Here is a 56,062-nt window from a genome sequence, read left to right as displayed (position 1 = left end):
CGTTCATCTGTGGTCCTACCAAGCCGGATCTACGGGTCCGTAGATGGACCGGCCTGAGGTAGGTGACCGCGTGGCAGGCGGATGGGCGCCGTCCGTTCCCTTCTCGGCTGTTGCGAAAACCATTGCGGGAGAGTCGGTTCAGAATACGCCGGGTTGCCGGTCGGCTGTCTCGTCAGTTGCCGGTACCGGCGATTCGGGTGGTACAGGTGTGATCGAGGCCTGCGGACGAGCGGTGGTGGTGGAGGGTTCGAAGACCAAATGCAGGACCTCGTCGAGGAATTCGGATACCGGATCGATGCTGGTACTCACCCTGCTCGGACTCGACAACGCGTCGAGTCCTCGCATGGTCACGAACAGCATGAGCGCTGTTCGTTCGCGGTCGAGCCGCAGCCGGTACCCGCTGTGTTCGCATCGCTCGAGTGCGGCGATGAACACATCGCCGACCGCGCCGCGCGCTACCTCGTCGATGGGCAGGCCGTCGCGGCTGGCCATGAGTAGCCGGTAATGGTTCGGGCTGGCCGCGATGAATTGGCGGTAGGTGTGCAGCAGTGTGCGTAACCGGGTGAGCGCATCGCCGGAATCGTTGGTGTCGTCGGCTTGGTGCAGCACTGCCAGCAGCCGTTCGAATTCGTGGTCGATCAGGCCTTGAATCAGCGCGGCTTTGTCGCTGAAGACGCGGTAGATGCTCGCTGGGGCGATGCCGGCGGCCCGGGCCACGCCCCGCAACGTCAACGCCTCGGTGCTGCCGAGCTCGGTCAGCTGCTCAGTGCCCGCACGCAGGATCTGCTCGCGCAGTAGCTCGCCCTCGCCTTTGCGGTTACGCACCCGCGCCGCCATCACACCACCTCACCGAACCTGCCAGGGAAGAACACCACATAAGTCCGGTCCGGTGCCGAGGACGGAGTCGCGGGTGACGATCGCGTGGCGGTTGGAGGTGTGCGGCCATCGGCTGTGCCAGTAGCTCAGCCAGTCCGTTAGGACGGTGTGGGTGAAATCGGTGAGCTGATGGACGGTTCCGCCGATCCGGATCCGCCGGCCGGGCAGGTCGACATCTTCGAGGACAAGATGCCGCAGCGCGACAGCGCGGACGGCGTAGAACGCCACCAGAGCGACGGTGACGCGCTGGAGCGGGGTCACTGCGGTCGCGGTGACGGCGTCGACCTGTTGGTCGGTCATGGGCAACACCGAGCGTCGCGGAACGGCACCGGCGTGCAGTCGGCGGGTCGGGTCCACGAAGATCAGACGGCGTCGTTTGGCGAACCGGAACAGCGACCGCAGCGCGACGAACGTGCCGGTGCGCCGGTGCCCGGTCATGGTTTTCAGCACCGCCGACACGTCTGGGCGGGTGATCTCACGCAGATGGGATCGGGTTGCGGCCCAACCGATCAGCACCGGACTGACCCGGCTGCAGTAGGCGTGCAACGTCGCTTCGGCGCGCGGCCGTGCCCGTGCCTCGCCTTCGTGCAGGGAAACCAACCATGCCCGGACCTCGTCACTCAGGTGCTCGGGATCGAGCACCAGGGATCCGCAGTCCTCGGAGATCGGCCTCCGCCTGGGCCCGAGCAGCGGGCGAAGCCTTTCGCTGTCATCAGTTTCTCGATGGCTGGTGTGTTGTTCCTGCTCACGCCATTGACCCGGCCGGACCGGCCCCGGCATCGTCGATCCACGACGGTTGCCGGGGCACTGGCCCGGGCACTCCGGGCTGCGACCACCGTCGGTACATGCCAGGCCATTGGCTACCCTTCCCGCCGCACCGCCCCTTCCTTCCGCCATCCGGAAACGGTTCGGGCACTGGCTCGCCGCGGGGCGGCGGCGTGGAAGGTCCGCGCCTGCACCTGCCCGGCCTCACCGCTCAAACCCAGTGCCCGCAGCCGACTCCGCAGCTCCCCCGCCGCACGGGCGGTGAAGGTCACCGACAGCACCTGGTCGGCGCGCACATGCCCGGCCGAGACCAGGTGCGCGATGCGATGGGTGATGGTGCGCGTTTTGCCGGTGCCGGCGCCCGCCAGCACGCAGACCGGTCCCCGGGGTGCGCGCACGGCCGCGGCCTGCTCGGCATCGAGTTCGTCGAGCCGGAGCTGGGCCTGGGTGGTCGCGGCAGTCACGCGGTCCATCATGACAGTGCCCTCCGACAGGTCGGGCGGCCCTCGGCGTGGCGGTATGGAAACCGGGCACGGGCCGGGCGGTTAGTGTGCGGGGCGTGGTCAATGAGACTCCTGGGACAGGCGGAAGCAAGCCGGCGGATGCGGGCAACGGGACGCCCGAGCGGCACGCGAGCTGGATGGAATTGTTCTTCGACCTGGTCGCGGTGGCGGGCATCGGTCAGCTGACACACCTGCTGCACCGGGGTCCATCACTGGGCGATCTGGGTCTGTATGTGGTTCTGTACCTGGCGTTCTGGATGGTGTGGGCGTGTATCACGCTGTACGGCAACATTGCTCGCGACCAGGCCAGGGTGGCCCTGATGCTGGCGGCCATGCTGGGCCTGGGCTTGATGGCGGCGGCCGTGCCCGGCATTCCCGAGCGGCACGCCACCACGTTCGCGGCGGTCTATGTGCTGGTGCGGCTGGGCGCCGAACATCTGTGGGGCCGCGGCAAGTTCGTGGTCGACTGGCCGACGGTACAGCTCACCGTCGGCGTGTATCCGTGGATCGTGTCGCTGTGGGTGGGCGAGCCCGGCAAGTTCTGGCTGTGGGCACTGGGCCTGGCGCTGGACCTGTACGTGATGTTCGCGATCTCCGGCGACAAGATGCTGGCCGAGGCGCGCAAGAACCTGCGGGCCCGGTTGAAGCGGATAGAGCGGAGTCCGCGTTTCGATCCCGATCGGGTGCCGGTGATCGAGGCGGTGCACGCGGATCCGGCCCATCTCGGTGAACGACTCGGTCTGTACGTGATCATCGTGCTCGGCGAGGGCGTCATCGCGATCATCGCGGCGCTGGGCGGTGTGCGGTGGAACGCGGGGGTACTCGGACTGGCCTTCGCGTCCTTCGTCAGCCTGGCCGGGCTCTGGGCGCTGACGCTGCTGTACGGCTTCATCCCGCGGCTGATGGCCGACACGGTGGCCGGCGCGAACGAACCGTGGCAGCGCATCATGCTCACCCACTGCGGCGTCACGGGTGGGATAGCCGCCCTCGCCGCGGGTCTTGGCCTGGCCCTGGATCATCCGCACGGCCATCTCGCGACCGGGGTGGGCTGGGCGCTGTGCGGCGGCGCCGCAACCTATTTCATCGTGGTGGGTGTGAGTGGTGTCCGCAGTGCGGCGGGATGGCGCTGGGCGCTGGCCTGGCCGGTGCCCTGTTCGATTCTGGCTCTGGCGCTGGGCGCGTTCGCGTCCCATCTCGGTGCGCTGCCGGTGGTGTGCGGCGTGGCCGTCCTGGTGCTGTGGCCGCTGTTCTGGGAGAGCGGCCTGCTCAGTCGGGCTCGCGGTCGCGGAGTCGACGCAGTGCCGCGGTGAAGCGGGGGGTGCGGTCGCCGAGGGGGGCGAAGAAGGCACGGTCGCAGGTTTCGACGGCGCCGATGGCCCGATTGACCAGGGCCGCACCGGATTCGGTGGGAACGAGGGATTTGGCGCGGCGGTCGGTCGGGTGATCGCGCCGTTCCAGCAGACCCTTCTGTTCCAGGGTGCGCGGCACGTGGGAGGTCATCATGGGGTCGGTGGCGGCATGGTCGGCGAGGTCGCGCTGGGTGACGGGATCGCCGCCCGACCGGCTGGTGAGCCAGGTCAGGGAGGCGAGCAGGACGAATTGGACGTGGGTCAGGTCGAAGGGGGCCAGTGCCGCGCGTTGCGCGGCCTGCCAGCGTGTACATGGATTTCGTAATACGTCTCTGAGTCGGGGGCAACAGGTTCGGCTTGGGCAGCAGGTCCCCAAACCACCGTGCTTGCCAGCGCGGCGGCGATGACAGCCACACCTGCGCGGAATTTGTTCTTATTCTCGAGATTCTCCTTGAATGGGCGGCGATGTGAGTAGCTGACGGGGTATCCACGCTAGATCTCGTCGGATCGCGTGGTAGAGCGCGCGGTCGGCGGCGTGGAGCAGATCCGCGGCCGGGGTGTCGGCGACGGTGGTCACGGCCCCGATGCTGGCCGAGATCCGCAGTTCGTGTTCACCGACGGCGATCGGGGCGGCCAGCGCCGTGGTTGATACCCCTCGAGGGGGGTGGGACGTGGGGGCGGTTGCGGTGGTGGCGGTAGCCGCGTTCAGAGATCCTGAGCACACGGCAGGCGGTGCGGATGTTGATTCCTTGCCCGGTCAAGGCCGTGACAACCGGGAAGCGCCTTTTGGGCTAACGGTGGTGTCGTTGAGGATCTCGGCCGCCAGCTGTGTCGCTCGCAACTCGTCCTCGAGCTGTTTGATCCGGTTCAGTGCATCTCGTAGCTGCGCCGATTCCACCGTGGGTGTGCCCGGTGCCTCGCCGCGATCGATCAGGGCTTGCTGCTTCCATCGGTACAGAGAGCCCTCGGTGACTCCCAGATCACAGGCGACATCGGCGACCCGCCGACCTTCTTCCAGAATCAGAGCAACGGCTCGCTCGCGAAATTGCGGTGAGTACATCATCGGCACGGGTGAAGATCCTTCCATTCAACGAGTAGGAATCTCACAACCCGGCGGGCAGAACCTCAGGACAGCCCAAAGCGGCCCCAAATCCGTGACGGTTCACCGAAGGCGTTCGCAGTGGTCCGGGCACGCATGCAGGGATACTCTGACTGGTGTCCGCCGCGGGCGAATTGCGAGTAACCGATGGTTGAGAGCGATCCATTCGAAACGCAGCGTGATGCCGGTATCGACGTCGTCACGGAGTTACGCGCAGCCGGGTTCGACGACGCCGACGAGGTCGGGCGGGGTGGTTTCGGGGCTGTCTATCGGTGTACTCAAATTGCCGCGGAACGCACCGTGGCGGTGAAAGTCCTCACCGGTGAACTGGAGGAGAACCGGGACCGATTCTTTCGCGAGCAGCGTGCGATGGGGCGGCTCACCGGGCACCCGAACATCGCCGACATGCTCGAGGTCGGGGAGACCGCAACCGGTCGCCCTTACTTGGTGATGCCGTATTACGCTCGAGGCTCGCTGGACGCACGTATCCGGCACGGCGGTCGGCTGTCCCTCGCGGACATGCTTCATGTCGGGGTCAAGATAGCGGGTGCGTTGGAATCCGCACATCGAGCGGGAGTTCTACACCGCGACGTCAAACCGGCGAACATCCTGTTCACCGACTATGACGAGCCAACGTTGACCGACTTCGGGATCGCCCACATTACCGGTGGGTTCGAGACGACGTCGGAATCGATTACTGGCTCGCCGGCGTTCACCGCGCCCGAGGTGCTCGGAGGACAGGCACCCAGCCGTGCCTCGGACGTCTACGGGCTGGGAGCCACGTTGTTCTGCGCGCTCACCGGCCACGCGGCCTTCGAACGCCGTAGTGGCGAGCAGGTGGTGGCCCAGTTCGTTCGAATCACCACCCATCCGATTCCGGACTTACGCGGAAGCGGTATCCCGGGGGATGTGTGTGTGGTTATCGAAGCGGCGATGTCTCGCGACCCGCAAGACCGCCCCAGCGCAGTGGTGCTCGGTGAGAAACTGCGACGAATACAACTCGATCACGGTTTCCCGGTCGACGCAATGGCGCTGCGCGCTCAATCGGGGTCCGAACCCGAATCTACCGCGACGTCGGTACCTGAAGTGCCACACAGAGTTCCGCGTATCCCCAGCGACGGATTGCACGAGGGAAGAGGCAACTTGCCTCTCGAGCTGACCAGCTTCGTCGATCGGCGGACCGAGTTGTCCGAGGTCGGAAACCTGTTGCAGGGGTCACATTTGGTGACCGTGACTGGGATCGGCGGGGTCGGAAAGTCTCGGCTCGCACTGCGAATCGCTCACAAGGTCCGGCGAAAGTTCGCGAACGGTGCATGGCTGATCGAACTGGGGGAGCTGAGCGATGATGCGTTGCTGCCCGACGTTGTGGCTGCCGCCTTCGGAATGCGAAGCCAGGGCAGCAGATCCGTGCTCGACACGCTGGTGGAGGGCCTGGCCCCACTCGATCTACTGCTGTTGCTGGACAACTGTGAGCACCTGATCGACGCAGTTGCCATGCTGTCCGAATCGCTGCTTCGGGCGTGTCCGAACCTACGAATTCTGGCCACGAGTCGCGAGGCCGTAGGAATCGGCGGAGAAACCGTGTATCCACTACAGCCGCTTGGGATTCCCGATTCGACCAGCCAGCGAACGCTGGCACAACACCACGCGGTGACACTGTTCATCGAGCGCGCCACTGCGGCGGTGCCCGGGTTCGAGGCGACCGAGGGGAACGAACGCAGCATCGCCCAGATCTGCACCAGGCTGGACGGTTTGCCATTGGCAATCGAACTGGCTGCGGCGCGGCTGCGCACGATGTCAGTCGAGCAGATCCTAACCCGGCTGAGAGACCAATACAGCCTACTGACCCGGGCCGGGCGGGACGCACCGAAGCGGCAGCAGACCCTGCGGTATTGCATGGACTGGAGCTATGACCTGTGCACGCTCGACGAAAAGCGGCTGTGGGCTGACTTGTCGGTGTTCGCTGGCGGTTTCGAACTCGACGCGGCCGAGCAACTGTGTGCCGGTGACATAACCGAGTCCCGGTTGCTCGATACCTTGTCCGCCCTGGTGGATAAATCAATCCTCATCCGGCAGGAAGCCGACGAGACTGTTCGTTTCCGGATGCTGGAAACAGTTCTGGAATTCGGCCGAGAGAAAGCCGAGGACTCCGGCCAGTACCCGAGCCTGCTCCGGCGCCACCGGGACTGGTGTGAACGACTGGTGCGCGAGGCGGACGCGGAGCTGATCGGTCCGCACCAACTGAAGTGGGTTGCCCGGCTGGAGCGAGAGCTGCCGAATCTTCGAAAGGCACTGGAGTTCAGCCTGTCCGAGTCCGACGACGGCGGACTCTCGATTATCGCCGCCCTTTCCCCGTTGTGGTGGTCACTGCGGGGTCGGATCCATGAGGGGCGCCGCTGGTGCAAACTCGTGCTCGAACATTCACCCGGCGGCCGGACCGCGGACCGAGCCAAGGCGCTCCACATAGCCGGTGTGATGGCGGCCATGCAAGACGACCTAGAGACTGCGGCCAGCCAGGCCGCGGAGCTTCGCACCCTCGCCGAGCAGACAGCGGATCCGTTGGTCACGGCCATGGTCGCCCACCAAGAGGCAAATGTCGCTCTCGCCGCCGGCGATGCCGACGAGTCTCGGACCGTGGCCCGCCTGGCCGATGTCGTCCGCAGCTACGAGGCGTACGGTGACGTCGGAATTCAGTTGGATGCCCGAATCTCCCTCGGCTGGGCCTACGCCCTGCAGGGTGATGTTTCCCGAGCCGTCGCCTGTCACGAGAAGACGCTCAGTATCACCGAAGACGCCGGGGAAACAATCTATCGTTCGTGGGCGGCGTGGGCGGCGGGCTTCGCTGTATGGCGCAGCGGCGACCCCGAACGCGCTACGCACCTGTTGGAAGACGGTATTCGATTGTCCGAACTAATGGCCGACCCGCTCATCGCCGCAGGCTGCCTGGAGACGCTGGCCTGGATCGCTGTCGACAGGCACGAAGCTCAACGTGCTGCTGTCCTGATGGGCGCGGCGCGCACGCTGGGACTCATCGCCGGCTCCTCCGTACTCATCCTCCACGATCTACTGGTCTACCGTGACGAATGCACTCGGAGTAGCCGCCGAGCGCTCGGCGTGCGGGTCTTCGACAAAGCCCATGCGGAAGGTTCTGCGATGAACCTCGACGCCGCGGTGCGGTTCGCGCTCCGAGAACGATCAGCAGCCGACCAAGCCGCTGATCGTTCGTCGGAGGTTCTGACGAGGCGTGAACGCCAGGTCGCCGATCTCGTTGCGGAGGGTCTGACCAACAAAGCGATTGCCAGGCGTCTTGTAATCTCACAACGCACCGCTGAGGGGCATGTCGAACACATCCTGGCCAAGTTGGGATTCACCTCGCGCGCGCAGATAGCTTCTTGGGTCGCAGCGCATTCCAGCAGCGTACCGAAATGAGCCACTCCCGGATCCCACTAGAAACCGAGGCGAGAGCGCGTCGACTTGCGTCAGTACAACTGACGCCGGATCGGCCGCGCAGATCCTCGAACGGGCGGGTTTGGCCGAATGCGAGGATTCGCTTCCATTCCCAAGTGCAGCGCCGGTCGCCCGCGGGTCAGGCCTTGAGGTCGAGGCCTTCCAAGCCGCTGGCCAGCATGCCGCGATAAACCTCGTTCGCTGTGCGGTCAAGGTCACTGAACGGCAGCCCATGGGTCGAGCACACCAGCGAGACGTCCAGCGCGGCGACCTGCCGCTGCAACGCCTCGACGTACGGCGCCATCGGCACCAGCGTCATCCAATGCAGCGAGAACTCGCTGAACAGCTTGGTGTGCTCGGCGATCTCGACGCCAGGAACCTCCTCCACGAGGTGCCCGCAGGCGTCATCGGTGTGGTAGTGGCCATAGCAGAAGCCGTCGCCCGCGAAGAGCACCTTGCGCGCGGTATCGAAGCCCCACTGGGTTCCGTTGAGGTCCTTGATCGTCGCATCGACGATCTGGAACTCCGTACCGCCGAGGTCGACCGAGTCGCCGACCTTGCGGCGCTCGAACCGGTCCTCGTAGCCGGGAAAGAAGAGGTGGTGATCGCGGACATCGCCGATCAATGTCAGCTCCGGGAACTTCGTCATCAAACGACCGACGCCGCCTGAGTGCGGTGTCTCCTGGTGCGTCGTCCACGACCAGCGCAGCGGCGGCGCATCCGTCAGCAGCAGGTCCAGCTGCGCCTCGATGATCGGCAAATGCACGAGGTGACCGGTATCGACGATCAGCGAAGCGTCGTCACCGGTGACCAGGAACGCCGAGTTGTAGCTGTGCAGCAACCGGTCGTTGTAGCGCTGGAGGTGGCACTCGCCCAGCCAGAAGATGCCGGGCGCGACCTCGCGCGGAAGAACGTAGGAACTCACCATGACCTCCGGTTCGCGGCCGCCAAGACCTCGGCATCGGCATGGCCCAGTCCGGCCAGCGCTTCATCGAGCAGCACGACATGACGGTCGACTGCCTCCTTGCCACGGATCAACCCGCCACGGGCGGGCGCGATCGTGTGAACGTCGTGCTCGGCGAAGATCCGTCGTACGTCGTCACGGATAAGGCTGGTCGCGGCGGTAGGCAGCCACCAGTACCTCGTGCCGACCAGATGCCGGAGTACGTCCTCCACCGTAGTGGGGTCGGCATCCGGATCGACCTCGAGCGCGCCGTCGGTACCGCCGGAGACGACGTGCCCGAACGAGTCGGAGGTGTAGAGCATCCGCGCGTCCTCGTCGTACACCCAGTACGTCGGCAGCAGTCGAAGCAGCGGTCGGATCAGCTTCAACCGGCGCCCGCCGAGCTCGATGTATTCGACGCCTCGGATCATGTTCACGCCGATGCGGTGCAGTCGCGCCCGGTGGTGGGCGTTGAGCACCTCGTCCTCGGTCGAGTAGGCGCCCCACATGGGTGCGTCTTCGAACGTCGAGTAGATGCGGCTGATGGTGTGCAGGTCCTCGATCTCGACCAGGTTCTGGGTGGAGTCGAACTCGCTCATCCGCAGCAGCAGGACGGAGAGTTCCTCGTCCGCTGACACCAGCGCGGCGATGTCCGCGAGCACGTCCTGTCGGTCGGCCGCCAGTCCGGTGTCGATCAGGAGCGAACCCGCGTCAGTCCGCACCAGATAGTTGTTGCTGGGGGCAAACCCGCGCACGTCCTCGGCGAACCAGCTGATCCGGCCGTCGATCTCGTGGACGTACTGCAGGGCGTAGGTGCGACCGCCGCCAAGGTCGGTCGCCGTCATCGCGCACCGGCCTCGTGCTCGACCCGACGAGTCTGCAACGTGTGGTAGCCGTACTCGGCACGAGCGTCGCGGAGGCTCTTGCCGGCTTGGAGTGCCTGACGGATGTGCTCCTCCGCCTCGGCGACCTCCTCAGCGACGTCGAGGACCTCCTCGATGCGGCGGCGTGGGATGGCTACCAGGCCGTCACCGTCACCCCGCAGCCAGTCTCCCGCCTCCACCCGGATGCCGCCCAGCGACACCGGCGCGCCCATCTGCTCGACCCGGACGCGGTCCTTGCCAGTCCGCATCCAGTTGCCTCTCGAGAAGATCGGATACTCCAACTCGAGGGCCCGGTCGACATCGCGGCACACGCCGTCGATGACCGTGCCGGCGACACCTCGGAGGTGGGCCGTTGAGGTCAGCAGATCGCCCCATACTGTCGCGTCGGTCCGCCCCTGGTTGTCCAGCACGACGACCTGACCTGGGCCGAGATCGTCGATGTAGTCACCGACGCTGCCGGTGTCCTGCCCGACTGGGCCGTAGCGCAGCGTCCACGCCTGTCCGACCAGCCGGTAGTCGCGCGAGATCGGCATGATCTGCGCGCACTGGCCCGCGATGCCCAGCCGGTCCATCGCGTCGCTGAGATCCGTGCAGCTCAGACTCTCGAGCCGACGTACCACGTCCTCGTCATCCATCACCGTGATCACCCCACCTGTTCTGTCATCGACTCGTAGCGCTTGCCCATGACTGCAGTGATCGGCTCGCCCGCACGGACCGCCTCTTCCATGACCCGTTCACGGATCGCGATCTGCTCCGCGGTCTTCAAGACCTCCGCGACGTGCGCTGCCTCCACGACCACCACGCCGCTGCTGTCAGCAACCACGTAGTCGCCGGGTCGGACGTCGACACCGGCGATCTCCACTGGGACGTTCCAGTCGACCTCGACGAACCGGCCCCGGGCGGAGACCTGGACCGACGTCCGTGCATGCAACCGGAGGCCGAGGTCACGAACCTCATCCAGATCGCGGGTCGCACCGTCGATCACGATGCCGGCGACGCCGCGACCGTGAGCGGCGACCGAGAGGATGCCTCCCCAGCTGGCCGCCTCCGTCCGGCCGCGGTTGGCGACGACGATCACGCTGTCCGTGTCGCTCGCTTCGACCGCAGCCGTGCACAGGTGCCGGTCGGGCACCTCGCCGCCGAAGTCACCCAACTGCACCGTGACGGCGCGGCCGACGACTTTGCCCTCACCCGACAGCCGGGCCAGGCCCAGCACCGCACCGGTGCGACCGAGCCGGTCCAGGGCGTCGGACAGCGCGCCCGTATCGACGGCGCCCAGTCGGGCCATGATGTTCTCGCTCAAAGATTTACCTCCTCGGAAACTGTGACCGCCAGGGCCTCGCACTGCACCTGCATGCCGGGCGCAAGCGTGGCGACCTGCATGTGGCGCGCCGGCCGCGAGGCGGGGTCGGGAAAGTGCTCGACCCAGACGGCGTCGAGGTGCTCACGGACCGAACGTTCCACGACACGGACATCGACCTTCAGGATCGAGCCCGCACCGCCGCCGGCCGCCTCCACGATGCGCACCAGGTTGTCGAACATCAGCCGCACCTGCGCGGCGGCGTCATCGGGCATCTGGCCGGTCGCCGGGTCGACACCGCGCACGCCACCGGTGGCGATGAGTGAGCCGATCCGGCTCGCCGCCGGAATGGGCAGAGTGCCGTGCTCGAGACCGTCCACGTGGATGCTGACCCGCTGCGGGGTCCCGCCAGGCGCGCTCATCGCCACACCGTGAACGCGAGGCCGATGCCGGTACCGGCGGGCGTACGACGAACGGGGATGTAGTCGCTGTGGGTGACCTTCAGGTCGCCCACAGCGCCACCCGTCATGATCCAGTTGAGGATCTCGGAGTTACCGGAGCGCAACGCCACTGGCGAGATCGTTTCCAACGCCGCCCGGTCACCCGCCTCCAGCGCGTCGAGCACCGTCCGGTCGAGCTTCTCATCGGTCACGAAGTGACTGAGTCCGCCCGACGCCACCACGCCGACGCGGCGATCACCCGGGAGGCCTTCGACGACGTCGGCGATGAAGGTGCCGATCTCGAAGCAGCGACGTGGCGTTGGCACATTGGGCGGGAAGTAGGTGTTGAGCATGATCGGCAGGATCGCGATCGGCTTTCCCTTGATCAGGCGCTCGGCCACGAACCCGAACGCATGCCCGAAGCCGGCGCCGACCGGGTCGAGGACCTGGGTGGCAACGGCCACGTCGACCCCCTTCTCGATGAGTCCCGCTACCAGGTCGAGCGCGACATCGGGAGCGGCGAGGTGCCGGTTCGCGGTGTCCATGCTGTAGCCCTTGTTGGCGGTCCGGTGCCACTCCGGCAGGTTCTGATGCAGCTCGTTCTTGGGGTGCATCACGATCTCGTCGCCGGTGTAGACGGCGAAGGCCGGGTTGTGGGTGAGGCTGAACAGCTCCGCCTGGTCGTCACCGATGACGATGAGGACGTCGGGCTCGGTCTCCTCGATCGCCATGGCTAGGCGGTCGAGGCATTCCTGTGCCCGCGCCGCCGCGGTCTCGAACGAGGAGAGCGTGGCCTCGTCGACGTACCTGTCGGCCACCTCCTCGTCGAGCTCGGCGTAGGTGAGGACGCGGCCGTCGACCAGGTGAAGGTCGGTACGACGCAGGTCGTCCTTGCCGCGATCGATCCACAGTGGTGGTTGCATGGCCAATAGCGGGCTGTGGGATGTCCCCACGCCCAGCACGATCTTGCTCACAGCGGTCTCCTTAGGTGCTTTGCGATGTCAGGCCGTCGCCAGGCCGTGATCGTGGATGCGAGCGATTGCCTCGAGGTCGGTTCCGCTGAGCGGCGGCGCGTCGGAGGACGCCGCGGCATCGGTGATGTGCGCGGGGTCGGAGAACCCGCCGATGATGCTCGTGACCTCGGGCTGGGACAGGATGTAGCGGTAGGCCGCGTTTACCATCGTCTGGCCCTCTCGCTCGAGGAAGGCGAAGTGACGCGCGCGCTGCCGCTCCGGCTCCAGCTCCTCGGGGTGGTCGCGGTACCAGCCCCCGGAGACCGGGTGCCGACCGGATGGGCCGTCCTCGTGGATCGCCTTGGTCAGTGCGCCGCCGGCGAGCGGACGGATGACACCGACACCGACGTTGTTGCGTTGGGCGGCCTCGAAGTAGCCGTCGTACCGCTCGTTCCACGGCAGTCCGGAGACAGGCCGCGCGGCGGACGGGTTGGCGAGGTTGAACCAGGCGTACAGCATGTTGAACAGGCCGCTGTCGAGGATCGGGATTACCGCTGCGGGCTCGCTGCGCTCCTCGCACACGCCCAGCAGGCGGGTGCGGCCGCTGGACTTCACCTTCTCCAGGGCCGGAGCGACTTCGTTGAGGACCTGGTCTGGGGTCAGCGGCGTCCAGGCCCGGAGGTTCGGATTCGGATCGAGACGGCTCGGGTTGTGGAGCAACAGCATGTCCACGTGGTCCATCCGCAGCCGCAACAGGCTGTCGTGGATGCTCTGTTCGACCTTCTGCGGGATCCGGTGCAGCTCCTCGGGCATAATCTCGACCTTGGTCGCAACGATGACCTGGTCACGCACGCCGATATCCCGCAGGATCCGACCGAGGTTCGCCTCGCCGAGACCCTTCCCGTAGTCGGGCGAGCAATCGAAGTAGTTGATACCGGACATGAGCGCGGCCTCTACCAGGGAGTACTGCTGGCGGGTATCGGCATACACCAGCCCGCCGGCGTTGTCGCCGGTCCCGAAGCCGAACTCCGACACCGCGACATTTGTTCCGGGAATCTTGCGGGTCTTCATCTCATTCGCCTACCTTTCGCGCATGGGTCAGGGGTGACGGACCCGGCGCCGCCGCGCCGCAGAGGTCCGCGATTCGGGAGCCGGGGCGACCATCGCCCAGCTCGCGGAGGAGTTCAGCGGTGTGCTGGCCCTGGCGGGGCGCCGAGCGATGCGGGGCACGCAGCGAGTCGGAGCGACTGAACCGGGCCAAGGCCCCGAACCAGCCGGTCAGGACTCCCTCGTGCTCGTCATCCACCTCGACGACGAGGTCACTACCGCACAGGCGCAGGCGAGTTACCAGTTCGTCCCAGGAATCCGGGTGGCAGGGCAGGTGGCGCACGTTGCTCGACTCGAGCACCGACGTCAGCTCGTCGGTCGTCATCAGCGCGATCTGTCCGGCCAGTCGCTGATGGACGTCGGGTCCCCAGGTGTCGCGCCGCCCGGCGAGGACGCCTACTGCGCTGGCGAATCGCTGCGCCATCGGTTCCTCGGGCGCCGAGACCGCCATCCAGCCATCGAGCGTGCGATAGATGCAGTCCGCGGGATGGAAGCCGCTGAGGTCAGCAAGCAGTTCCGGCAGGGTGTGGATCGAGCCATCAGCATCTCGGCGTACGTCGGAGGTCAGGAAGAGCGCCGACCGCAGGAGGTCCATCCGAGCCTCGATCGCACCACCGGTGACGGCCTGGTCGTGGAGTCCGACCAGCGCGGCGATGGCACCGACCAACCCGGCGGCATAGTCCACTGTCACCGAGCGGACCCACACCGGTTCACCGACGGGACCGCCTGCACGTCGCTCGATACCGGTGAGGGCCTGGACCACCATGTCGAAACCGGTATGCGTGGCCTTGGGCCCAGCCGCCCCGAAGCCCGAGATCTGCACCGCGACCGCCCCGGGCCTGGCGGCGAAGACCTCGGGCATACCGAGTCCGAGGCGCTCGGCCACCCCCACCCGGTAGTTGTGGATGACGACATCGCTCGTCGCGACCAGCCGCCGGGCGGCCGACGCGCCGTCGACAGTCTTGAGATCGAGCACCATGCTGCGCTTGCCACGGTTGACGACGAGGAGCTGGCGCGGTGAGGTGACGCTGGTCGCCGGCTGTGGCGATTCGACGTGCACGACGTCGGCACCCAGATCACCGAGGATGCGGGCGGCCAGGGGGCCGGCGACGAACAAGCCGAAGTCCGCTACCCGGATCCCGGCGAGCGGGCCGGAACCCTCGGGCACGGGCCGTCGATGACCGGGCCCGGCTCCGGTATCCCAGTTGACGAAGGTCGCCGGCCGACCGACGTACCGAGCGGTGTCATGCTCGACGACCGCGTCCAATACCGCGACCTGCGGATCGTCCCAGCACTCGCCCGGCGCCAGGACCGCCTCGGCCCCGAGACCATGAGCCCAGCAGAGCGCCAGCAGCTCGTCACAGGTCATCCGGGCTACCTGCGGCGCGATGACGTGGTAATCCGCGAAGAAGCAGGACGGATCGTCCGACCGGCCCGCCGGCACTCCTCGGTCGGAATCCACTCCGTCGACGGGCAGCCCGAGGATCCGGTAGAGGGTCGCCCGCGCGCCGGGAACGCCCAGGACGAGCTGGATGAATCGATCGTCGCGGGTGCGGAAGATCAGCTGCTTCACGTCCAGCGGTGGATACACCCGCAGGTCGCTGTCCGTGCCGATGCCCGAGAGCCACAACGCGCCGTAGAGCGCCGCGATGCCCTGGGTGGGGCCCGTCGAGACGACCTGACCGCGCCCGGAGCGCTGGCGTTCGATCAGCGCGGCCCAGCCGCCGATCAGCGCGGTGAGGGCCGTGCCGAACGCGGCAGGCCGGTGCCCGTGTACATAGGGCCGACCCGCGAACTGTTGGAAGGTCAGGCCCGCCCGCACCTGCGCGAGGAGCTCGACAGGGTCTTCGTTGCCGACCGACAGAGCGTCGGCTTCGATGTCCAGGACCACGAGCCTGGGATGGCGAGCGGCCAACTCGCTGATGCGGGCGAGGTCGAATCCTCCCGAGCCACGGCCCACGATGCAGACATCGGCCCCAGCAAGGGCAGCATCCACCTCGGCGGCCTCGAGCGGCTGCACAAGCGAGTCCCAATACGAGCGTGCGGGGACATCCCGGATGGCCGGGTCGCACGCCGGGGGAATCACGGCGGACACCGATGCACCCAGCTCCGCGAAGTGCTTCGCGACGAGCGCCGCAGTGAGCCCCCCGACCATGCTGACGACCACCAGGTCGCCGCTGGCCCGCAGTCCGGAAGCAGCGCACGAAGAGTTGTCCGAGAGGACCATCCGGCCTCTCCTTCCCAGCCGCCACGTCGCACGAGACGGACGATTCCGCCATCTGCGGACAATTCTGACCCGTGCTCTATATGATGTCAATTATAAATTGTAATCTGTGGCGGCGAGTTGGAGGTTCCAACTCCCTATACGATGTGAACTGGATCACACGCAAGGGTCGACCCAGTTCGTGTCGACGTTTCAGAAAGGTGCACCGTGATCGCTGCGGCCCCCAATGAGTTGCCCACGCCGTACCTGCGGATCGGCTCGGAGCGTCTCTACACCGCCTCCGGCGGCACGTTCCGTCACGCCAGCCCCTACGACAGCACCCTCCAGACGGACGTGCCAATGGCCGGACCTGCGGAGATCCAGGCTGCCGTCGCGGCCGCAGCGGGTGCCGCTGATGACTGGCGATTCTGGCGGCCGGAGGCGCGACGTGCCGCCCTGCACCGCCTGGCGAGCCTCATCCGGGAGCACCGGGAGGAATTCGGCCGGCTCAGCGCCATCGACAACGGCATGCCCCTGGCAATGGGGCTTGGTGGCGTCGACTTGACCGCCGAATGGCACGACTACTACGCCGGCTGGTGCGACAAGATCGATGGCCAGATGCTGTCGAGCTTCGGAACCCGCGGCAGCTTCTCCTACACCTCCCCCGAGCCATACGCCGTGGTCGGGGTGATCCTGACCTGGAACGGCCCCCTGGTGTCGCTGGGCATGTCAGTGGCAGCGCCGCTCGCGGCCGGCTGCACCGTAGTCGTCAAGCCGTCCGAGATGACGCCCCACTCGGCCCGGTTGTACGGCGAGCTGGCCAGCCAGGCGGGTATCCCGGACGGCGTGCTCAACATCGTGTCCGGAGGGCCCGACGCCGGTGACGCGCTGGTGCGTCACCCGCTGGTCGAGAAGATCAGCTTCGTCGGTGGCCCGACAACGGCGCAGAAGATCCTCGTCGCGTGTGCCGAGCGGTTCAAGCCCTCCCTGATGGAGCTCGGCGGCAAGTCGGCGTGCCTGGTGTTCCCGGACGCCGACGATATCGACAGCATCGCCCAGCGGGCCGCGTTCGCGGCGTTCGGAAAGATGTCCGGGCAGGCGTGCGCCATTCCTACCCGACTCGTCGTGCACGAAGACCTCCACGACGACGTGGTGAAGCGGGTGTGCGAGATCGCAGCCGGCTACACCCTCGGCGACCCCCTCGACCCGGCCACCCGGATGGGCCCGGTGATCCACGCCGGCGCACAGCAGCGCATCCTCGAGTCCGTCGACCGTGCCGTCCAGGACGGCGCCGGCCGGGTCGTCCTCGGTGGCACCAATCCCGGCGGCGACCTCGCCGATAAGCCGTTCGTCCGGCCCACCGTCCTGGTCGACGTCGATCCGCAGCACGACATCGCGCAGACCGAGGTCTTCGGCCCGGTACTGCTGGTCTTCCGCTTCCGCGAGGAGGACGAGGCGATCGCACTCGCGAACGGGACGGACTACGGCCTGGCTGCGTACATCGAATCGCGCGACGTCGACCGGGTCCACCGCGTCGCCGAGCGACTCAAGGCCGGTGGCGTCTACGTCAACGGTGCGACGACGATCGTGCCGCACACCCCGTACGGCGGCCTCGGGATCAGCGGCTTCGGCAAGCAGGGCGCACGCGCCGGCCTCGATGAGTTCCTCCGCTACAAGACCGTCTCGATCCTCTGACACGACGAAGCCGCGGTCCCCTGCACCGTGCAGGGGACCGCGGCTTCCTTGATCTCGGGCGTTCGTAGCAGGCGCCGGCGACCGAACGAACTCACCTCGCGATGCGGTCGGCCGCGAGCCACGCGAGCGCCATGGTCGGCGCGTTCACGTTGCCCGAGGTGATGTGCGGAAACACCGACGCGTCCACGACTCGGAGGTTCTCGACGCCGCGCACCCGCAGGTCCGCGTCGACGACGTCCTCGTCCCGCGGCCCCATCGCCGCGGTGCCGATCGTGTGATAGCCGCTGTTGCCGTAGTTCTGCGCGTAGTAGGCCAGCGCCTCATCGTCGTCGAGGTCGAGGTCGGCATCCGGCTTCGTCTGGAACGCGATGTACTGGGCGAACTCATCGTGCTCGACGATGCGGTGCACCCGCCGGGCTGCGTGGGCCAACACCTGCCGGTCGTGCTCGGTGTCGAGGAAGTTCGGGTCCACCCGAGGCTGCTGACCGGCGCCCGCGCTGTGGATGCTGCCCACACTTGTCGGCCGCAGCGGGAGCAGCGAGAGCATCGCTCCAGGCTCCTTCTCGAGCACTGCGCGTTTGGGCCCGAGCCGGCTACCGTCGATCGAGATCGGCGTGAACAGTGCCTGTACGTCGGGACGGTCGGAGTCCGGGTGCGCGGTCACGCCGGTGATCACGTTGAAGCCGCCGTACGACATGATCCCGTCCCGGCCGAGCAGGAACCTGGCCCCGGTCCAGTAGCGCCTGACCTGACCTGCCACCAGCTTGTTTTGACCCTCGAGTCCCTTGATCCGGAACCGGAAGTCCATACCTCGGTGCTCTCGGAGTCGCTCACCGACATTCGGGCTCTCGACCACGAGGTCGAAGCCGGCGGCCCGCAACACCTCCGGGCGACCGATGCCGGAGCGCTCCAGCAGGAGGGGCGTGTCGAGCGTGCCGGCGGAGACGATCACCTCGCGTCGCGCGTCGAAGTGCTCCACTCCCCTGCGGGTCTTGACCTCCACCCCGACGGCGACGCGACCGTCCAGGACGATGCGCTGGACCTCCGCCCGCGAGACCACGGTGAGGTTTCTCCGCCCGCGCGCCGGCTTGAGGAACGCGCGCGACGCGCTCATGCGCAGGCCGTTCTCGACGTTGGACGTGACGTAGGCGACTCGGTCGTCGTCGCTGGCGTTCCAGTCGTCGACCTTGCGGATCCCGTCGGCCCGGGCCGCGGCGATGTACGCGTCGCTGAGTGGGTCGGGCGGACCGGCGACCTCGACCGAGACCGCACCACCGGCACCCCGGTAATCGCTGGCACCCAACCGGTGGTCCTCCAGGCTACGGAACGCACCGAGGAACGCGTCCCAGCCCCAGCCCGGGTTGCCCGCTTCGACGAGCGCGTCGTAGTCCGGGGCCCATCCGCGGTTCCAGATCATGCCGTTGGTGGTAGTCGAACCGCCCATCACGCGGCCGCGGTACCACGGTTCCGTCGCGCCGACGGCACCGAAGGGGCCGGCGACGAACGTCTTGGCGTACCGCTGATTCGACATGGTGAAGTAGAAGCCCTTCGGCACCAGGTTCACCGGGTTGCGATCGCTGCCGCCCGCCTCCACGAGCAGGACGGTGGTCGCCGGATCGGCGGACAGCCGATGGGCCAGGACGCAGCCGGCGGCGCCGGCTCCAACGACGATGTAGTCGTACGACACTGTGATGACCTTTCCAGTTTGCTACGGGACTTGCCGCGTTGACGTGTCTCGCATCGCTGATGCGAGAGTCATGCTGGTCGGCAGGGCGCGACCGTCGAGATGGTGTGCCTCGGCGACGGCGAGCCCGACCGGTACCGTCACCAGAGACCCGTGGCCGGCCGTGTTGTCGTCGAGCTCCGGAATGCTGGCGAACGCGGAGTTGGTCTTCGCCGCAGCAGGAAAGGGGAGCCGGTCGCCGGTCACCCCTACCGTCGCCGACCGGTGTTGCCGACTTCCGAGCTCTATCTCGGCTTCGAGGGTACGACGACTGTCCGGGTGGCCGTAGCCTGCGATGATGCGGCCGATGGTGTCGAGCAGCGACCACTTCGCCTGCTGCACGATCTGCGGCGGGATCACCTCGAACTCCAGCCCCGCGGCCCTTGTTGCCAGCGGCTGCAGCAACGGCATCTGCGGCGTCATCCCAGGGTCTCCTGCTCAGCCTTGGCAATCACGCTCAGCAGCCGTACGCGGCCCGATTCGAGGTGGGCCTTGGTGAGCCGAGCGATCTGTGCCTCCTGTGCGTCGCAGAACGCGTCGACGATCTCGGAGTGCTCGGCGTGGATGGTGTCGGCGATCTCGTTATCCCGCAGCAGAATTGCACGGTAGCGGTCCGCCCGGTCCCACAGCTGGTCGAGCGTAACTGCCAGCGCGTGGTTGCCGCCGGCAGCGTACATCGCCCGGTGCAGCCCGCGGTTCTGCTCGAGCTGTCCGACCTTCGTACCGGCGACGGGCTCCTCCAGGAGCCCACGAATTTCCCACCGCTGCTCCGCACTGGCGTGCTTGGCACCCAGCCGCGCCGCGTAGGCCTCCAGCCTGATGCGCAACGCATAGAGGTCGGTGATCTCCTTGACCGACAGGGGCGCGATGCGCATCTCGCGGTGCGCGACCTGCCGGAGCAGTCCCAGCGCTTCCAGCCGTCGCAGCGCCTCGCGCAGCGGTGTCGTCGAGATGCCGAGTTCCTTCGCGAGTGCCTCCTGCTCGACGACCGAGCCCGGTGCCAGCTCACCCTCGAGAACCTTTCTCCGGATCTCGTAGTAGGCGCTGTCGGCCTTGGTTGTTCGCCGCGGTCCACCAAGCGTTGCCGTCATGTCGTTGCCCCTCGGTCTGGTCCTAACCTGCTGGGTGGTACTCAGAACGCCCGGGCGTAGAGGGATCGAGCGTTGCCCTCGAAGATGCCCTGCAACTGCTTCTCGTCCAGCCCTGGGAGCTTCTCGATGACCGGCTTGAGGTCCTCGAACGCGAAACCACTTCCCGGCCTCTCGGTGCCGAAGAGCACACGATCGGCGCCGACAACGCCGATGAGCAGCGAGAGCGCCTCCGGCGTATAGATCGTGGTGTCGTAGTAGAAGTGACGCAGCAGCTGGCGCATCTCATGCAGGGACTCATCGATGCCGCCCCAGCCCTTGTGCTTGCCGGTGTGGGCCGCCCACCTACCCAACTGGTACGGCACCGAGCCGCCACCGTGGGGCACCACGATCTTGAGGGTTGGGAAGTCCTGGAACACCGTGCCGCGGGTCATCGACAGGATCGCCAGCGACTCCTCGCTGATGAAGTGCTCGCTGAAGTTCTCGCGGCCGTAACAGCCCGCGCAGTGCAGGAGCGCCGGTACGTCGTACTCCACGAGCTTCTCGTAGAGCGGGTACCAGTACTCGGAGTCCATCGTCGGCGTGAGGCCGTTACCCTCGCCCGGGTCCGGGTTGAGGAGCACCCCGACGAAGCCGAGGTCGTCGATGCACCGCGACAGCTCCTCGAACACCACCGACACCGGCTCACCCGCCTGCTGTGGGAGCGCGGCAACCCCCTTGATGCGGTCGGGGCGCGCCTGGGCCTGGATGTGGACGGCGTCGTTGTTGTTCTGCACCCACCACTCGACGAGCTTGCCGGGCTTGTGCGAGTGCTTGAGCGTGTACGGGCGCGCCGAGGTGAGCTGTACGTCGGTCCCCACCTCGTCCATCAGGGCGATCTGCTTGTCGGCCCACTCGATGAGCTCGTCCGGCGTGCAGTGCATCGGGGTGCGGCCGCTGTAGGGGCCGGCTGCCTCCATCATCGTCCAGGCAGCCTGGAACGACGGCGGTGCCACCAGGTGCGCGTGCGAGTCGATGATCATCAGATCTCCTTCAGTGGGTGGTTGGTTCATTGGCCTGCGCGCTGCGCAGGCAGACGAGATCGAGCGCGGTCACGCCGTTGGGACCCACCCGCAACGGGTTGATCTCGATCTCCCGGAGCGCGGGGTCCTGGGCGGCGAGCCAGGTCAGTTCCGAGATCGCCGTGGCAAGGCCGTCGACGTCGGCGGGAGTGGCGCCTCGGAACCCGTCGAGGAGCGGCCAGCTGCGCAGCTTGCGGAGCAGCGCGACCACATCGGCGGCTTCGATCGGGGCCAGGGCGGAGGCGATATCACCGAACAGTTCGGTGGCAACGCCGCCCGCGCCGACGGTCACGACCGGGCGGTAGCCGTCATCGCCGGCCCGGACGGCCACGATAAGGTCGACGCCGACGTCGGCCATCTCCTGCACCAGAACGCCCTCGACGGTCGCGTCCGGGACCTGCGCGGCCACGGCCGCACGGACCTCGTCCACGGACTCGGCGAGGCCGGCGCGCGTCACCCCCAGGCGGACTCCGCCGACGTCGGTCTTGTGGAGGACGTCCGGCGACTGGATCTTCACGACGTACGGCGGCGTCATCTGCCGTGCGAGCTCGAGATCGGCCTTGCCCGTGACCAGCACAGAGGCCGGTACGGCAATGCCGGCTGCTTCCAGCAGGTGCCTGCCGCGGTGCTCGGTTACGACGGACAAGTCGGCCAGTTCCTGCCAGACCGCAGTCCGCGGACGTGCGTCGAGGGGCACGAGACCCCCGGTCCGCGCCGCCGGCACGTGGAGCCGGCGGTGCAGGGGACGGACCGCGTCGGGGACCGAGTGGTACACGCGGATGCCGGCGGCTTCCAGCACCTCCCGAGCCGCACTTACCCTCGCGGCCGGGGCCAGCCACGCGATCTGGCACGGCTTGGTCGTGCCTGCCATCTCGCGGACGATCCCCTCAGCGACGACCCGGGCTGTCTCCCCGCTCAGGTTGGTGACGACGATGAGCACCGCATCGATCTCATCGTCCGCGGCCACGGTCGCGGCCACCGCGCCGAAGCGCGCGAGGTCGCCGGTGAATAGCTGAGCGGTCACGTCGACCGGGTTCGCCACGGCGCCGTACGCCGGCACAACCGCTGCGAGCCGCTCGCGGGTCGCCTCGGAGAGCACAGGCACGTCGATGTCGTATTTCGCCAGGTGGTCCGATGCCAGACCGCCGGCACCACCCGACGTGGTGATGATCCCGACCCGGCGGCCGGCGACGACCGGGGCACTCAGCGCCTCGACGAGGTCAAGGGCCGCGTCGATGTCGTCGACGACAACGATGCCGGCCGCCGCGGCGGTGCGGACGAACGCCTCGTCGTCACGCACCATGGCACCGGTGTGGGACGCGGCGGCCCGCTGGCCCGCACTCGATCGCCCAGACCGGAGGCATACCACTCTCTTTCCAGAGAATCGCACGGCCTCGGCCAGCGCGGTCCAGGCGCGGCCGTCCGGGACGGCCTCGAGGTGCACGATCACCGTGCTGATCGACGGATTGTCCAGCAGCAGCCGCGCCGCATCGGTCGCGCTCAGTCCCGCCTCGTTACCGGTGCTGAACCAGGAGGCAATCCCGATGCCGCGCTCACGGGCGAAGCCGAGGACGGCACCACCGAGGGCACCACTCTGTCCGACGTACGCGATCGAAGCACCTTCGGCGAGGCCTTCGTCGAGCACCGTGCTGAAGCTGGCAACCACGTCCCCGGGCTGGTGGAAATAGCCCTGGCTGTTGGGTCCGAGGAGGAGCAGACCACCCTCGGACGCGATGTCCGCGATCCGCTGCTGGGCGGCGAGGCCGCCGGCACCCATCTCGGCGAATCCGGAGGAGAACACCACCGCGGCCCGGACACCCAGCGACGCGGCCTCGGCGATCACCGCCTCCGCGGCCGATGCAGGCACCAGCACGAGGGCCAAGTCGGGCACCGTCGGGGTATCGGACAGCGAGGGGTAGCAGGGAAGGTCGAAGACGGTCTCCCGGCGCGGGTTGACCGGGTAGATCTCGCCGCGGAAACCGAAGCGGCGCAGGTTGCCGAGCACCTTGGCGGGATAGCCGCCCGCGGCCTCCGAGGCGCCGACGATGGCGATGGACGCCGGGCGGAGGAATCGATCGAGGTCAGGGCCAGTGGTCGTCACTGTCATCACGCGCCGATGTACTTCCCGCTCCGGCGCGAAGTGAACGCGGCCATGGCCTCATAGTGGTCCGCCGTCGCCATCGCGATCCCCATGTGGGAGGAGATGAGGTCCAGGCTCGTGGCAAGGCTCGTATCGCGGCCCCGACGTACGGCGGACTTGATCAGCTGTATGTGGGCCGGCGGCATGGCGGCGAGCCTCCGGGCAAACGCCACTGTCTCGTCCAGGAGGGTCTCCTCGGGGAAGAGCTTGGTCGCGAGCCCGATACGCAGGGCCTCCTCGCCGTCGACCATGTCACCGGTCATCAGCAGCTCGAGGGCCTTGGCCTCGCCGACGATGCGGGGCAGGTAGTGGGCACCGCCGTCGCCGGGCACCAAGCCGACCTTGATGTAGCCCTCGCTGAAGCGCGCGCGAGGAGATACGAAACGCATGTCGCACATCAGGGCCATATCCATCCCCGCCCCGACAGCGACACCACCGACGGCGGCGATGAGCGGCTTGTCGAGCTCCTCGACGAGCCGGGCGATGGGGTGCACCCGACGGGTGAGCATGTACTTGTGCGCCAGCGGCGTGTCCGCGATCGTCTGCAGCTCGGCGAGCTCGACACCCGAGCAGAACGAGCCACCGGCACCGGCGAGCACCAGCGCCCGGACATTGTCGTCGTCGATCGCCGAGCGCAGCGCGGCCCGCCAGTCGTCGAGCATCGCGAAGGTGAACGCGTTCCTCATCTCCGGCCGGTTGAGCCGGATGAGGCCCACGTGGTCCGCAACCGTGTATTCCAGATCCATCGTCGAGCTCCTCATCGATCGGCCAATTGAGCCCAGGCGTCGCGGCCCTGATCGGCCAGGAGGGCCTCGGCCGCTTGGGCAAGCCAGCGTCGCTGGCCACCGGCTTCCTCGCGCCAGGACCACATGCGTGTCGTGCTGCGGTAGAGCGGGTGTTCCGTCGTGAAACCCATCGCCCCCAGCAACTGGTGGCTGTGCGCGGCCACCTCACCGACCGCGTCGTACGCCGTCGCGACCGCGAGCACGGCGCGCAACCGTGCTGCCCGCAGGTCGGCTTCGTCGCCATCCGGGCGGTCGATCGAGGCGATCGACTCGACAGCGAGATCGGCAGCGGCATCCAGCAGCCTCGTCGACGATGCAATGGTGGCTGCTCGCCCCTGGACGACCTGGAACCGAGCGAGCGGTCGCCCGAACTGTTCCCGGGTGCGCACGTGGTCGAGCACCAGGTCGGCCGCCCTGGCTGCCGCACCCGTGATCTGGACGAGGCGCGCCACAGCGACCCGTAGGTCGAAGTCGTCGCGGGTCACCGGCACCGCGACGAGTTCGGCGTCGAGGACCTCGACGTCCAGGCAGACGTCGTCGAGCGGGAGGCCAGCCAGGTCTGCTCCGGGCACCAGGGTGACGTTGTCGGTGGTCAATCGAACGAGAGCGGCGCCCGCCTCGTTCGGTACGGCGACCACCAGCAGGTCGGCGCAGCGTGCGCCCGCCACGGCTCGGACGGTTCCGCGGATACGGGTCGTTCCCCCCGAGCTGGCCACCTCCACGTCAGCGCCCACCCACAGCGCTACTGCAGGGCACTCCGGCACCGGCAGGCCGGCTCGAGCCAGCAGCCAGGAGCCTCCCCATGCGGACTCGGCCACCGGGGCCGGCGCGCAACGGTAGGCAACGGCGCGGAGGACGGCGGCTGCCTGCACGACGTCACCACCACTGCCGCCCAGCTCCTCGGGTAGCCCGACGGCGGTCATTCCGAGCTCGGCCAGGGCCTCCCAGGCTTCCTCCGGCGTTACCTCGTCGCCGGCGGCCGCCAAAACCTCGTCGACCGTGCGGCCCAGGACGAGCAGCTCCTCCTGTTCTTCCGGTGTCATCGCAGACCGACTCCTTTCGCGACAATGCCTCGCAAGATGTCACTGGCGCCACCCCGGATCGTGAACGTCGGGGCGTGCGTGATGGCGTAGGCCAGGTGGTCCGCAAGGCTCCGCTCCGCGGTGAAGGACGGCTGACAGCCGGCGAGCCGGGACACCACCGAGACGACCTGCTGCTCGAAGTCACCGCCGAGCGCCTTGACCATCGCGGCGTCGGTGTCGGGCACCTGGCCGCGGTCGAGCTGTTGCGCAATCCCGAAAGACATGTGCCGCAGCACCGCGAGCCGGGCCATCAACCCGGCGAACTCCTCACGTGACCGCTGGTCGGAGGCCTCGATCGTGCGCCCCCACGCAAGCAGCAGCGGCACGGTGCTCTCGATCCGCTCGGGACCGCTCCGCTCGTAGGCCAGCTCGGCAGTCACCTGGCTCCACCCGGCACCTTCGGCACCGAGCAGCGCCTCCGGCGCAAGCAGTACGTCATCGAATATCAGCTCGTTGAAGTGCGCCTTGCCATCGATCGTGCGGATCGGCCGCACGGTCACGCCCGGGGTATCGATGTCCACGAGGAACTGGCTCATGCCGGCATGCCGGCTGTCGCCGACGGGCTCGGTGCGCGCGAGGACCAGCACCGCGTGTGCGATCTGGGCGTGCGAGGTCCACAGCTTCGCCCCGGACAGCCGCCAGCCAGCGCCGTCACGAACGGCGCGGGTCTTGATCGCGGCGAGGTCGGAACCCGCCTCGGACTCGCTCATCCCGAGGGCGAAGAACAGCTCGCCACTGGCGATGCCCGGCAGATACTTCTGCTTCTGCGCCTCGGTGCCGTGCCGCAGCAGGCTCGGCGCGATCTGCCGGTCGCCGATCCAGTGCGCCGCGACCGGGGCGCCGGCGGCGAGCAGCTCGTCGGTGACGACCCAGCGACGCAGGGCGCTCTCCCCCCGGCCGCCGTACTCTTTCGGCACCGCCATGCCCACCCACCCGCGATCCGCGAGCTCGCGACTGAAGTCGGGGTCGATGCCCTGGACCCAATTGTCGACCGCGGGCCGGAAGCGGCCTGCGCTCAGCGCCTCGTCCAGGAACTGCCGCACCTCGGCACGCCATTCGTCACTGTTCACGACGTGACCTCCGGCAGGCCGTAGATCGCCATGGTGCTCTCACCGGCACGGAGCCGGTCCATGTACGCCGCCTCGTCCGCCTCACGGCGGTGCGACGCGGCGACCACCTCGGCGACACGCTCGGCCGGAATGACCACGACGCCATCCGCGTCGCCGACGACCAGGTCACCCGCGTGGACCGTCACCTCACCGATCGCGACCGGCTCGCCCAAACTGCCGGCACCCCGCGGGTCCTTGCCGGTGCCGCGAAGGGTCACCGCAGCGCTGAATACGGGGAAGTTCATCGCCGCGAGCTGGGTCGCGTCGCGGACGCCGCCGTTGATGACGAGACCGCGCAGTCCGCGTGCAACAGCGGCGACGGCCAGGACCTCTCCCCAATATCCGTAGTCGACACCGTCGCCGACGTTCACCACCAGGATCGATCCGGCCGGCGCCGCGTACACGGCGCGGTGGATCCAAAGGTTGTGCCCCGGCGTGCACGCGACCGGGTACGCCGGACCACGAAGCTCGAAGTCCGGGTGAACCGGGCGAATCACTGCCGGCAGCGCACCGACCCGCCCCGCTGCCTCATGCAACGTGGCGCTCGACAATCCAGCACTCCGGACTCCGACGTCGGTGCCCTCCTGGCCCGTCATCGCCTCTCCTCTCGGCTCATGTGATCTATAAGTTATAACCTACATGTCATTGTTTGTCATTGCATAGGGTGCAATTGGATGAGAAGGATCGACATATGACGCTCAGAAGCGCCGAGAAACTTACTGTGCTCGACGCCGGGGACGACCTCGCCACGACTGTGGCGGCCGCGTTGATGCGCCGACTCGGCGCCACCGTCATCCGGGTCGGTCAGCCGACCAGGATCAAGGAAAGCTACCCGTACGTCGACAGCTGGGAGCCGTGGGAGTCGACCGCGACCCGCGACGAGCTCCCGATGCTCCTCCGGACCTCCGACGTCGTCCTGCTCGGCGGGGTGGCCGATCCCGACGTGGCCCCGCCCTGGTCGGCCAACGACCTCCGCTCACTCCACCCGCACCTCGTGGTCGTGGAAATCACCGGCTGGCCAGGCGACCCAGGCTTCCCGGCGGTCGAGCTCCTCGTCCAGGCCCGTTCAGGGATCGCCTCGGAGCAGCACGCAGACCGCGCGTTCTTCTATGGCCAGCAGCCGGCGACGTACGGCGCCGCGTTGCTCGCGCTCTGTGGCACCTGGGCCGCGCTCCTACAACGACGCACCACCGGAAGAGGGCAACTGGTCGGCACGACCCTGTTCCAGGGGCTCGCACTGATCTTCCCCTCGCTGTGGATGGACGCCGAACGACCAGCACCGAAGTTCGATCTGTACCAGCCACGCGGCGTCCAACAACTCGTATTCCCGTGCGCAGACGGCGAATGGATTCAGCTGGTCTTGGGAGTACGCGGTGCGCTCGCCCGCCTGTACTCCGCCCTCGGGATCGACGAGGAGGTCGACCCCAACCACTCCGGAGCGCCCAACCCGAACGGTGGGCTGCGCAACTACTACGCGCCCTACGACGTCATCGCACCGGCCATCGCCCGCCACGACCGCGCTGAAGTGGCGCGGATCCTGGCGGCCGCTGGGGTCGGCGTCGAGTTCGTCAACAATCCCGGCGATGCCTGGGATGACGAGCAGGTGAGGGCCAGCGGGATCCTCGAGAGCGACGGACAGGGGGGCCGCCGGGTCGGCGTACCGCTGAGCGTCGTTGCGGCCTCGGACCCGATTGAGCCCTCCTGGCAGGCCTCGTCCGACGAGGGGCAACCGCTGAAGGGGCTGCGGGTCGTCGACTTCGGGACCTTCGTCGCCGGGCCGATGAGCACCCGTATCCTGCGCGATCTCGGTGCTGATGTCGTCTGGGTCGAACCGGTCGAGAACCCCCGCCCGGTGACGACGTACCGGAGCATTCTGGTCTCGAACCGTGGCAAGCGCGGCATCCGAGTCGACCTGAAGTCCGAGGCCGGCCTCTCCGTCGTACGCCGCCTTATCGGTCGTTCGCACGTAGCAGCCCACAACTTTCGCGTCGGCGTCGCCGACCGGCTGGGCATCTCACCGGCCGATCTACGGGTCGCCAATCCCGGCCTTGTCAGCCTGCAGACCAGCGGCTATGGCCAGCACGGCCCTCGCGCCGCCGCCACCGGGTTCGACTTCATCTTCCAGTCGCTCGCCGGGCTCGCCCGACGCGCCAGCGGCCCGATCGGCATGCCGGAACTGTGCCGCTCGAACATCGTCGACTTCGCCACCGCAGGCATGGGCGCGCTCGCCGTCCTCATCGCGCTCGAGGAGCAGGCCGAGACGGGGCGGGCGATGGAGGCCGAGGTTGATCTGCTCCGTACCTCGCTGTTCCTCCTAGCCGATGTCCTGGAGGACGCCGACGGTCAGCGCCACTCCGGCATCGTTGTCGATCACACCCAGACGGGCTTCCACCCGTGGGAGCGCTTCTGGCGGACGGCCGACGGCTGGATTGCCGTTGCTGCCCGCACCGAAGCCGCCGGAGCGGCCGTCCTCGAGGAGCTCGCAGTGTCGCCGCAAGCGAACCGGGCCGCCTGGGACGCGGAGGTGGTGGCCGCCGTCGCGGACGCCGTATCCCGCCGCGCCACCGACGACCTGGTCACACGGCTTGACGGGCGCGGAGTGTGGTCGGTGCGCGTTGCAGCAGACGGATGGCCGATCGTTCGCACCGACGCCGGGGCACGTGCGTGCGGCGTGGTGACTACCGCCGACGACCCGCGCTACGGCGTTGTCACCGGCTGGTTCGGCACGTTGGTGAACGTCGGCGCAGCTGTGACCCCGAGCCAGGCGTCCGCGCCGACCCCCGGCCAGTTCACCGAGGAGGTGCTGCGCGAAATCGGCTACGACGGCGAGGACATCGCAGCGCTGATGGAGGCACGGGCGGTCGCCCTCGACGACACGAACTGGTGAGCCGTCGCTTGTCGAGCCGCGAGACGAAAGAACCGCGCGGCTCGACAAGCGAGGTCTTGACCAGCGGTACGAGGCGCATCGCCTGGACCGCAACAACAAAAGCGTGCCGTCCTCGACATGTGTCGAGGACGGCACGCTTTGTGCTCGGGCCCGGAGTTCAGACGCCTCCCGCAGCAGGATCGGGAGGTAGCGGCCCGCTCACCCATCGAGTCGCGCGACGAGCGCGTCGCGCGACTCGACAAGCGAGGCCTTGAGCAACCGTGCAACCGTCGCCGAGTCAGCCGCAACGAATGCATTGACGACGTCACGGTAGTGCTCCAGCCGGAGTTCGGACGCCTCTTTCAGGAGGATCGCGATGTAGCGGCCCGACCGGTCCCACAGCGTGTCCAGCAGATCGGTCAGCGGCTGGTTGTCCGCGGCGGCGTACATCAAGCGGTGCACCGCCTTGTGTTGGGCCACCATCTCGGGAATGGTGGCGCCAGGACGGAACTCACGCAAGCCAACCACCTGGTCACGAATCTCCTGGCTCGCCCGCGCCGCGCCGATCTTTGCGGCGTACGGGTCCAGCTGCAGGCGAATGTCGTAGGTGTCTCGAATTTCCTTCTTGGTCAGCGGTGGAACCCGCATCTCGCGGTGGGCGATCTGGGTCAGCAAGCCCTCCGCCTCGAGCCGGCGGAGGGCCTCACGCAGAGGCGTGGTCGAGAGCCCGAGCTCGAGCGTGATGCGCTCCTGGTCGAGTGCCGATCCAGGCGGCAGGCTGCCATCCAGGATCTGGCCCCGTAGCCATGCGTATGCCGCATCTGTCTTAGTCGCCCATGTCGCCACCACGGATACATCTTATAGGAACGGACGGGATCGCCGGGTCATGACCGGGCGTCGCCGCGAGTAGCGCCGGCCGACGCCAATAGCTGATCCCAGGTCGCCATCTTCACCCGGGCAGCGCCGCGGGCAGCGCCCCCGGCGATCTCCGCACGGTCGATCCCGAGCCAGCCGTCCCACAGGACCGCACTTCCGAACTCGTCCTCGCCGAATGGGCGCGTCACAGCATGCGGCACTGTGTCCACGGCGGCCTCGAGATCCGCCACGACCGTTGCGACAGTGTTGATGGCATCGGCCTTGTTCGTCCCGATGACACCGGAGGGCCCCCGTTTGATCCAGCCCACGACGTACTCGCCGCTGAGGCCGGGGCTCGGCGGTTGAACCCGCCCGTCGAGGTGTGGAATGACGCCGCGCCCCGCATCGAAGTCGACGTCGACCATCGCGCGGCCGAAGCTTCCGATCGCCGTGACGACCAGATCGACCGGAATCACCTGGTCACCGCCGGCGGACCCGAAGGTGATGGCCTCGACGCCCCTGGTGCCGTTCACCCGCTCGGGCCGGAGCCCGAAGTGGAAGTGCACCGTCCGCGACTTCCGCCTACCCGACTCCCGCTCCGCCCACTGACGGAACAGGTCGATGATCGTGGCCTGCGCGCCCATCACTCCCTCGGAGTCGAGCGAGTATTCGCCAGCATGCACGACGACGTCGGCGTTCTCGAGCTCGCCCATCTCCGCGAGCTCCTTGTACGTGAACTTCACATCGGCAGGACCACGACGGCACACGATGTGGATATCAGTGAGGGCACTGCGCTCCAGCGCCTCGATGACGTCCCCGGGCACATCCGTGGGAAGCAGCTCATGAGCCGACTTTGCCAGCAGGCGGGCCACATCGAGGGCGACGTTGCCGGCACCGATCACGACAGCTGAACGTGCCGCCGACAGATCCGGCGGCGCCGCCGCGTCAGGGTGCCCGCTGTACCAGGCCACCAGGTCGGTGGCCGGCTGTACGCCGATGAGGTCCTCCCCGGGGACGCCGAGTCGCCGGTGCCCCGGAGCACCCACGGCATAGATCACGGCGTCGTACCGGGCACGCAACTCCTCCACCCGGATGTCCCGCCCGACCTCGACGTTGCCGAAGAAGCGCACGTTCGAATGCGCAAAGACCCGCTCGAGGGCCCTAGCCAGGGACTTCATCTTCATGTGGTCCGGCGCGACGCCGTAGCGCAGCAGCCCGTAGGGCGTGGGCAGCCGATCGATGACGTCGACCGACCACCCGAGCCGGGTCGCCATGTCCTCGGCCGCATAGACACCGCTGGGCCCCGCGCCGATGACGGCCACGTGACGGCCGACGTCAGCAGCCCCCTCCTCAGACGGTGTCATGGCCATCCGGGATCACGTCCCAGGTCTGCGGCCCCACGCGCTTGGCTCCGCCCGGTGTACCGAGCTCGGCGAAGAAGGCCCGGTTGGCCTCCACGTGGGCCTCCTGACCCGCGTGGATCGTCGCATCGTAGAAGATCGCGTTCATCGGGCATGCCGACTCGCATGCTCCGCAGTCGATGCACTCGTCGGGGTTGATATAGAGCTTGCGCCCACCCTCGTAGATGCAGTCGACCGGACAGAAACCGATGCAGCTGCGGTCCTTCACGTCCACGCAGCCATCGCCGATCACAAACGGCATTTCTTCATCCTTCTTTCGTTAGTTCCGTGGTGACGTCGTCGTCGTGCAACGCATCGTCCACTTGGACCCGCTTGCCGAGCAGCGCCATGTCGCGGCCGGCCTGGACCTCGAAGCGCTTGACGTAGCGGAGGAGCCGGTGCGCCTCGGGGCTGATCTTGAGTACCTCCGGCTCCCGACCGGCCCGCCGCTCGACCATCACCGATTCCCGCGCCTTGTCGACCATGATCCCGATCGACACCCGGCTGAGCGGGTCCCACGGATCGATTCCCGGGTCCGGGATGCTGGGCAGCGTCATGACGCCGAGCCAGCCTCGCTCGCGAGGACGCTCCACCAGTCCTCGGAGAGCGGGATAATGCCCTCGCCGCCGCGGAGTACGGGGTACGGCACCGGCTCACCCAGCCCGGCAGGCGCCTCGCCCACGGCGAGGGCACGCAGGGACTCCAGAAGCAAGCGACGCAGCCGGATGACGGCGACGTCGCTCATGCCGAGGTGCTCACGGGTCCGGTCGTAGATCGGACCCATGCTCTCCTGCACCACGAAGTCCTCGTTGTTGATACCCCGCAGGCCCGAGAAGCTCGTGCCGTTCTTCATGGCCTCGCGGTCCTGCAGCCAGACATTCTCGGCCGACGGCAGGACCCGGTCAGTCTCGCGGCCGTGCTGCTGGCTATCGGTGTCGACGCCGGCGAACTCCAGCATCTTCGGCCGGTCCTCCTCGGGGATGGCCACGCCGTCGGTCTTGTACTGGATGTAGAAGAACATGCAGTTGTGGTCGTCGATCGGAACGAACGCCTGGTGGTGCGCCCAGTGCCCGGCAGCGCCCGGGAAGTTGGAATGGAATGGCATCACGAACTCGGTCGCACGGATGTACTTCGAGCCCTGGTCACCGGGCACCGGTCGGATGGCGCCGTACCGGAATCCGTATGACGTCGTCTGTGCCTCTAGCCTCGGCGCCTGTGGGGTCAGGTTGGCGAGCAGTTCGCCGCCGGAGCCCGGGCCGTCGGAGGCGTGCGTGAGCCAGTCCGGACGTGTGATGTTGGTGTGCAGCCAGTTGAGGTGAGCGGAGTCGACGGCACCCTCGAGGCACTGGAGCCAGTTGCAGTACTCCACGCCCTTGATGATCATCACCTGGTCATCGGGCAGCTCGGTGAAGTCGAACGCGGGCTTCTCCGGCTCGTACTCCTTGGGGCCGAGGTAGGCCCACACCAGGCCGCCAGCCTCCCAGACAGGATAGGCGTTGGCGCGAATGCGATCGCGGAAGGTGCTGCCCTCGGGCTCGCTGGGCGTCTCGACGATCTCACCGTCGGCTGCGATGCGCCAGCCGTGGTACAGGCACTGAAGCGCACAGTTCTCATTGCGCGCGAGCGCGAGTGACGCACCCCGGTGCGGGCAGTACTCGTCGAGCACGCCGACCTCTCCACGCGTGTTACGAAACGCGACGAGGTTGCGCCCCAGGATGCGGACGCGCTGCGGCGCACCATCGACCTCGAGCTCCTGGCCCCGGGTGACCGGGAGCCAGTAACGCTCCATCAGGCACGCCATGACGGCATCGCCCTCGACCTGGGTGACGGCGAGGTTCTCTTCTTCGGTCAGCATCTACTCTGCCTCTCTGCCCAGCGGATCGTCCGCCTGCGATCATTGGTGTGGGTCCGGTTGCGCGGAACCGGAAAGTCAGGAGACCGCAAGGAGTCCCGCGACGGCCTGCACGCGCTTTCGGGCCTCGGACACGATCTCCCCCACGATGGCCGCCACCGGCAGCCGCTCGCCGATGAAGCCGCCGACCATGCCGGCCGCAGTCAGCCCGTTGGCGACATCGCCGTCACGCTGGGCCATGAAGGCGTGCTCGGCCTTCCAGTTCGTCAGCTCCTCCTCCGACATGGTTCCGTTCGAGAGGAGCTCGGTAAGCTCGCCGACCGCCTTGCCGTCGAGGTAACGGCATGGCCCGTACACACCCGGCATAACGATCGACTCCGCAATGTCGGCGGCGAGGATCCGCTCGATGTAGTTGTCGTGCCAGTCGTTCTCGAGCGAGGCCAGGAATCGGGTGCCCATGGCGATGCCCGCGGCACCCATGCCGAGGGCTCCGGCGAGCCCGATGCCGTCCTTGAAGCCACCCGAGGCCAGAACGGGCACGTCGACCCTCCGCAGGACCTCGGGGACCAGGACGGTCGTCGTGATCGGCGTCTTGAGGGTGTGACCACCCATCTCGAAGCCCGACGCGATGATCACATCGACACCGTTCTCGACCGCCTTCTCGGCGTGCCGCGGGTGGCCGATCTTCTGCTGCGAGATCAGACCCGCATCGTGAATGCGAGCGACCAGCTCCTTGCTCGGCAAGCCGGCCGAGCTGGTGAAGACCTTCACCTGCTCTCCGGCGACGGGATCGCTCTTCTTGATGTCGAGAATGACGTCGATCATCAGCTTCGCCGCGGGACGCTCCTCGCCGCCCGCCGTCGTACCGACCGGGCAGTTCACCGCGAGCGGGCCGTCGGTCAGGTTCAGCGCCTGTTCGAACTGGGTCCGCATCGCACGCTCGAGGTCGGCAAGATCGCCGGTCAGACCAGGTGTGCTCAGGCTGCCGAGGCCGCCCGCGTTGGTGACGGCCGCAGCCAAGCGGCCGGTGCCCAGAGCGCCGCCCCCCATCCCGTCCTGAAGGACGGGATGGGTCACGCCGACCAATCGGGTCCACGTAGTAGCGAAGGCCGGGGACTGCTCATCCATCGGGAGACTCCTTGCACTCTTTCCTGCGGGACGGCCCCTGATCAGCATCCGCAGGGCGCTTGTATTACATATCTTATAACGAGTACGGTAGCAGCGTGACCCAGCACACCACAAGCAAAAGTCGAACCCCACTCCACCGACGGACCTTCTTCTCCGGGGATGAGGAGGAGTACCGCCAGCTGGTCCGGGACTTCATGACCAGGGAGGTCGACCGGAACCTGGACAAGTACGCCTCCGGCGAGCTCAGCATCAAGGAGCTGCACCGTCGCGCCGCCGCCACGGGAGTCGTCGCCACCGGCGTACCTGAGGAGTACGGCGGCATGGGCCAGGGACCGCTGATGAACTTCATCCTCAGCCACGAGCTCAGCCGCACCCCCGGCTTCGGAACCCTCGGGCCGGTCATGACGACCGACAACGTCACCCAGCTGATCTTCGAGGTGGCCTCCGAGCGCATCAAACAGCATGTGGCACCGCTCATCCTCGACGGCGCGATCCAGTCACTCGGACTCACCGAGCCCGACGCCGGCACCAACTCCCAGGCCATCCGGACGACGGCGCGCCGCGACGGTGACGAATGGGTGATCAGCGGCAGAAAGACCTTCATCTCCTCGGGCAACCATGCAGACCTGGCCTACGTCGTCGCCAAGACCGACCCCACCGGCGGCAAGAGGTCGCTGAGCGCATTCCTCGTTCCCTCCGGTACGCCGGGTTTCACCCAGTCCCGCGTCGACATGATGGGAATGCCGGCCACCGGTCTGGGCGAATGGTCCTTCGACGACGTCCGGGTCCCCGACTGGCACCTGATCGGCGAGGAGGGCGAGGCCCTCAAGATGTTCTCGATGACGATGTCCAACGACCGGGTCCACTGCGCGGGCCGCGCCCTGGGCCAGGCCGAGCTTGCTCTGCAGATGACGATCGACTACACCAAGGAGCGGATCGTCGCCGGCGGTCAGCCCCTCTTCGACCTCCAGAACACCCGGATGCAGCTGGCCGAGATGTACATCCAACTCGAGGCGGTCAACGCCATGGTCGGGCAGATGGTCGACAAGGTCCGCACCAACACTTCGACGCCGTTCGAGGCCGCGGCCTGCAAGGCGTTCGCCCAGGACACCAGCGCTCGCATCCTCGATTGTTGCGTGCAGCTCTGGGGTGCGCACGGTCTGGCAGACGAACAGCCGATCTCCCGCATGTACACGAACAACCGCAGCATGCGCATCCTCGCGGGTACGTCGGAGCTGCTCAAGATCTCCGTGGCAAGCCGCCTGTAATGCCCCGGACCACCGGAATCGACACCTCATCGATGTTCCGGAAATCCTGGTGGCAAACAGCGGCGAGATCGCGATCCGAGCTTTTCCGGCCGCCTATGAGCTCGGCTCGAAGACCATTGCCGTCCAGCCGTACCAGGACCGCGGGTCCGAGCACCGCCTGAAGGCCGATGAGGCCTGAGCTCGATCATCGTCTGTACCTACCTCGACGTCGAGGCGATCGCGGTCGCCGCCGTACAAGCCGGCGCGGGCGCGATCTATCTGGGCTACGGGTTCCTGTTGCCGGAGAACCCGGCGTTGGCCGAGGCCTGTGCCCAGGAAGGCATCACCTTCGGGGCACTCGGTCGAGGTGCTGGAGCTGACCAGGGAACAAGGCCCGTGCGATCGCGGCCGCCCGCGCGGCGGCGTACCAACGCCTCAGAGCGTCGACCCATCCACCGAGCGGCGCGTTGGTCGCCACCGTGCAGGGCGTTGCCCTACCCGCTCGTCGTCAAGGCCGCCGCCGGGAAGCGGCTGTGGCATGTGCCGGGTCGGCCCGCGCCATATCGAGGTTCAGCCGACGGCACTGCCCCGAGAGCGTGATCCACCCTCTTCGAACAAGGTCATCGACCTCGAGCCCTGCGTGCAGCTCTTCGTCACCTTCGAGGCCATCTCCAACCCCGACGAACGCGGCTACCGCACCGTCCTGGCCACCCTGAAAGGCCAACTACGGACCGTCTCGGTACGCGACCGCTCGGTTGACGCACCTATTTCTCGACCCTCTTCTGCGCGGCCGCCGTCCTTCTATCAAGGCCGATCAGCCCCCTGAGCCCCCGAAGAGCTCTCGCCTCCCTCTCCCCGCTCACCGGTGCGCCGCTCGTCGCACAACAGATAGAAGGACCCGACGACAGCCGGCGCCGCGAAGAATCACCACGAGAGGACGTAGAACAAGTGCGGGCCATTGCCCATGTTTCGGGAAGGTGCCGCCGAGCTGGCGTACTGCCTGGGCACATTCCAAGCGTCCAACGCCGGACTGTGTGAACTCCTGGCGATGAGCTTTCCGCACATGCTCGAGACTGACAACCTCACCTCCTTGGCACGTGCCCAGGCCATCGCACCTGCGGACGTGGATTGCCAGTCCTTGCCAAGGAGCGGTCGTGACACCCGGAGCCGTTGAACGTATAACTTGCGCCCCTTCGCCGGTCTCATGCTGAAGTCGAGGCGAGCACACACGGCCGGGCCGCCGCCACCGCCGATGTCGTATGAGCAGGCGCAGCATGCACTCGAGCGGGCAGGTCGGACTGCCACACCAGCCGCTATACACATGCCGACACGGTTATAGAATATTTTTCATTGACTATGAAATGCACATTCCGTAAATTCGGGGCTTCATTGAGCCCTCATGCGAAACGGAGCGTGCTGCCGCGTCATGAATACTTCGAAGTGCCCTGCCCTGGACCTGACGGCGGCCACGACGTCACCGGACCTCGCCTCGGCCTACGCCGCCGCGCGCGATCTCCACGGTGACGTCGCGCCGGGTGTGCCGCTGGGTGGTTACGACTGGTGGGCGGTGATCGGCTACGAGGCCGTGCGCCGCGCCGCGCTCGACAACGCCCACCTCACGACCTCCCATGGAGCGACCATCCCACCGCTCAAGACGGAGGTCGCGATCCCGATCGAGCTGGATCCGCCGAATCACATGAAGTACCGCCGGTGCCTTGTGCCTGAGCTGCGGCCTGATCGGGTCACGTCCTGGCGCGACCACATCCGCACCGCCGTCGACAATGTGATCGACGGCTTCATCGAGTCCGGCCAGGGCGATCTGGTCCGGATCGCCCGTCACGTCCCCCCGGCCGTGATTGCCGCGATTATGGGCGTACCCGACGACGGGCCGATGATGGTGCACCTCACCGATCAGATCAATCGCGCGGCGATGGCGGGGGACCGGGAGCAGCAGGTCGCCGCCAACCGCGACCTCATGGCTTACCTCGAGCGAGTCGTCACCGACGCCGAGGGCACTGACCGGACCGACCTGCTCTCCCAGATCGCCAATGCGACGATCGACGGATCCACCATCAGCCACGAGGAGGCAGTCGCGATGTCGATGACCGTCGTCCTTGCCGGACAGGAGACGACCGTCAACGGCATCTCCGGGATCCTGTCCATCCTCGCAACCCAGCCCGACATCAAGAGGACTCTGCTCGACCAACCCGAGCTCCTTGCGACAGCGGTCGAAGAGGCCCTTCGGCTGGAGTCTCCCATCCAGATGATGGGCCGCACGGCCACCGAGGACCACACCGTCGAAGGGTGCCCCGTAGCGGCAGGAGACAAGGTGGGCATCGTATGGGGCGCAGCGAATCTTGATCCGGCGAAGTTCGAGGAACCCGGCACCTTCCGTCTCGATCGCGGACCCATCCCGCACGTGGCGTTCGGGCATGGCGCACACCGCTGCGTGGGTGAGCACCTCGCACGGCTCGAAATGACGATCGCCACCGAGCAGGTTCTCGCACGCATCCCTGACTTCACTGCGGCCGGGCCGATCGAACGCGGCACTAGCATCGCCATCAGCCGTGGAGTCGTATCGCTGCCCGTAACCTTCACTCCGGGCGCGCGGTCGACGACAGGCGCTGAGTGACGGAGGCCGACTATGACCACGCAGCCACGACCTCATAGCGTACGGTTCCCTGCCTCGGACGTGCAGCGACTCCGCCAGCGCCTGGCTGAGACCCGATGGGCGCCCGGCTTCGACTCCCCGGCGTGGTCGTACGGTCCCCCGCAGGAGTACGTCCGTACCCTCGTCGACTACTGGCGAACCGAGTTCGACTTCGATGCCGCCGAACGGCGCATCAACGCGGTTCCTAACTGGCTGTTGGAGATCGACGGCCTCGACATCCACTTCCTCCACGCACGTGCGGCCACCGAGTCCGCGACGCCGATCCTTGTTCTGCACGGCTGGCCAGGATCAGTGGTGGAATTCCTCGAGGCCGCCCCTCGGCTGGCAGATCCGAGCCGATACGGTGCTCCGGCCGACGAAGCGTTCCACGTCGTGGCTCCGTCACTGCAGGGATATGCGTACTCCCCATCGGCACCAGGGCCGGGCATGTCGCCGCGCGCGATGGCGATCCGTTTCGCTGTCCTGATGGAGGCACTCGGGTACGACCGCTACCTGGTCCAGGGTGGCGACTGGGGCAGCCTAGTGGCCTCGCACCTTGCAGCAATGTATCCCGAGCGCGTCATCGGCCTGCATCTGAGCATCGCGCAGCCCTTCCCGCCCAACGACGTACCGGACCCGATGACACTCGTCGAGCCTCATGAGCTTCCGTGGGTCGAGGCCAATGCTCGCCATCAGGCGGAGGGCCTCGGCTACTACGCGATCCAGGCCACGCGGCCCGAGGCGCTGGAGTACGCGCTCACCGACTCCCCCGCCGGCTGGTGCGCCTGGGTACTCGACAAGTTCCACGCCTGGACCGACGCCGAACGCGACGGCATCCGCGACCTCCGGAATGCGTTGTCGTGGGACACCTTCCTCACCAACCTGTCGCTGTACTGGTTCACCGGATCTATCGGCTCATCCATCCGGCTGTACCGGGAACAGTCCCTGGCCACCGCGCGTGGGGAGGGAGCCGCAGGAAAGATCGAAGTGCCCACCGGGGTCACCATCTATCCTGCTGAGATCGTGAAGTCTCCGCGCGCGTGGATGGAGCGCCGCGTCCATCTGGTGCGCTGGACTACTGCCGATTCAGGGGGGCATTTCGCCGCCATGGAGCAGCCTGCCGTCTTCGCCGACGACCTTCGCGCCTTCCACCGAGCGCTCCGGTCCGGTTGCTAACTGTCGCCTGGGAGCCTCGCAGCGGTACCCGGGTCCCGTGACACATTCTCGCTCGGGTGACGGCGACGTGGGACAGCCGAGCGTTGGCGTCGTCGATCGGGTTCGGCTGTCTGTCATCGTCTTCGCCCGGCTCGTAGAAACCGTCGGCAATACAAACCGTATTCCACTCACGGCCCTTGGCCCTCTGCCCGGTGGAGACAGTCAGCTGAGCGTGGCGTTCGTCGCTGAGTTTGCCGACGGCCTCGAGAGGCGTTTTCCGGTTTCCCATGTTTTGCGTGTCCTGCCCGGGGCACGAACCCACGGCAACGGACCGACCAGGACCGTCACGCCACCGCTATTTGCCGATGACCAGCAGTTTTCGGTGTTGCAGGAGGTTGGCGTACTGGTCGATACCCCCTCCGGACACTTACCATAACCCCAACTGTGCGGGTCGAGAGATGTCTCGACCCGCACGAGTCGTTTTGCGGGATGGTAGGTCATCTGCAGGTTGAGGTGCCGGTAGACCTCGGCTTTGTCCACCGGATCCGCCCCGGACACCACGTGCCGCGCCACCCACACCAACGCGAAACTGTAATCGTCCCAATGCCCGTGTACGTGATCTGAGCAGCGGATGAGGGATGGACATGTCAGTCTCCTGGCCACCTGTCCACTGATTCTCCCGCACCCAGACTACTGAAAAGGCTTCAGCATCGACCCGTCGCTACACAGTTGATAGAGGCGCTGATCATCCTCGTCCGAAATGCGGTGCAGCTGAAGATGGCTCGCGCTGACGCGACTACGCCATCGTTGGCTTGGCGATGGTGTGCTGTCGGCTCCGGAACCTTCCGGCTCGGAACAAGACGATCTTTCGGGCTTGCCGTCCCCACCCGTGGTTGTGGAGGGCAAACTGGCTGCGCACCTCATTTGGTGGCCAGTGAGGTTGGACTGGGCCGGTCCACGTCCGATCAGGCGTGTGGTGGCTCGCCGGTGACGATGTGGTCGGCGTGGTTGAGGCCCTCGCGGACCAGGCGGGCGAGGTGGCCGTCGCGGATGCGATAGATCACGTGGCGGCCCTCGCGGCGGGTCTCGACCATACCGGTGAAGCGAAGTTTGGCCAGGTGCTGGCTGACGGCGGTGCGGGAGGCGCCGCAGGCTTCAGTGAGGGCGGTGACGTCGGCTTCACCATCGGCCAGCAGCCACAGGATGTGCAGACGGGTGGAGTCGGACAGCATGCGAAAGGTCGCCGTGGCGGCCTCGAGGTGGGCCTGGTCGGCAGCGACCGGGTGTTCGAGGCTCGGGGCGGGTTCGGTCGCTGTCGACCTGTCCGTCCTGCTCATAGCTCACCGACTTCCTGCCATCACCTTCTCGGCTCCCGAGGGGGTATCGATCGGCCACATCCGTGCGGCCGTCGCTGCGGCCAGTGTAGCGACGATGGCCAGGGTGATCGCCGCGGCGAGCTGTCCGACACCCGCGCCCACCCAGCCCGCGATCGGGTAGGTGAGCAGGAAGCATGCGTGCGAGAGGGAGAACTGGGCGGTGAATACCGCTGTGCGCGTGTCGGTATCGGACTGTGCGCGCAGCAGACGCGCCGCCGGGGTGTTGATCAGCGAGGTCCCTGCACCGAGGGTGATCCAGGCGACCGTCAGCAGCGCCCAGCCCGGTCCCGGCGACGGCGTGAGTCCGGCGATGAGCGCGGCGGCCAGCAGCCCGACCGGCAGCAGCGCGCAGCCGGTGAGCATCAATCGGCGGTCGGGCACGGAGGCGAGCAGACGCGGAACCGACAGGGCCACAACCATCGAACCGCCGCCGTAGCAGCCCAGGGCCAGGGCGACGGCAGCAACTGGGCCGTCGAGCAGATCCCGGACGTAGACAACGGTATTCACCACAACCAGCGCCGTGGCCGCGGCGACGGCGAGGTTCATGGCCAGCAGACCGCGCAACACCGGGCGCGAGAGCATGATCCGAGCCCCACGTGTAATGCGTTGCACCAGCGGGATGGAGCGGTCGGCAGCCACCAGGCGCGGAAGCCGCGTACCGACCACCATGATCGCCGACACGATGAATCCCGCCGCAGTACCAACGAACAGCAAGTTGTAGCTGATGAGCGTCAGCAGCGCGGCGGCCAACACCGGACTCAGCAGGGATTCGAGATCGTAGGCCAACCTCGACAGTGACAGGCCACGCGTGTAGTCCTCCTCGTCGACCAGTACAGACGGGATGACCGCCTGGAAAGCCGGGGTGAACGTCGCCGACGCCGATTGCAGGATGAGGATCAGCACGTAGATCTGCCAGACATGCGTGACGAATGGCAGCGTGAACGCGATCGCCATGCGAATGATATCCGCCGACACCAGCAGCGCGCGACGGGGCACCCGGTCGGTGAGAGCCGAGATCACCGGCGCCACAGCGACATACGCGACCATCTTGATCGCCAGCGCGGTACCCAGGACCGCGCCCGCATCGCTGCCCGCGATGTCATAGGCGAGCAGGCCCAAGGCCACCGTCAATAGCCCAGTGCCGACCAGCGCCACCACCTGGGCCGTGAACAGACGACGGAACTGAGGGTGCCTCAACACCTCGATCACGCGAACCTCCAGCCAACTCGCCTTCGACAAACCACCACACCATACGAACAATATGTGCGCAGTTGCGAACCTATACACATTTGGCCTGCGCCGTCGGCCATGCCGCAGCGCTGCTCCGAAGGACGGCGGGCATATGCTGCCGCCGACCTTTGGCGTCACTACAGGCGAAATGACAATTACGGCGGTCGGACACCCAGGTTCGGCCGGCGCAGTTCAATGACGATGGCTCGCCGGGGATTCAGACAACGAGCTTTCACCGGCACGCCGTCGAGCCCACCGAATGCCGAATCCGGCGAACAACACATGGGCGGCGATTCCCACGACAGCTATAGCCAGTCCCGCGCCCGCGACCTCGAGCCAGATCATCGCGCCCAACAGCAGATGCAGACCGACACCGATCCCGATCAGCAGCAGTGCCGCCCATCGCACTACGCCGGAACGACCCCGCAACGGATTACTGTCCCTCACGCGCCCGCCTCGGGCTTGGTCGCCGTGACGTAGCGGATCCACGGATGCAGGTCGCCGGAGCCGATCCGCTCGAATCCGGCGTCGGCAACCATCGGCTCGAGCAGGTGCAGCGGGTTGTTGGCCATGGCCGGACCGGTCAATGCCTCGATGAGATGGTTGCCGAGATGATTTGCCGGCGGCCGGAACTCGCCGATCAGCAGCCGCCCACCAGGGCGCAGCACCCGCCACATCTCACTCAATGCGCGAGCGCGCAATTCTTCCGGAAGATGATGCAGCATGAGGCAATTCGCCACGACATCAAAGGATTCATCAGTGGCGGACAGTGATTCGGCAACCCCGACGATGTAGGTGCAGTTGGTTTCCTTCGTGGTCGCGCGGGCCCGCTCCAGCACCTTCGCCGAGGGATCCACGCCCACCACCGTCCCGGCGCCGACGACGGCGGCCAGTTGGCGCGTCAAATATCCAGTGCCGCAGCCGATATCGAGGACATGGTGGCCGTCGCGCGCACCGCTCAGTTCAGCCAGTTGCCGGTACACCCGGCCACGCCGTCCACCGAAGAACACCGCACCGAAGACGTCGTAACCGGCGCCGTGATCGATGGTGAGTCCGTCGGTACCGGGATCAGGGTTGTTGTGCAAGAGATGTCCGAGGCTCATGGCCCCTCCTTAACTTAGTGACGACTAAGATATTCATAACTTAGTCGCGGCTAAGTTAATGTGCAAGGGTCGATACCATGACGACATGGCCCGCACCCACTCCTCACCCCCCGGCCGGCCCCGCACCCGCCTCAGCGCCGCCGACCGGCGCGCATCGATCATCGACGCGGCCACCCAGGTCTTCGCCGAGTCGGGCTACCAGCGCGCCACCATGAGCCAGATCGCCACCCGCCTCGGCGTCACCGAACCCGTGGTGTTCCAGAACTTCGGCTCGAAAACCGGCCTCTACGCCGCCGTCGTGGCACACGCCACCGGCCAGATGGCCACGATGATGCGCGACCTCGCCGAACACGGCGACTCGATCGGCGGGCTGCTGAGGCAACTGCTGAGCCCCGACCACATCGACGAACTACACTCCCCCGGCTCGCTCGGCGCCATCTTCGCCGACGCCATGACCCTCACCGCCGAACCCGCGATCGAAGCGGCCGTCCGCGCGCATGTCGGCGAACTGGCCGGTGTGCTGGCCGAGGTCATCGCACGTGGACAACGCGATGGTGAGCTGCGTGCCGACCTCGACCCCGAGTCCGCCGCCTGGCTGGTGCTGTCGTTCCTGTCCGCGCACCCGTTTCGGACCGCTGTCATGCCCAACCGACGGCACCTCGAAGAACACATTGCCGCGATGACTCTGGGCATGCTGCTGGATCAAGGTGGATCACCTACGTAAAGAAGCGGACCGCCCGATTCAGGTAGCCGACTACTCGTCATGGCTGATAAGCATCGAGTGGCGACGTCACGCCGTACTTCACCTGGCCCAACGTCGATCCGTTCCGCGAACAACCGACCCTGACCGATGCGGCTCCCGTTCCCGGACAACCCATCACCGATCCATGCCTCGACAGCGCCCGGCAGTCGGTCAAGGCGCGCGAACCGCCACGAAGGGATCTTCGAGGCGGCCGAGCCACTGCGCCTGCTGCCGTTCGAACTGCGCTACCTGGGCCGAATCACCAAGCGCGGCGGCCACACCATCCGCACCGGCCCCGACCGGTGGGTCATCGACCTGAGCGCGCACGACGGCAAACTCCTTCCGCCCCACCGCTACATCGATATCCCGCTGCCCGAGGACCGGTTGTTCGTTCCCGCCGAGTACCTAGCCCTGTTCACCGAAAAAGGCTGGGGCAAAGCCTGACTCGTTGGGCAGTCGGGTTCCATGCACACCCAGCGTGAGGGTGATGACGAGTCCACCCTCTGAATGGTTGGCAGCGCTCCCACTTGCGCGATTGTGGACCGGAGCGTCCTCACGATGGCCAGATCAAGCCCGCTGTCCAGCAGGACGTATTCCTTTGCGGTCAGGATGAATTTCGTCATCACCACGCCAGCAGCGACGCTCGGCGGTAGTCGGCTGCGGATCGCGAGGGTGCGCAGTGGGAGGTCGAATTCGCCGGCACGGGTTTCGGGGCGAATATGCAGGTAGTCAGTGAGGCGGGTGAGTGTTTCGGCGCGTTGTTGCGGGGAGGCCATGAGGGTGTGTGAGTGGGTTACGAGGGTGGCGGTGAGGGATTCGGCGGTGCGGCGGTGGGTGTGCGGGAATTCTGTGCGTTCGAATGGGCGGAACAAGGGGTGGGCGGGGATGGTGTGCTGGGTGCGGCGTTGGTAGGCAAGGGCGCACCCGGACAGGCGGTCGAGTTCGGCGACCCAGGCGATGGTGATGTCATGGGTGTTCCAGAATGCGGCGAACACGCCGCCAGGGCGCAGTACCCGAGCGATCTCCGGGAAAGCGCGCTGCTGGTCGAACCAGTGGAAGGCCTGGCCGACAAGCACGGCGTAGAACGAGTTGTCTGGTAGCGGGATGGCTTCGGCGCTTCCGGCCAGGGCGGGCACCTCGGGGTGCCGCCGCCCGAATTCGGCCCGCATTGCCTCGTCCGGTTCGACCGCGATCACCTGCGCGCCGGCGGTGAGCAGATTGCCGGTGAGCTTTCCGGTACCGGCGCCGAGATCGAGCACCTCGGGTTCGGGCACGCCGTTCACCGATTGCAGCGCCCACCGGATGGCGGCCGCCGGGTAGTCAGGCCGATGCTCGTTGTAGGCGGCTGCTTCGGCGCCGAACGAATTCGCCTGGCATGCCCAGAGTTCGGCGTCGCGATCCCGTTCACGCACAGTGCTCGTTTGGACCGATGTTGGTGTCATCGCGCGCTCCAGCGATAGGACCCGAAGAGGCATTGACGGGTGCGCAAGGCGCTGGCGCGCCACAACCACACCGATACGCCTACCGCGACGCCGAGGCCGAGCCCGTCGACCCAGGCGTCGCGGCCGAGTCGCCACACCGCCAGCGGGATGGTGAGCACAGCGGTGATCGCGGCGGTGAGCAGGATGTGGGGGTGGCTGAATACCGGCCCGGTGGCCGCTGTGGTCATGGGTTTCCTCGTTTTCGAGCGGACCGGTCAGTGGTGGTGGCGGTGGATCACGGCGGGGTAGCCGACGCGCGTGACGTTGTAGACGGGGACGGCGAGCTCGCGGCCCAGTACCCACGCGATGGCCGGGCCGCCGACGCGGCGGCGAATCCATTCGCCGTTGTCGGCGACGGCGAGCACGGTGGTGTCGGTCGCGATGGTCGCGGGTTCGAGGAACAGTTCGACATCGCCGTGGTGCAAACGGACGAACAGCCGTAGCTGCCGCAGGTCGTCCGGGGTGACCGTGCGGGCAGGGCGGGTGCGAGATCCGGTGCGGTCGACGGTGATTCGCCGTTGATCGGCCGCGCTGGGCTCGGCGGCGGGGTGGCCGAACATACCGGTCAACCGTCGCCACAGATCGCCCAGCAGTCGCCGGGGTGGCGTGTCAGGGAGCAACGATGAGGGTGCCTTTCAGGTTGGGGTGTTTGCTGCAATGGAAGGGTAGGAGCCGGGTTGCTGTGGCGCGGTGAAGATGGCGGATTCGTCTTGTCGGAGCAACCGCGTGTGGAACGTTGTGTTATCGGCGGTCACGTCGTGCATCGACGAATGCTGGTTGAGCACATGCACGGTGGCGCCAGGCGACACGGAGGCGGGAACGTTGTAGTCCGGGTCGGCCGAGATCCGAATCTCGGCCGAGCCTATCGCGGTGGTCGCAGATGGGCTGGTCGTGCCGGTCGATCTGCAGCCGGCCAGCACGACCATGCCGAGCATCGCGGCCAGGGATGCGCGCGCGAGCTGGTGGCGTGGTCGTCCGGTGGGCAGCATCGGTATCAGCTCACTTCGCGGGGGCGAGGTTGGTGGCGTCCAGTGCCGGGCGCAGTGCCTTGGCGAGGGTGACGGCGTCGTCGACGGCCCAGTAGTGCAGGTAGAACAGGCGTGGGTCGTCGGTGAGGGAGTGGTTGTGTACCTCGACCACGGCAATGTTGCCGGTGCGCAGCGCCTCGATCACTTTGTTCACCTCGGGCCCGGTCAGGACGAAGTCACCGTTGATGGCGGCCTTGCCGCCGCCGGTGGGCTGGAAATTGATCACGGTGGTGACGTTGAAGGTGGGCGGCACGACATGCCCGCTATCGGTGATGGTCTCGGCGCGCGCGAGGTTGTACTTATAGATACCGCCGTCGGCGGTGCCCTTGCGGCCGAGGGCAGCGTCCACGCCGGCGGTGTCGATGTCGACCGGCGGCTGCTGGGCCGGTGGCGCGGCGGCCGGGGCGATAGTAGTGGCGTCCAGCGCGGCTTTTAGACCCTTGGCGAGTTGCGTGGGATCGCCCATGGCATGGATGTGGGTCCACCAGATCGGCGGGGATTGTTCGAGCAGGTGCTTGTGCAGCGCGGTCTGCTCGATTCCGTTGGCGTGCAAGGCATCGGTGACCTTCGGGACTTCGTCCTCGGTGACGACGAGGTCACCCATGAGCATGGTACGAATCACGCTCCAACGTCGTCGACGTCCACATCCGCGGCCTGCGCGACAAGATCGACCGGCCCTTCGGTGTCAACTCCGTCGAGACCGTGCGCGGCGTCGGCTACCGATTCCGCCCCGACGGCGGCCGAACCGAAAACCCGACACCATGATTCGCCGCTGGCCGATCCGGATCCGGCTCACCGTCGCATTCACGATCATCATGGCGGTCGTGCTCACGATTGTCGGGTACACGACGGTCACTCACATGCGCTCGTTCCTGGACAAATCCGTCACCGAATCCCTCGAATACCAACTCGACGAACTACGCCCCCTGGCGGCCGCGGCCGAACCGACCCTGCCCGGCCCGAGTCAGGACACCGCGATCCAGATCCTGTCCGACAGTGGACAAGTCGTGGCGGCCACACAGGAGCTGCCCGGGCCGTCGGTGCTGTCGCCGTCCGAGCTGGAAGCCGCCCGTCGTGGCACCCTGATCGTCGATCACCCCAGCGCACCGGGGCTCGCAGGCCCGGTCCGGGTGGCCGCCACCAGCGCACCCGCCAACCGTGTCGTGGTCGTGGCCGAGAGCCTCGCCGACCGTGACGCCGCGGTCACCGATCTGTCCCGAGAGCTCGCGGTCGGGTTCCCGCTAGTGCTGCTCGCCGCGGCGGTCGGCGCCTATCTGCTGGCGATGACCGCGCTGCGGCCGGTCGAACGCATGCGCGCCCGCGCCGCCGGGATCACCGACACCGATGTGGCCGCCCGGCTGCCGGTTCCGCCCGCGAACGACGAAATATCGCGACTGGGAACCACTTTCAATGATCTACTGGCCCGATTGCACGCGGCCGTAGATCGGGAGCGGCAGTTCGTCGCTGATGCCGGGCACGAACTGCGCACCCCGCTGGGGTTGTTGACCACCGAACTCGAACTCGCCCTGCGCCGCCCGCGCAGCAACGACGAACTCACCGCCGCCCTGCGCTCGGCACTCGATGAGGTCGAACGCCTGTCCCGGCTGGCACGCGCCATGCTGGCCGCGACCGCCGGAACGCCTCGCGATCCCGAAACCCCGCTTCCGACAATCGAATTGCGGCCACTGCTCGATGCGGTGATCGCCCGGCACGGCGTCGCGGCTGGCGGCATCACCGTCGACGGCCCACCCGATATCATCGTCCACGCCGACACCGACGATCTGGACCGTATCGTCACCAACCTGCTCGACAACGCCCTCGAACACGGCGCACCGCCGGTCCGCATCGGTGTCGATCGCCTCGCTGCGAGCACGATCGAAATAAAGGTGCGTGATCACGGTCCCGGTATCGACCCCGGCTTCCTGCCGCAGGCGTTCGAGCGGTTCACCCGTGGCGACACCGCCCGCACCCGCGGCGGCAGCGGCTTGGGCCTGGCCATCGTGGCGGCCCTCGCCCTGCGCAACCACGCCACCGTCACCGCCGCCAACCACTCCGACGGCGGCCTCGAAGTCACCCTCACCTTGCCCACACAACCCAGCGGTGCAGGAACAACGACCTAGCCAGCTGACGGCTCACGGCTCACCGGTCCGTCAGCTGCGCGAGGCGGTCAGGCCGGGCCGTGGGGATAGGCGGCATCGACCCCGGGCTTGGGGCGCTCACCGAAATGTCCGGCGGCGCGAGGTATTCCGCGCAGCCTGATTCGGTCACGTGGTGGGTTCGAATTCCCAGAGCACCGGCTCACCGGCGGAGTCCTTGGGGATGGGGAAGTAGCTGTGGTGGGTGGACGGGTCCAGGGCCAGGGTGTGGGCGCCGTCGGCCAGATGCTTGGACCCGACCCCCACGGGGTGCCCGTCACGGTTGTCGAACACGCTGACCCAGCCGCTTTCGGCCGCCACGTACAGCCGGTGCGCGGCCGCGTCGTAGACCATCACGTCAGGCCGCTCGCCGACACTGTTGTGATCGGTGACCCGGTGGCCGGCAAGGTCGACGGTGACCATGGTGGCGTTGTCCTCACAGCCGACGAACATCAGCTGGTCGGTGGCATCGAGTGCCTGACCGTGCGGGCCGGCGCACCCCGGGGTCGGGATCCGCTCGCCCACCGCGAGGCTCGTCGGGTCGACGACCGCGACATCGCCGCGCCCCTGCACCGCCACTACCATCTGGTCGATGGCCGGGTCGTAGACGACGTTGCCGACCTCACCGCCCAGCGGCACGGAGGCGCGCACGGTCCCGGTGTCGGCGTCGGCAACGGTTTCGGTGCCCGCGCGCTCGTTGGTCGTCCACACCGCGTTGCGGACCGGGTCATAGGCCAGGCCGTCCGGGTAGTCGTCGGTGGGAGCGGTGAACACGACCGCGCCGGTGTCCTCATCGAGGGCGACCAGCTCGTTGCGGCCGGTCGCGGTGGCATACACGCGATGCTTGTCGGGGACCACGATCACGCCGTGCACATTCGGCAGATCCGCAACCGTGCGGACCACGTTGTGCGCGTGTATGTCGACCTCGACGACCTCACCGGCACCCATGTGCGCGATGAACAACAACCCGCGACCGACATCGAGGCTGGTGTAGTCGAACCGCACCGGTCCCCCGGTCAACGCGACCTGCCCGACCTGCCGCAATGGCAACTCGCCCGAACCGGGAGGTGACGTATGCGACGACGAACACCCCGCGACCACTAGCACCGCAACCCACGCCAGGACCGGCACGATCCGCTGAATCCGCACCACCCTCACCTCCCACAGCGTGTAACCGTGGTTTCCGCGTAAGGCTAGGATAGCTGGGGACTTGCCGTTATCAACACAGCGAACGGGAGGGTGTTCGATGCTCGACCCACGCCCCAACGTGCCCGGGGAATGGGTGCTGATGTCGTATCGAATTCCGCGGGAGCCGTCCACGCCGCGGATCGCGGTGTGGCGCAAGCTCAAACGCCTTGGAGTCGGGCAGATCTCCGATGGGCTGGTCGCGCTACCGGCCGACGCACGCACCCGTGAACACCTGGAATGGATCGCCGAAGAAGTCGTCGAAGCCGGCGGAACGGCGTCGATCTGGATTGCGCGCCCCGCCGCTCTCGCTACCGAACGCGATCTCGCCACTGGCCTGGCCCGCGCACGAGCCACCGAATACGCCGCGATCACCGCCGAAGCCACCGCGGCGGCGTCATCTGCGCTGGCCACCCGCCAGTCGCTGGCGCGCCGCCTGCGCGCGGAGTTGCGGCGCATCCAGCGCCGCGACTACTTCCCGCCCGCCGAACGCGACCAGGCCGTCGCCGCGGTACAAGCGCTCGCCGACGAGGTTTCACCCACGCCGCAGGTGTCGTCATGAAGTGGGCCACCCGAGCCGGTATCCACATCGACCGTGCCGCATGCGCGTGGCTGATCCGCCGCCACGTCGACCCCGACGCCGAATTCGTATTCGTCACCGACCCCGCCGATCTCCCAGCGGATGCGACCGGGTTCGACATGCGCGGGGTGGAGCTGTCCCACCACGGCGGGGACTGCAGCTTCGAAACCATCCTGCGCCGCTACGACCTGCACGACCCGGTGCTGTGGAAACTAGCCGCAATCGTGCACGAGGCCGACCTCGACGACGAACGCTACGACGCCCCCGAAGCCCCCGGCCTGGACACCGTGCTGCGCGGGCTGTCGATGATCTGCACCGACGCCAAGATCCTCGAACTGACCGGGCCGATGTTCGACGGCCTCTACGAATTCCACCGCCGCGCAACCCTGCTCGGCCGCGAACCCGCCTGACTCCCACCGGTTTCCGGACCGGCAGCGTGCTCAATCGTGGTCGGGCAGCCCGTAGAGGTGGTGCTCGGCTGCGTTGAGCGACTCCATCAGCAGTCGGCGCACATGACCGCCGCGAACGGGTTTACAGGACGCGGCGGCCGTCGCGACGCTGGAAAACCAACCCGGCGAGCTTCAACTTCGCCGGATTCTGCGTGCCACCACCGCCACTGGCCCGCCACGGCCACCTGAACTCCTCCGCGGACTCCCTCGCCGGTCGCGGCGACGACCACGTCGGTCACCTTCATCGCCGCTTCATCCATTCGGACTAGCGTCGCTGCCGCAGATACCAGATACGACGGAGTAACCATGCGTACCAAGTCGAATCAGTTCTTCGCATCCACGCTTGCCGCGGTGTTCGGCAGCCTCATGGTGGTGTCCGGTCCGGTCGCCATGGCTCAACCTCCTACCTCGGATCCGACGCCGGAGTGCCGGGCCGGGGACTTCAGGTCCAAGGCCCCTACGACTGTGTCTGCGGGCAGAGCGGCCAGTGGTCTGCCATGAGAAGGGGCACGGAGGCGCCTGATGCGTGTTTCGAAAGTGCCGTGTCAGTTTCATCGGCTCTCGAGTGGCTCGGGCCAATGGACATAGCGCGATGGAGATAGCCGCCGACTGAAGGGGCAATCATGACCTCGTCCACGAGCCCGGCCCAGCGGGGAGTGCGGTTCTGGACACGCAGCGCTGCGGTGATCGAACCGAGCCGGTTCGAGGCCGCGGTCCAGATGCAGTCGCGACCGTGCTGAGAACCTTCCGCAGTTTCGACCTGCCCGCACGGCTGTTGATGATCAACCAGTTCGGCATCAATCTCGGCTTCTGCATGCTGATGCCCTATCTGGCCGGATATCTCGCGGGCCCACTGGGTTTAGCAGCCTGGGCGATCGGCTTGGTGCTCGGCGTGCGGAACTTCTCCCAGCAGGGCATGTTCCTGGTCGGCGGCACGCTGGCCGACCGGCTCGGCTACAACCGCTGATCGTCGTTGGATGTCTACTACCCACCGGCGGATTCGCCCTGCTAGTGTTCGTCACCTCGCTGCCGGGACTGCTGATCGCCTCGGCAGCAACGGGTTTCGCTGGCGCACTGTTCAACCCCGCGGTGCGCGCCTACCTCGCCGCTGATGCCGGTGAGCGCCGGGTGGAGGCGTTCGCGCTGTTCAACATCTTCTACCAGGCCGGCATCCTCGCCGGGCCACTGGTGGGACTTGCCTTGATGGCGGCCGACTTCCGGGTCACCGCGGGCGCGGCCGCGGTGGTGTTCGCCATCTTGACGGTGACGCAGCTACTCGCCTTGCCGACCCGCCGCGCGCAAACACCTACGGAACAGACCTCGGTGTTGCAGGACTCGCGCACCATACTGGGCAACCGGCGGTTCGTGGTGTTCGCGATGGCGATGATCGGCTCGTACGTGTTGTCGTTCCAGGTGTTTCTCGCGCTGCCGCTGCAAGCGCAATACATCGACCCCCCGCGATCACAGACACTGACCGCGGCGATATTCGTCATCTCCGGCCTCGTCGCAGTCGCGAGCCAACTGCGCATCACCGCGTGGCTGCGGGCACGGTGGGGGTCCGGACGCAGCCTGGCCATCGGCATGGGCCTGCTCGCGGCAGCATTCCTGCCGCTCGCCCTGATTCCGGGGCCGCAGCGGTTCGGCACGGTCGCCGCCGCTGCGGCGCTGCTGGTTTCAGCGGCACTACTGGCGATCGGCACCGCCGCTGTCTTCCCCTTCGAGATGGACACCATCGTCTCGCTGGCCAGCAACACACGGGTGGCACGGGTTCTACAACACCGTCGTCGGCGTCGGTATCCTCATTGGCAACCTGGCCACCGGCACCGTCGTCGGCGCAGCCCGCAGCACCGGAACCGACTGGGCCATATGGGCGGGACTCACCGCCATCGGCACGGTCACAGCCCTCGCCCTACACGGACTCGACCGACACGCACCCACACCACACGCCGCCCCGGAGCACCACCCAGCCCGGTCTGGTGCCAACACACGCCGTCGTCATCGCGTGTTGCCGGCAACCGTAGGCGACAGGTCGCCCGGCCGGCCGCAGCCGCCGGAGCACTCTCCGGCGCAGTCGTCGTCCTCACCCGCCAAGCCGTCACCGACCCGATCACCGCCGCCATCGCACTGGTCACACTCGGCCTGCTGTGGCGGTTCAAAATCAAAGAGCCCTACATCGTCGTCGCCGCCGGAATACTGGGCATCCTCCTGCACTGAACCAGGCAACCCACGTGTTCCCACCGTCATCGAGAACGAGCAGATGCACTGCTTCTCCTGAAGCGCGGTGCATCCTCCATAATCCAATTCCCGGTCACAGAACATCTTTCGCATCATCGACGGTGCCGGGCGGCGGGGTCGGTCTGCGCCTGCCACCGGATCAGGGCCTCGGCGCAGGGACAAGAGTATTTGCCAAGCGACCGCACCGAGATGTGCCCCTCACGCGCATCAGCGTCGGCGTGGACGTCCTCGGTGGTGTGCGTCAGCTTCGAGCGACGGAGTTGATGCAGCGCGAAGGAGCCGCGATCGCAGTCGCCGGGGTGGTGCTCGAACAGTTCCGGTGCCCTCCGACAGGAGGGCCGCCCGCGCACCATCGACGGGTCGATATCGGCCACAGCCACACCGGGTTCCGCCCGGCAGTCGGTCTGGAACACCGGCCCATCCTCCGGCCGACCAGCAGCTGCGGCAGCGGCCGGACGGTACCGGTCTGCCACGCGACCACATACCTTGCCCCGCCCTTGCGGGGAACAGTGCCGCAGTGGGCTTCCGGTGTCGGTCGCTGCCGTGGGCACGATCCGGGCGTGGCGTGCACAGGTGGTTTCCGAGTTGTGGCAGCGTGATCGGCAGGAAGTAGCGATGGTTCTGGTCGGACTTGGCTAAACTGTGCCTGACCCGATGGGATCGACGATGACGTCTATACCCGGTCTTGTAATGGCGGTCGTATCGATCCTGACGTCCGCAAGCGTGGTGTCCTCGTGCGGTCCCGCACCTGCCGCGTCGTCGGCGCGGGCGATTCCCGATCTCGTTTACGCGACCGTCGATGGCGTCGACCTCCGCCTCGATCTCTACCTCCCAGCAGGTACCGCGGCGGCTCCGCTGGTGCTGTATTTCCACGGCGGGGGATGGTCGAGGGGCTCTCGTAAGAACTATGGAAGCGTGGGGTGGCAGGCTGACGAGCGGACGCCGTTCGCGCAGGTGGTCGCGGCGGGTTATGCGGTCGCCAGTGTGGACTACCGCCTCAGCGACCGAGCGCGGTGGCCCGCCCAAATCTTCGACGCGAAAGCCGCTGTGCGCTGGTTGCGCGCCAGTGCGGGCACCTACCGGCTCGACCCGAATCATGTTGCGGCCTGGGGAGATTCCGCGGGTGGCTATATCGCGTCGATGTTGGGCACTACAGGTGGTGTCGCAGAACTCGAGGGTGGGGTTGGCGTTGCCGGCTATTCCAGTCGGGTTCAGGCGGTCGCCGACTGGTTCGGCCCGACCGATCTGCTGAGTATCGATGAGCAAGCCCTCAGCGACGGCCGTAGCACGGTACACCTGGTCGAAGGTTCGGCGGAGTCAGTGCTGCTGGGATGTGTTGCCTCCGACTGCCCAGAGCGCGCCCGCAACGCCAGCCCGATCAGCTATGTCAGCGGCGATGATCCGCCAGTGTTGTTGCTGCACGGGCGATTCGACCACATCATTCCGCTCGGACAGAGCATCGAATTCGGTGACGCGTTGAACCGAGCCGGGGTGCGTACAGAATTCCACGCCTACGACTGCGATCACGAACTCCTGGGTGCCGCACCGGCACCGGAGCAGATCCGCGCCACCCTGATCACCTTCCTCGACCGGACCTTCAACCGCTAGACCATCACCTCCCGGCGGGCAGGGAGACGAAGGTGCGGATGCCGGGCAGCAGTCGTGCTCAGAACGCCGAGGCGCCGCTGCGGCGGACGAACCAGTGCTGGGCTCGGTCGATCTCTTCGCCGCACAGTAGTACGAATTTGCCCCACCGGTGCAGGGCCGGTCGGCCACCGTGGCGTCCGCCCAGCCACGCCAGATAGCTTCCGGAAACATTGCCGATGGCGTCCGCGGCGATGACGGCGATCAGGTTCGGGTGAGCACCGGCGACCTCGCCTGGGCAAGTGCGCCGCCGGTCGTCAGGAGATGTGCAGCCCAGCGGTAAAGGTACCAGCGTAGGAGTCGCAGATCGCCTGTCGCGCGGACTCACTGGTCCACTGGTCTGTTCCCAACGCACAAGCGCTGCGCTCGCGGAGCGACAGACACCGTCGTGACCTCAGTCGTGCCGATGCAGTAAGCCATGGGTTGTCGACGACGTCGAGCTCGACTCCCGCCGAACGGGCGCGACAGCGTGGATAGTCCTGCACCCCAACATCTACCACCCCGATAGCGCGGTGCACCCGCAACCGATGACGGGATCGGCTCGGTCACGATGGGCTGGGCTCGGGCAACTCGCAAGCCTCCACCCTGGGGTGGATGCCCGTGTAGTTCAGTGGACCGGCCACGACTGTGAGCGCGAGTGTTCCGATGCCGGAGCAGTCGGCTGGAGATCGCGATATGTGCGAAACATCCCCGAAGTAGCCGCGCTGCCCGGCCGCGACCACGCCGACGATCAACCACGCCACCAACACGAGCACAAATACGATGCGCACGGCGATCTCCAAACCGGGCCGCCCCAGGCCAGCCAACAATCCCAGGCTACCCGGTCGCGGTTCGCGCCGGGGCACGGAATCAATTGAGCCACAGCCAATTCCAGAGGTCCAAGACCGGCTCTCTGAGATAACCCCGCCTATGGTTCGAAGATGTCGCTCGGACGGACCGCCGGGCCCGATCAGGCATGTGAGCACCGGCCGCGGGGACGGATCTGGTACTCCACCAACGTTTTCCGCCTCCGGTGCGATTGCCGCTGGCAGACAAGCACACCCGGATCGCTGCCACCGTTTAGAGATAGGGAGCGAGTTGGGGGACGGCGTCGGTGGGGTGGCCGGCTTGGATGGGGTGGCCGAGGGCCTGGATCTTCCAGGTGCCGTTGTCGCGGTGGAGTTTGGCGA

Annotated in this window: 54 protein-coding genes and 4 pseudogenes (1 of these 58 running past the window's edge); 17 read left to right on the top strand and 41 right to left on the bottom strand. The window is 67.2% G+C overall.

Annotated elements, in window-relative coordinates; all coding sequences use genetic code 11:
* Positions 1-138 precede the first annotated feature (138 nt).
* The 3 genes and pseudogenes from ACWEO2_RS31845 to ACWEO2_RS31835 all read right to left on the bottom strand — a co-directional run.
* Positions 139-837 carry a TetR/AcrR family transcriptional regulator gene (locus ACWEO2_RS31845; RefSeq protein WP_452408720.1) on the bottom strand — a complete coding sequence of 233 codons (699 nt, stop codon included), beginning with the start codon at positions 835-837 and terminating at the stop codon, positions 139-141.
* A gap of 9 nt (positions 838-846) precedes the next feature.
* Positions 847-1,518: a hypothetical protein gene (locus tag ACWEO2_RS31840; RefSeq protein WP_452408719.1), complete on the bottom strand. Its 672-nt coding sequence runs from the start codon at positions 1,516-1,518 to the stop codon at positions 847-849.
* Between the two features lie 278 nt (positions 1,519-1,796).
* Positions 1,797-2,117, bottom strand: a pseudogene (locus ACWEO2_RS31835) (UvrD-helicase domain-containing protein); the annotation flags it as partial.
* Positions 2,118-2,200: 83 nt separating this feature from the next.
* Between ACWEO2_RS31835 and ACWEO2_RS31830 the strand changes: the two are divergent.
* Positions 2,201-3,454: a low temperature requirement protein A gene (locus ACWEO2_RS31830; RefSeq protein WP_452408718.1), complete on the top strand. Its 1,254-nt coding sequence runs from the start codon at positions 2,201-2,203 to the stop codon at positions 3,452-3,454.
* Here ACWEO2_RS31830 and ACWEO2_RS31825 read toward each other — a convergent pair.
* Positions 3,411-3,869: a MarR family winged helix-turn-helix transcriptional regulator gene (locus tag ACWEO2_RS31825; RefSeq protein ID WP_452408717.1), complete on the bottom strand. Its 459-nt coding sequence runs from the start codon at positions 3,867-3,869 to the stop codon at positions 3,411-3,413. The genes ACWEO2_RS31830 and ACWEO2_RS31825 overlap by 44 nt on opposite strands.
* A gap of 135 nt (positions 3,870-4,004) precedes the next feature.
* Here ACWEO2_RS31825 and ACWEO2_RS31820 point away from each other — a divergent pair, with 135 nt between their 5' ends.
* A complete protein-coding gene (locus tag ACWEO2_RS31820) occupies positions 4,005-4,142 on the top strand; it encodes a hypothetical protein (RefSeq protein ID WP_452408716.1) in 138 nt (45 codons plus the stop codon).
* A gap of 108 nt (positions 4,143-4,250) precedes the next feature.
* On the opposite strand, the gene ACWEO2_RS31815 is transcribed toward ACWEO2_RS31820, so the two are convergent.
* Positions 4,251-4,556, bottom strand: a complete 306-nt coding sequence (locus ACWEO2_RS31815) for a transposase (protein ID WP_452408740.1) — start codon at positions 4,554-4,556, stop codon at positions 4,251-4,253.
* Positions 4,557-4,739: 183 nt separating this feature from the next.
* On the opposite strand from ACWEO2_RS31815, the gene ACWEO2_RS31810 reads away from it, so the two are divergent.
* Entirely contained in the window at positions 4,740-8,021 is a 3,282-nt protein-coding gene (locus ACWEO2_RS31810; protein ID WP_452408715.1) for a protein kinase domain-containing protein, read from the top strand.
* 157 nt (positions 8,022-8,178) lie between these two features.
* Here ACWEO2_RS31810 and ACWEO2_RS31805 read toward each other — a convergent pair whose 3' ends face one another.
* From ACWEO2_RS31805 to ACWEO2_RS31770, 8 genes are read right to left on the bottom strand one after another with little or no spacing between them, the layout of a single operon-like run.
* The gene (locus tag ACWEO2_RS31805) at positions 8,179-8,964 is read right to left on the bottom strand and encodes an MBL fold metallo-hydrolase (protein WP_354961683.1); all 786 of its coding nucleotides are present in this window, start codon (positions 8,962-8,964) and stop codon (positions 8,179-8,181) included.
* On the bottom strand, positions 8,961-9,827 hold the full coding sequence (locus tag ACWEO2_RS31800; protein ID WP_354961682.1) for an MBL fold metallo-hydrolase: 867 nt from the start codon (positions 9,825-9,827) through the stop codon (positions 8,961-8,963). Before ACWEO2_RS31800 ends, ACWEO2_RS31805 begins: the two co-directional genes overlap by 4 nt.
* Positions 9,824-10,501 carry an RraA family protein gene (locus ACWEO2_RS31795; RefSeq protein ID WP_354961686.1) on the bottom strand — a complete coding sequence of 226 codons (678 nt, stop codon included), beginning with the start codon at positions 10,499-10,501 and terminating at the stop codon, positions 9,824-9,826. Before ACWEO2_RS31795 ends, ACWEO2_RS31800 begins: the two co-directional genes overlap by 4 nt.
* Positions 10,502-10,509: 8 nt before the next feature.
* Complete coding sequence (locus tag ACWEO2_RS31790) at positions 10,510-11,169, bottom strand: RraA family protein (RefSeq protein ID WP_354961681.1); 660 nt, start codon at positions 11,167-11,169, stop codon at positions 10,510-10,512.
* The gene (locus ACWEO2_RS31785; RefSeq protein WP_354961680.1) at positions 11,166-11,588 is read right to left on the bottom strand and encodes a RidA family protein; all 423 of its coding nucleotides are present in this window, start codon (positions 11,586-11,588) and stop codon (positions 11,166-11,168) included. Before ACWEO2_RS31785 ends, ACWEO2_RS31790 begins: the two co-directional genes overlap by 4 nt.
* Positions 11,585-12,580 carry a DODA-type extradiol aromatic ring-opening family dioxygenase gene (locus ACWEO2_RS31780; RefSeq protein ID WP_452408714.1) on the bottom strand — a complete coding sequence of 332 codons (996 nt, stop codon included), beginning with the start codon at positions 12,578-12,580 and terminating at the stop codon, positions 11,585-11,587. The genes ACWEO2_RS31785 and ACWEO2_RS31780 overlap by 4 nt, the downstream gene beginning before the upstream one ends.
* A 27-nt stretch (positions 12,581-12,607) precedes the next feature.
* Positions 12,608-13,630, bottom strand: coding sequence for an aldo/keto reductase (locus ACWEO2_RS31775; RefSeq protein ID WP_452408713.1), 1,023 nt, complete (start codon positions 13,628-13,630; stop codon positions 12,608-12,610).
* Position 13,631: 1 nt separating this feature from the next.
* Positions 13,632-15,893: a CoA transferase gene (locus ACWEO2_RS31770; protein WP_452408712.1), complete on the bottom strand. Its 2,262-nt coding sequence runs from the start codon at positions 15,891-15,893 to the stop codon at positions 13,632-13,634.
* A 204-nt stretch (positions 15,894-16,097) separates the two neighbouring features.
* Here ACWEO2_RS31770 and ACWEO2_RS31765 point away from each other — a divergent pair, with 204 nt between their 5' ends.
* Positions 16,098-17,564: an aldehyde dehydrogenase family protein gene (locus ACWEO2_RS31765; protein WP_452408711.1), complete on the top strand. Its 1,467-nt coding sequence runs from the start codon at positions 16,098-16,100 to the stop codon at positions 17,562-17,564.
* 91 nt (positions 17,565-17,655) lie between these two features.
* On the opposite strand, the gene ACWEO2_RS31760 is transcribed toward ACWEO2_RS31765, so the two are convergent.
* The 9 genes from ACWEO2_RS31760 to ACWEO2_RS31720 are packed head-to-tail and all read right to left on the bottom strand — an operon-like array spanning position 17,656 to position 27,148.
* Positions 17,656-19,251 (bottom strand): GMC family oxidoreductase, encoded by a 1,596-nt coding sequence (locus ACWEO2_RS31760; protein ID WP_452408710.1) that lies wholly within the window; start codon positions 19,249-19,251, stop codon positions 17,656-17,658.
* 21 nt (positions 19,252-19,272) lie between these two features.
* The gene (locus ACWEO2_RS31755) at positions 19,273-19,710 is read right to left on the bottom strand and encodes an MmgE/PrpD family protein (protein ID WP_452408709.1); all 438 of its coding nucleotides are present in this window, start codon (positions 19,708-19,710) and stop codon (positions 19,273-19,275) included.
* Positions 19,707-20,378 carry a GntR family transcriptional regulator gene (locus tag ACWEO2_RS31750; protein WP_452408708.1) on the bottom strand — a complete coding sequence of 224 codons (672 nt, stop codon included), beginning with the start codon at positions 20,376-20,378 and terminating at the stop codon, positions 19,707-19,709. Before ACWEO2_RS31750 ends, ACWEO2_RS31755 begins: the two co-directional genes overlap by 4 nt.
* Positions 20,379-20,419: 41 nt before the next feature.
* Positions 20,420-21,397 carry an amidohydrolase family protein gene (locus tag ACWEO2_RS31745; RefSeq protein ID WP_452408707.1) on the bottom strand — a complete coding sequence of 326 codons (978 nt, stop codon included), beginning with the start codon at positions 21,395-21,397 and terminating at the stop codon, positions 20,420-20,422.
* A 10-nt stretch (positions 21,398-21,407) separates the two neighbouring features.
* On the bottom strand, positions 21,408-23,543 hold the full coding sequence (locus tag ACWEO2_RS31740) for an acetate--CoA ligase family protein (RefSeq protein ID WP_452408706.1): 2,136 nt from the start codon (positions 23,541-23,543) through the stop codon (positions 21,408-21,410).
* A complete protein-coding gene (locus ACWEO2_RS31735) occupies positions 23,543-24,322 on the bottom strand; it encodes an enoyl-CoA hydratase/isomerase family protein (RefSeq protein WP_452408705.1) in 780 nt (259 codons plus the stop codon). Before ACWEO2_RS31735 ends, ACWEO2_RS31740 begins: the two co-directional genes overlap by 1 nt.
* A gap of 11 nt (positions 24,323-24,333) precedes the next feature.
* On the bottom strand, positions 24,334-25,404 hold the full coding sequence (locus tag ACWEO2_RS31730) for an acyl-CoA dehydrogenase family protein (RefSeq protein ID WP_452408704.1): 1,071 nt from the start codon (positions 25,402-25,404) through the stop codon (positions 24,334-24,336).
* A complete protein-coding gene (locus ACWEO2_RS31725) occupies positions 25,401-26,513 on the bottom strand; it encodes an acyl-CoA dehydrogenase family protein (RefSeq protein ID WP_452408703.1) in 1,113 nt (370 codons plus the stop codon). Before ACWEO2_RS31725 ends, ACWEO2_RS31730 begins: the two co-directional genes overlap by 4 nt.
* Positions 26,510-27,148: an RraA family protein gene (locus ACWEO2_RS31720; RefSeq protein WP_354960740.1), complete on the bottom strand. Its 639-nt coding sequence runs from the start codon at positions 27,146-27,148 to the stop codon at positions 26,510-26,512. Before ACWEO2_RS31720 ends, ACWEO2_RS31725 begins: the two co-directional genes overlap by 4 nt.
* 95 nt (positions 27,149-27,243) lie before the next feature.
* On the opposite strand from ACWEO2_RS31720, the gene ACWEO2_RS31715 reads away from it, so the two are divergent.
* A complete protein-coding gene (locus tag ACWEO2_RS31715; protein ID WP_452408702.1) occupies positions 27,244-29,439 on the top strand; it encodes a CoA transferase in 2,196 nt (731 codons plus the stop codon).
* Between the two features lie 198 nt (positions 29,440-29,637).
* Here the strand turns inward: ACWEO2_RS31715 and ACWEO2_RS31710 are convergent, their stop codons facing one another.
* From ACWEO2_RS31710 to ACWEO2_RS31685, 6 genes are all read right to left on the bottom strand, one after another.
* Positions 29,638-30,267, bottom strand: coding sequence for a GntR family transcriptional regulator (locus ACWEO2_RS31710; RefSeq protein WP_354960742.1), 630 nt, complete (start codon positions 30,265-30,267; stop codon positions 29,638-29,640).
* A gap of 35 nt (positions 30,268-30,302) precedes the next feature.
* Positions 30,303-31,637, bottom strand: coding sequence for an FAD-dependent oxidoreductase (locus ACWEO2_RS31705; protein ID WP_452408701.1), 1,335 nt, complete (start codon positions 31,635-31,637; stop codon positions 30,303-30,305).
* Complete coding sequence (gene fdxA / locus ACWEO2_RS31700) at positions 31,624-31,935, bottom strand: ferredoxin (RefSeq protein ID WP_452408700.1); 312 nt, start codon at positions 31,933-31,935, stop codon at positions 31,624-31,626. Before fdxA ends, ACWEO2_RS31705 begins: the two co-directional genes overlap by 14 nt.
* A gap of 4 nt (positions 31,936-31,939) precedes the next feature.
* Entirely contained in the window at positions 31,940-32,230 is a 291-nt protein-coding gene (locus ACWEO2_RS31695; protein WP_452408699.1) for a hypothetical protein, read from the bottom strand.
* Entirely contained in the window at positions 32,227-33,528 is a 1,302-nt protein-coding gene (locus ACWEO2_RS31690) for a Rieske 2Fe-2S domain-containing protein (RefSeq protein WP_452408698.1), read from the bottom strand. Before ACWEO2_RS31690 ends, ACWEO2_RS31695 begins: the two co-directional genes overlap by 4 nt.
* Positions 33,529-33,603: 75 nt before the next feature.
* A complete protein-coding gene (locus ACWEO2_RS31685; protein ID WP_452408697.1) occupies positions 33,604-34,653 on the bottom strand; it encodes an NAD(P)H-dependent flavin oxidoreductase in 1,050 nt (349 codons plus the stop codon).
* Positions 34,654-34,748: 95 nt separating this feature from the next.
* Between ACWEO2_RS31685 and ACWEO2_RS31680 the strand changes: the two genes are divergently transcribed.
* The 4 genes and pseudogenes from ACWEO2_RS31680 to ACWEO2_RS31665 all read left to right on the top strand — a co-directional run bounded on the left by ACWEO2_RS31680 (position 34,749) and on the right by ACWEO2_RS31665 (position 39,726).
* Complete coding sequence (locus ACWEO2_RS31680; RefSeq protein ID WP_452408696.1) at positions 34,749-35,921, top strand: acyl-CoA dehydrogenase family protein; 1,173 nt, start codon at positions 34,749-34,751, stop codon at positions 35,919-35,921.
* A 28-nt stretch (positions 35,922-35,949) separates the two neighbouring features.
* Positions 35,950-36,323, top strand: a pseudogene (locus tag ACWEO2_RS31675) (biotin carboxylase N-terminal domain-containing protein); the annotation flags it as partial.
* Between the two features lie 1,003 nt (positions 36,324-37,326).
* Positions 37,327-38,532: a cytochrome P450 gene (locus tag ACWEO2_RS31670; protein ID WP_452408695.1), complete on the top strand. Its 1,206-nt coding sequence runs from the start codon at positions 37,327-37,329 to the stop codon at positions 38,530-38,532.
* Between the two features lie 12 nt (positions 38,533-38,544).
* On the top strand, positions 38,545-39,726 hold the full coding sequence (locus tag ACWEO2_RS31665) for an epoxide hydrolase family protein (RefSeq protein ID WP_452408694.1): 1,182 nt from the start codon (positions 38,545-38,547) through the stop codon (positions 39,724-39,726).
* Positions 39,727-40,670: 944 nt separating this feature from the next.
* Here ACWEO2_RS31665 and ACWEO2_RS31660 read toward each other — a convergent pair.
* The 4 genes from ACWEO2_RS31660 to ACWEO2_RS31645 form a co-directional block, all read right to left on the bottom strand.
* On the bottom strand, positions 40,671-41,042 hold the full coding sequence (locus ACWEO2_RS31660) for an ArsR/SmtB family transcription factor (protein WP_452408693.1): 372 nt from the start codon (positions 41,040-41,042) through the stop codon (positions 40,671-40,673).
* A 3-nt stretch (positions 41,043-41,045) separates the two neighbouring features.
* Positions 41,046-42,290: an MFS transporter gene (locus ACWEO2_RS31655; RefSeq protein WP_452408692.1), complete on the bottom strand. Its 1,245-nt coding sequence runs from the start codon at positions 42,288-42,290 to the stop codon at positions 41,046-41,048.
* A 213-nt stretch (positions 42,291-42,503) separates the two neighbouring features.
* Positions 42,504-42,758, bottom strand: coding sequence for a hypothetical protein (locus ACWEO2_RS31650; RefSeq protein WP_452408691.1), 255 nt, complete (start codon positions 42,756-42,758; stop codon positions 42,504-42,506).
* Positions 42,755-43,414 carry a class I SAM-dependent methyltransferase gene (locus ACWEO2_RS31645; protein ID WP_452408690.1) on the bottom strand — a complete coding sequence of 220 codons (660 nt, stop codon included), beginning with the start codon at positions 43,412-43,414 and terminating at the stop codon, positions 42,755-42,757. Before ACWEO2_RS31645 ends, ACWEO2_RS31650 begins: the two co-directional genes overlap by 4 nt.
* Before the next feature lie 85 nt (positions 43,415-43,499).
* On the opposite strand from ACWEO2_RS31645, the gene ACWEO2_RS31640 reads away from it, so the two are divergent.
* On the top strand, positions 43,500-44,138 hold the full coding sequence (locus tag ACWEO2_RS31640) for a TetR/AcrR family transcriptional regulator (RefSeq protein WP_452408689.1): 639 nt from the start codon (positions 43,500-43,502) through the stop codon (positions 44,136-44,138).
* Between the two features lie 126 nt (positions 44,139-44,264).
* Positions 44,265-44,600 (top strand): hypothetical protein, encoded by a 336-nt coding sequence (locus ACWEO2_RS31635; protein WP_452408688.1) that lies wholly within the window; start codon positions 44,265-44,267, stop codon positions 44,598-44,600.
* Here the strand turns inward: ACWEO2_RS31635 and ACWEO2_RS31630 are convergent.
* The 5 genes and pseudogenes from ACWEO2_RS31630 to ACWEO2_RS31610 all read right to left on the bottom strand — a co-directional run.
* Entirely contained in the window at positions 44,510-45,598 is a 1,089-nt protein-coding gene (locus tag ACWEO2_RS31630) for a methyltransferase domain-containing protein (RefSeq protein WP_452408687.1), read from the bottom strand. The two genes, ACWEO2_RS31635 and ACWEO2_RS31630, sit on opposite strands and share 91 nt — an antisense overlap.
* Positions 45,595-45,825 (bottom strand): hypothetical protein, encoded by a 231-nt coding sequence (locus tag ACWEO2_RS31625; RefSeq protein WP_452408686.1) that lies wholly within the window; start codon positions 45,823-45,825, stop codon positions 45,595-45,597. Before ACWEO2_RS31625 ends, ACWEO2_RS31630 begins: the two co-directional genes overlap by 4 nt.
* Positions 45,826-45,852: 27 nt before the next feature.
* Entirely contained in the window at positions 45,853-46,197 is a 345-nt protein-coding gene (locus ACWEO2_RS31620; RefSeq protein WP_452408685.1) for an oxidoreductase, read from the bottom strand.
* A 75-nt stretch (positions 46,198-46,272) separates the two neighbouring features.
* Positions 46,273-46,626 carry a hypothetical protein gene (locus ACWEO2_RS31615; RefSeq protein ID WP_452408684.1) on the bottom strand — a complete coding sequence of 118 codons (354 nt, stop codon included), beginning with the start codon at positions 46,624-46,626 and terminating at the stop codon, positions 46,273-46,275.
* 10 nt (positions 46,627-46,636) lie between these two features.
* Positions 46,637-47,278, bottom strand: a pseudogene (locus ACWEO2_RS31610) (DUF1259 domain-containing protein); the annotation flags it as partial.
* Between the two features lie 32 nt (positions 47,279-47,310).
* Here ACWEO2_RS31610 and ACWEO2_RS31605 point away from each other — a divergent pair.
* Both ACWEO2_RS31605 and ACWEO2_RS31600 read left to right on the top strand, forming a co-directional pair.
* Positions 47,311-47,430: a hypothetical protein gene (locus ACWEO2_RS31605; protein WP_452408739.1), complete on the top strand. Its 120-nt coding sequence runs from the start codon at positions 47,311-47,313 to the stop codon at positions 47,428-47,430.
* Positions 47,427-48,785, top strand: coding sequence for a sensor histidine kinase (locus ACWEO2_RS31600; RefSeq protein ID WP_452408683.1), 1,359 nt, complete (start codon positions 47,427-47,429; stop codon positions 48,783-48,785). The genes ACWEO2_RS31605 and ACWEO2_RS31600 overlap by 4 nt, the downstream gene beginning before the upstream one ends.
* A 144-nt stretch (positions 48,786-48,929) precedes the next feature.
* Here the strand turns inward: ACWEO2_RS31600 and ACWEO2_RS31595 are convergent, their stop codons facing one another.
* The gene (locus ACWEO2_RS31595) at positions 48,930-49,949 is read right to left on the bottom strand and encodes a YncE family protein (RefSeq protein WP_452408682.1); all 1,020 of its coding nucleotides are present in this window, start codon (positions 49,947-49,949) and stop codon (positions 48,930-48,932) included.
* A 97-nt stretch (positions 49,950-50,046) separates the two neighbouring features.
* Between ACWEO2_RS31595 and ACWEO2_RS31590 the strand changes: the two genes are divergently transcribed.
* The 3 genes and pseudogenes from ACWEO2_RS31590 to ACWEO2_RS31580 form a co-directional block, all read left to right on the top strand.
* Entirely contained in the window at positions 50,047-50,547 is a 501-nt protein-coding gene (locus ACWEO2_RS31590) for a Chromate resistance protein ChrB (protein ID WP_452408681.1), read from the top strand.
* Positions 50,544-50,975, top strand: coding sequence for a chromate resistance protein ChrB domain-containing protein (locus tag ACWEO2_RS31585; RefSeq protein ID WP_452408680.1), 432 nt, complete (start codon positions 50,544-50,546; stop codon positions 50,973-50,975). The genes ACWEO2_RS31590 and ACWEO2_RS31585 overlap by 4 nt, the downstream gene beginning before the upstream one ends.
* 817 nt (positions 50,976-51,792) lie before the next feature.
* A pseudogene (locus ACWEO2_RS31580) lies at positions 51,793-52,971 on the top strand (MFS transporter); the annotation flags it as partial.
* A gap of 370 nt (positions 52,972-53,341) precedes the next feature.
* On the opposite strand, the gene ACWEO2_RS31575 reads toward ACWEO2_RS31580, so the two are convergent.
* Positions 53,342-53,662, bottom strand: a complete 321-nt coding sequence (locus tag ACWEO2_RS31575) for a site-specific integrase (RefSeq protein WP_452408679.1) — start codon at positions 53,660-53,662, stop codon at positions 53,342-53,344.
* A gap of 253 nt (positions 53,663-53,915) precedes the next feature.
* Between ACWEO2_RS31575 and ACWEO2_RS31570 the strand changes: the two genes are divergently transcribed.
* Complete coding sequence (locus ACWEO2_RS31570; protein WP_452408678.1) at positions 53,916-54,857, top strand: alpha/beta hydrolase fold domain-containing protein; 942 nt, start codon at positions 53,916-53,918, stop codon at positions 54,855-54,857.
* Positions 54,858-55,438: 581 nt separating this feature from the next.
* Here ACWEO2_RS31570 and ACWEO2_RS31565 read toward each other — a convergent pair.
* A complete protein-coding gene (locus ACWEO2_RS31565) occupies positions 55,439-55,663 on the bottom strand; it encodes a hypothetical protein (protein WP_452408677.1) in 225 nt (74 codons plus the stop codon).
* A 289-nt stretch (positions 55,664-55,952) separates the two neighbouring features.
* On the bottom strand, positions 55,953-56,062 hold the 3' end of the coding sequence (locus ACWEO2_RS31560; protein ID WP_452408676.1) for a TerD family protein. Its footprint extends 259 nt past the window's final position; only the last 110 of its 369 coding nucleotides appear in the window; its start codon lies off the right edge, out of view — the gene reads right to left on this strand; its stop codon occupies positions 55,953-55,955.

This window comes from Nocardia sp. NPDC004278 (assembly GCF_053602975.1).
The sequence above is the reverse complement of the archived record's forward strand: the minus strand, read 5'-3'. Positions and strand labels throughout refer to the sequence as shown.

What these genes read in the sequence shown, in the direction of transcription:
- ACWEO2_RS31845 (WP_452408720.1), bottom strand. Translation starts at nt 837, where the DNA reads ATGGCGGCGCGGGTGCGTAACCGCAAAGGCGAGGGCGAGCTACTGCGC.
- ACWEO2_RS31815 (WP_452408740.1), bottom strand. Translation starts at nt 4,556, where the DNA reads ATGATGTACTCACCGCAATTTCGCGAGCGAGCCGTTGCTCTGATTCTG.
- ACWEO2_RS31810 (WP_452408715.1), top strand. Translation starts at nt 4,740, where the DNA reads ATGGTTGAGAGCGATCCATTCGAAACGCAGCGTGATGCCGGTATCGAC.
- ACWEO2_RS31800 (WP_354961682.1), bottom strand. Translation starts at nt 9,827, where the DNA reads ATGACGGCGACCGACCTTGGCGGCGGTCGCACCTACGCCCTGCAGTAC.
- ACWEO2_RS31795 (WP_354961686.1), bottom strand. Translation starts at nt 10,501, where the DNA reads ATGGATGACGAGGACGTGGTACGTCGGCTCGAGAGTCTGAGCTGCACG.
- ACWEO2_RS31785 (WP_354961680.1), bottom strand. Translation starts at nt 11,588, where the DNA reads ATGAGCGCGCCTGGCGGGACCCCGCAGCGGGTCAGCATCCACGTGGAC.
- ACWEO2_RS31775 (WP_452408713.1), bottom strand. Translation starts at nt 13,630, where the DNA reads ATGAAGACCCGCAAGATTCCCGGAACAAATGTCGCGGTGTCGGAGTTC.
- ACWEO2_RS31770 (WP_452408712.1), bottom strand. Translation starts at nt 15,893, where the DNA reads ATGGTCCTCTCGGACAACTCTTCGTGCGCTGCTTCCGGACTGCGGGCC.
- ACWEO2_RS31755 (WP_452408709.1), bottom strand. Translation starts at nt 19,710, where the DNA reads ATGACGCCGCAGATGCCGTTGCTGCAGCCGCTGGCAACAAGGGCCGCG.
- ACWEO2_RS31750 (WP_452408708.1), bottom strand. Translation starts at nt 20,378, where the DNA reads ATGACGGCAACGCTTGGTGGACCGCGGCGAACAACCAAGGCCGACAGC.
- ACWEO2_RS31745 (WP_452408707.1), bottom strand. Translation starts at nt 21,397, where the DNA reads ATGATCATCGACTCGCACGCGCACCTGGTGGCACCGCCGTCGTTCCAG.
- ACWEO2_RS31740 (WP_452408706.1), bottom strand. Translation starts at nt 23,543, where the DNA reads ATGACAGTGACGACCACTGGCCCTGACCTCGATCGATTCCTCCGCCCG.
- ACWEO2_RS31735 (WP_452408705.1), bottom strand. Translation starts at nt 24,322, where the DNA reads ATGGATCTGGAATACACGGTTGCGGACCACGTGGGCCTCATCCGGCTC.
- ACWEO2_RS31730 (WP_452408704.1), bottom strand. Translation starts at nt 25,404, where the DNA reads ATGACACCGGAAGAACAGGAGGAGCTGCTCGTCCTGGGCCGCACGGTC.
- ACWEO2_RS31720 (WP_354960740.1), bottom strand. Translation starts at nt 27,148, where the DNA reads ATGACGGGCCAGGAGGGCACCGACGTCGGAGTCCGGAGTGCTGGATTG.
- ACWEO2_RS31715 (WP_452408702.1), top strand. Translation starts at nt 27,244, where the DNA reads ATGACGCTCAGAAGCGCCGAGAAACTTACTGTGCTCGACGCCGGGGAC.
- ACWEO2_RS31705 (WP_452408701.1), bottom strand. Translation starts at nt 31,637, where the DNA reads ATGACACCGTCTGAGGAGGGGGCTGCTGACGTCGGCCGTCACGTGGCC.
- fdxA (WP_452408700.1), bottom strand. Translation starts at nt 31,935, where the DNA reads ATGCCGTTTGTGATCGGCGATGGCTGCGTGGACGTGAAGGACCGCAGC.
- ACWEO2_RS31695 (WP_452408699.1), bottom strand. Translation starts at nt 32,230, where the DNA reads ATGACGCTGCCCAGCATCCCGGACCCGGGAATCGATCCGTGGGACCCG.
- ACWEO2_RS31690 (WP_452408698.1), bottom strand. Translation starts at nt 33,528, where the DNA reads ATGCTGACCGAAGAAGAGAACCTCGCCGTCACCCAGGTCGAGGGCGAT.
- ACWEO2_RS31685 (WP_452408697.1), bottom strand. Translation starts at nt 34,653, where the DNA reads ATGGATGAGCAGTCCCCGGCCTTCGCTACTACGTGGACCCGATTGGTC.
- ACWEO2_RS31670 (WP_452408695.1), top strand. Translation starts at nt 37,327, where the DNA reads ATGAATACTTCGAAGTGCCCTGCCCTGGACCTGACGGCGGCCACGACG.
- ACWEO2_RS31665 (WP_452408694.1), top strand. Translation starts at nt 38,545, where the DNA reads ATGACCACGCAGCCACGACCTCATAGCGTACGGTTCCCTGCCTCGGAC.
- ACWEO2_RS31660 (WP_452408693.1), bottom strand. Translation starts at nt 41,042, where the DNA reads ATGAGCAGGACGGACAGGTCGACAGCGACCGAACCCGCCCCGAGCCTC.
- ACWEO2_RS31645 (WP_452408690.1), bottom strand. Translation starts at nt 43,414, where the DNA reads ATGAGCCTCGGACATCTCTTGCACAACAACCCTGATCCCGGTACCGAC.
- ACWEO2_RS31640 (WP_452408689.1), top strand. Translation starts at nt 43,500, where the DNA reads ATGGCCCGCACCCACTCCTCACCCCCCGGCCGGCCCCGCACCCGCCTC.
- ACWEO2_RS31635 (WP_452408688.1), top strand. Translation starts at nt 44,265, where the DNA reads ATGCGGCTCCCGTTCCCGGACAACCCATCACCGATCCATGCCTCGACA.
- ACWEO2_RS31630 (WP_452408687.1), bottom strand. Translation starts at nt 45,598, where the DNA reads ATGACACCAACATCGGTCCAAACGAGCACTGTGCGTGAACGGGATCGC.
- ACWEO2_RS31625 (WP_452408686.1), bottom strand. Translation starts at nt 45,825, where the DNA reads ATGACCACAGCGGCCACCGGGCCGGTATTCAGCCACCCCCACATCCTG.
- ACWEO2_RS31620 (WP_452408685.1), bottom strand. Translation starts at nt 46,197, where the DNA reads ATGTTCGGCCACCCCGCCGCCGAGCCCAGCGCGGCCGATCAACGGCGA.
- ACWEO2_RS31615 (WP_452408684.1), bottom strand. Translation starts at nt 46,626, where the DNA reads ATGCTGCCCACCGGACGACCACGCCACCAGCTCGCGCGCGCATCCCTG.
- ACWEO2_RS31600 (WP_452408683.1), top strand. Translation starts at nt 47,427, where the DNA reads ATGATTCGCCGCTGGCCGATCCGGATCCGGCTCACCGTCGCATTCACG.
- ACWEO2_RS31590 (WP_452408681.1), top strand. Translation starts at nt 50,047, where the DNA reads ATGCTCGACCCACGCCCCAACGTGCCCGGGGAATGGGTGCTGATGTCG.
- ACWEO2_RS31585 (WP_452408680.1), top strand. Translation starts at nt 50,544, where the DNA reads ATGAAGTGGGCCACCCGAGCCGGTATCCACATCGACCGTGCCGCATGC.
- ACWEO2_RS31570 (WP_452408678.1), top strand. Translation starts at nt 53,916, where the DNA reads ATGACGTCTATACCCGGTCTTGTAATGGCGGTCGTATCGATCCTGACG.